Genomic DNA, 57,201 nt, shown 5'->3' with positions numbered 1-57,201 from the left:
GCTCAACGCCCTGGTGGGAAACATCGGCCGATTCGTCTCCACGCTGCCGGGGCGAACGTTGGAGACCTTCGCCTACCAGGAGGGCGGTTCCGAGTGGATGGCCGGATGGACCCTGTTCTTCTGGGCGTTCTGGCTGGCGTGGGGTCCGTTCGTGGGACTCTTCCTCGCCCGCATCTCCCGCGGTAGGACGCTGCGCGAGTTCGTCATCGCCGCCATCACCGCCCCGGTGCTCTGCGACTTCCTGATCGTGAGCATCTTCGGCAACAGCGCCATGCACCAGGTCCTCAACGGCAACGAGGAGTTCGCGCAGCTGGCCATGGACAGTCCTGAGAAGGGCTGGTTCGCGCTGCTCGAAATGTTCCCCGGCGCGAGCTTCCTGATCGGCCTGGGCACCCTGTCCGGATTGCTGTTCTACCTCACCAGCGCCAACTCCGGAGCCATGGTGATGTCCAACTTCTCCTCCTCGATCCCCACACCGTCGCAGGACGGGGCCAAGTGGCTGCGCATCTTCTGGGCGGTGCTCACCGCGGTGCTGACCATCGCGATGCTGGTGGCCGGCGGCGTCACGACCATGGAGCACGCGACCCTCATCTTCGCCCTGCCCGTGACGATCATCGCTTGGCTGGTCATGGCCTCCTTCTCCAAGGTCCTGCGCATGGAGCGGGCGGAGCGCGAAGGCCGGGCCCTGCACCGGAGGCCGACCGCGGTGCACGGCGGTTTCGCACCCGAGCGCACCTGGCGTCAGCGGCTGGAGCGGATGCGCTCGTACCCCTCGAAGAAGCAGGTGGCTCAGTTCCTGGAGGGCACCGTGCAGTCGGCTCTGGCCGACGTCGCCCGGGAGTTCGGGAAGCAGGGCTACCGGGCCACGCTGGAACTGCTCCCGAACGAGCAGGTCGGCATCGCCAGCCATGCCTTGGTGGTCAAGATTCCCGAGCACCGCGACTTCCACTACCAGGTGCGGGCCGTGGAGGTCCCGGTGCCGATGTTCGGTGGACGCATGTCCCGCCAGACCGACGTCTACTACCGGGTCGAGGTGTTCAGCCAGACCGGATCCGAGGGCTACGACCTCATGGGTCTGTCCCATCAGCAGGTGATCGACGACGTGCTTGATCGCTACGAGGCGCACCTGGGATTCCTCGCCTACACCACCGAGCACGACTACGCCTCGGTCCTCACGCCGCCGATCGTGGCCGACCCGGACGCCGTCTCGGTTGTGGTGGCGCCCGCAGAGCCGCAGGAGTCCGCCGAAAAGGACACGGCGGGCAGCGGTTCGAAGGTGTAGCAGCGTTCGACCGGACACCGGTGCCCGCAGCCCGGCGAACCTGCGGGCACCGGCCCGTCCGGACGACCTGAGCGGCGCGGTGAAATCTTCGCCGTCCGGTCTGATGCGACGGCCTTCATTCGGCCACTTCGGAACGGTGTTGTGGAAGGCCTACGTGGCCGAAGTGCGCGGGAGGTCGTGCACGCGCATTGCACACAACTATCGGCTGAGAGTGGCAAGGCGCGGACCGGCAGCGGCCGAAACGCAAAACCGCCCCTGACCTAGTTCTTGCTGGCCAGGGGCGGTTTTGCTTGTCCTTCTGATGCGCCCTCGACAGGATTCGAACCTGTGACACCTGCCTCCGGAGGGCAGTGCTCTATCCACTGAGCTACGAGGGCTCGTCGCTGCGGACGATCGATAGCTTATCGCACGCCGCACGCGTGTTTGGGACGGGGTCGGGTTCCTGCGGCGCGGCGGTGTTCATCTGGGAGTTGCCGGTGGATGGGTGCTTGGGAACCTTCCTGTCACGCACCCGGGCCGGGCGAGAGGTGATCTGGGTTGCAGGGCGCTTCCGTCTCACTCTCCAAATCATGCATACTTTGCTATGTATCTGGCCTGGATGTGAGGAGGCGAAGAGATGGGGCACGGTCATGGGCACGGATCCGCGGCGGATGCGGTCCACGCGTCCGGCCGCTACGTGACCAGGCTGTCCATCGCCTTCGGCGTGCTGCTCGCCTTCTTCGTGCTCGAGGCCGTCGTCGGGTGGCTGACGTCGTCGCTCGCCCTGCTGTCCGACGCGGGGCACATGCTCACCGACGTCCTGGGCGTGGGGATGGCGCTGGCCGCCATCACCGCCGCCCGACGTCCCGCGGGCAACAAGCGCACCTTCGGCCTCTACCGCGTCGAAGTGCTGGCCGCGCTGGCCAACGCCGTGCTGCTGTTCGGCGTCGCCGGCTACATCCTGTTCGAGTCCGTGGAGCGGTTCCGGCAGCCGCAGGAGGTCGCCGGCCTGCCGATGATGGTCACCGCGGCCGCCGGTCTGCTGGCCAACCTCGTCGTGTTCGCGCTGCTGCGCAAGGGTGCGGGCGAAAGCCTCAACGTGCGCGGCGCCTACCTGGAAGTCCTCGCCGACACCATCGGCTCGGCCGGCGTGCTCGTCGGCGGCTTCGTGACCTGGGCTTACGGCTGGTACCTCGCCGACCCGATCATCGCCGTCGGCGTCGGGCTCTTCGTCCTGCCCCGGACCTTCACGCTCGCGCGCCAAGCACTGCGAATCCTGGTGCAGCAGGCTCCCGAAGGCCTCGACGTGCAGGCGATGCGCAGCGATCTGGCCGCGCTGCCGTCGGTCACGGAGGTTCACGACCTGCACGTGTGGACGCTGACCTCGGGCATGGAGGTCGCCTCCGCCCACCTGACAGCAGGACCGGACGCCGACCACGGTGGTGTCCTCACCGCCGCGCAGCGGTTGCTGTCGGAGCGCTACCGGATCGAGCACGCGACCCTGCAGGTCGAGCCCGCCGAATGCGCTCGTCGCTGTCAGGAGCTGACCTGGTGAACAGCTTCGGGCCGCAGGTTCAGGGTGAGCGGAAGGTTCCCATGCTCACGCCAGCGGCTTCGCGCCGCGCTGGCTGAGCATGGTCTTCATCAGCTCCATCTCGCTGCCCTGGGAGCCGAGCATGTTCTTCGCCAGGGCGCGGACCGCGGGGACCGCGGCGTGCGTCGCGCCGTACTCGGCCATCGGAGCTCCACCCTCGTGGTGGCGCAGCATGAGCTGCAAGAAGTAGACGTCGAACTCCGGGCCCCGAAGTGTGCCGAGCCGGGAGAGCTCCTCGCTGGTGGCCATGCCCGGCATCAAGGCGCCACCGGACATCGGCATCGGCATCGGGCCGGCGCCGTGCTGGTGGCCACCCGTCTCGGACATCCACTGCATGACCGGTCCCGTCGCCTGGGCCGGCTGGTGCCAGATGCCCAACCAGCCCTGCATGCGGCCGATCTGGTCCCGCTGGTTGGTCTCGATGTCGAAGGCGAGCTGCCGGACGGCGACGTCGTCGGCGCGTTCCCGCGCCAGCGTCGCCATGGTCACCGCCTGCTGGTGGTGGACGCTCATGTCCTGCGAGAACCCGACGTCGACCGCCGTGGCCTCGGGTTCTGCGCTGTCGAAGGACGGCACCCGGATCAGCAGTCCGAGCGCCGCCCCCAACAGCAGCAGGGAGAACGCCGCCACGATGGCGACGATGACCTGCGAAACGCGTCGTGCCTGGGGCAACGGGCTCACTGGCCCATTTGGCCGGAGCCGGCGTTCGCGCCCTTGCCGTCCATGGTGACCGCATCCGGACCGGGCGGGCTCGCGTCGAACTTCGGCGGGTTGTTGGTGTCGAACGCACCCGGGTAGGCCTGGCAGGAACCGCCGACCTCGGGGTACACGCCGTTGTTATTCAGGCGCAGCGCGGTGATGAACTGGTCGATCCGCGGGTCGTCGGCGCTGTCGACCTTGAGCTGGTGACCCCAGGACTGCAGCGAGATCGGCTTGTCCAGGCCCGGGTACGGCGACAGCATCGTGTACGGCTTGCCCTGGGCGCGGACCTTGAGGCGGTCCAGACCGGCCTCGTCGACCTTGTCCGGGTTGTAGGCGATCCAGACCGCGCCGTGCTCCAGCGAGTGGACCATGTTCTCGGTGCGCACCGCCTGCGGGTAGACCACACCGGTGCAGTCGGCCCAGACGCCGTCGTGCGGGCCGCCGAACGGCGGGTTCTTGTCGTAGGTCACGCGCTGGCTCGGGGTGACGTGCTGCTGACCCTTGTAGTCAGCGGTGATGACCCCGGGGATGTTCTTCGACGGGTCCGGGTTCTGCGGCGACGGCTTGAACGCCTCGGTGGCCTTCTCCGCGGCTGCCTGCGCATCGCGCGTCGCAGCCTGATCGGACCACCGGGTGTAGGCGTATCCGAAGATCACCGCCGCGAACACCGCGACCACCGTCACCCCGGAGACCAGCATCCACGGGATGGACCGTTGGTTCACCACGGCGGCGCCGCGCACCGCTTTGTTCTTAGCCATGCTGCTCGCAAACCTCGTCTCGCCAGAACCGGGGGACAGCGCCCGCCAGTGTAGAGATTGCCCGTGTGGCGGTGTGCCGATAGGCAAATGCTCGCCACCACACGTTCTCACACACAGACAACGCTTCGATCACGCCCCGTGGTCGCCTCGCGCGCGGCGCGCAATCCCGCTGGGTCGAACGGCCCTCATCGAGTCCACGGAGTGGGCGGCACCCGGCGTCTGAACTGGGTGGAAGGATCCCTAAACTCCACAGGGTGACTCCTGCCGCGCTCGCTGAACTGGTCCGCAACACCGCCGTCGACGTGCTCTCCGCCCGTGGGCTGGACACCTCGGTGCTGCCTGAGACGGTCACCGTCGAGCGCCCGCGAAACCCGGAGCACGGTGACTACGCGACCAACATCGCGATGCAGGTCGCCAAGAAGGCGGGGGTTGCCCCGCGCGACCTCGCCACCTGGCTCGCCGAGGCGCTGACCAGCCAGGACGCCATCGATGTGGCCGACGTCGCCGGCCCCGGCTTCCTGAACCTGCGGCTCGCGCCCGACGCCCAGGCCCAGATCGTGCGCGAGGCGCTGGGCAGCGGCGCCGAGTACGGCAAGGGCGACCTCTACGACGGCCTGAAGGTGAACCTGGAGTTCGTCTCGGCCAACCCGACCGGCCCCATCCACCTCGGCGGCACCCGCTGGGCGGCCGCGGGCGACGCGCTGGGACGGGTGCTCTCCGCTCAGGGCGCCGAGGTGACCCGCGAGTACTACTTCAACGACGCCGGTGCGCAGATCGACCGCTTCGTCCGGTCCCTCATCGCCGGTGCCAAGGGCGAGCCCGCGCCGGAGGACGGCTACGGCGGCGGCTACATCGGCGAGATCGCCGACCAGGTCCTCAAGGCCGAGCCGGGCGTGCTGGAACAGCCCGAGGACGAGCGGAACGAGACCTTCCGCCGCGTCGGCGTCGGGTTGATGTTCGAGGAGATCAAGCAGAGCCTGAACGACTTCGGCACGGTCTTCGACGTCTACTTCCACGAGGACTCGCTGCACATCTCCGGTCAGGTCGAGACCTGCGTCGAGCAGCTCAAGGCCTCCGATCACCTCTACTACACCGACGGCGCCTGGTGGCTGCGCTCCACCGAGTACGGCGACGACAAGGACCGGGTCGTCATCAAGAGCGACGGCGCTCCGGCCTACATCGCCGGCGACATCGCCTACCTGCGCGACAAGCGGTCCCGCGGCTTCGACCTGTGCATCTACATGCTGGGTGCCGACCACCACGGCTACATCGCCCGGCTCAAGGCGGCCGCCGCGGCGCTCGGCGACGATCCCTCCGTGGTCGAGGTGCTGATCGGCCAGATGGTGAACCTGATGCGCGACGGCAAACCGGTCCGCATGAGCAAGCGCAACGGCACCGTGGTCACCCTCGAGGACCTCGTCGAGGCCGTGGGCGTGGATGCGGCGCGCTACTCGCTGATCCGCTCGTCGGTGGACTCCGCCGTGGACATCGATCTGGACCTGATCAGCAAGCGCACCAACGAGAACCCGGTCTTCTACGTGCAGTACGCGCACGCCCGGTTGTCGTCGTTGCAGCGCAACGCCACCTCCCTGGGCATCGAGCGGGGATCCGTGGAGAATGCCGACCTGTCGCTGCTCACCCACGAACGTGAGGGCGACCTGATCCGCACCCTGGGCGAGTTCCCCCGCGTGGTGCGCTCGGCCGCCCAGCTGCGCGAACCGCACCGGGTGGCTCGTTACCTGGAGGACGTGGCCAGCGCGTACCACAAGTTCTACGACGCGTGCCGCGTGCTGCAGCCCGGTGACGACCAGGCCAACCCGCTGACCATCGCCCGGCTGCAGCTGTGCGAGGCCACCCGCCAGGTGCTGGCCAACGGTCTGGGCCTGCTCGGCGTGAGCGCGCCGGAACAGATGTAATCGCAGGCGGACGGCTTGCCCTCGACGAGGAGGGTGCCGTGCTGCCTGATCTCACCGCCTGTCCAGCGGCAGGCTGCGCGAAGGAGCTTTGTCAACATGCGCGCCCATCCCGCCGGGCCACGGCACGCCGATGTCGTGCCACCCGGCAACACCGCAGGACCGTCTCCGGCGAGTTCCGGGGAGATCGATCAGCTGCACCCCCTGGTGTGGCCGCGCAACAGCGAGCGCGGCGCTGACGGCGTCGTCCGCGTCGCCGGCCTGGACGTGCGGGAGCTCGCCGAGCAGTACGGCACGCCGCTGTTCGTGCTCGACGAGGACGACTTCCGGTCCCGAGCCCGCGACTACGCCCAGGCCTTCGGCGACCCGGCGGCCGTGCACTACGCCTCCAAGGCGTTCCTGTGCACCGAGGTGGCCCGCTGGGTCGCCGAGGAGGGGCTGAGCCTGGACGTGTGCAGCGGCGGCGAGCTCGCCGTGGCGCTGCGCGCGGGCTTCCCGGCTGAGCGCATCACGTTCCACGGCAACAACAAGTCCGTCGCCGAACTGACCGCCGCCGTGGAGGCCGGGGTCGGTTCGGTGGTGCTTGACTCGTTCCACGAGATCGCCCGGCTCGACCACATCGCCACCCAGCGCGGCGCTCGGCAGCGGGTGCTGGTGCGGGTCACCGTCGGCGTCGAGGCGCACACCCACGAGTTCATCGCCACCGCGCACGAGGACCAGAAGTTCGGTTTCTCGCTGGCCGCGGGGCAGGCCGCCGAAGCGGTGGCCCGGGTGCTCAAGGCCGATTCGCTGGAGCTGGCCGGTCTGCACAGCCACATCGGTTCGCAGATCTTCGAGGTGGACGGTTTCGAGCTGGCCGCGCACCGGGTGGTGCGGCTGCTGGCCGAGCTGCGCGAGGAGCACGGCGAGGACGCGCTGGCCTCGGTCGACACCGTGGACCTCGGTGGCGGGCTGGGCATCGCCTACACCCCGGACGACGACCCGATGCCTCCGTCGCAGCTGGCCACCCGGCTGTTCGAGATCGTGGGCAAGGAAGCCGACAACGCCGGTCTTCCGGTTCCCAAGATCGCGGTGGAGCCGGGGCGCGCCATCGTCGGTCCGAGCATGATCACCGTCTACGAGGTGGGCACGATCAAGGACGTCGCGCTGGGAGCCGACGTCGAGCGCCGTTACGTCAGCGTTGACGGCGGGATGAGCGACAACATCCGCACCTCGCTCTACGACGCGGTCTACGACAGCCGATTGGTGTCGCGTTCGGCCGAAGCCGAGCCGGTTCTGTCCCGCATCGTGGGCAAGCACTGTGAATCCGGTGACGTAGTGGTGCGCGATTGCTGGCTTCCAGAGGACATTGCTCCGGGAGACCTGCTCGCGGTGGCCGCCACCGGGGCGTACTGCTACGTGATGGCCAGCAACTACAACCGCCTGCCCAAGCCGCCGGTGGTTGCGGTTCGCGCTGGTCAAGCGCGATTGTTGCTGCGCAGGGAGACCGAGGACGACCTGCTCCGGCTGGAGGTGTGAGTGATCCGGGACCGTGAACCGATCAGGGTCGCGCTGTTGGGCTGCGGCACCGTGGGCACCGAGGTGCTGCGGCTGCTGCAGGATCAACCGGAGGAATTCGCGGCGCGCACGGGGGCCCCGATGCTGGTCACCGGCGTCGCGGTGCGGCGCCCGCACAAGCATCCCGAGGTGCCCGAGAACCTGCTGACCACCGATGCCCAGGCGTTGGTGGAGGGTGACGTCGATGTCGTCGTCGAGCTCATCGGCGGCATCGAGCCGGCCCGATCGCTGCTGCTCACCGCGCTGCGTTCGGGCAAGTCGGTGGTCACGGCGAACAAGGCGCTGCTGGCCGAGCACGGCTCGGAGCTGTACGCGGCTGCCGACGAGGCGGGCACCGACATCTACTTCGAGGCCGCCGTGGCGGGAGCCATTCCGCTGCTGCGCCCGCTGCGCGAGTCGTTGGCCGGTGACCGGATCAACCGGGTCATGGGCATCGTCAACGGCACGACGAACTACATCCTGTCGGCGATGGATTCCACCGGCGCCGGCTACTCGGAGACCCTCGACGAGGCCGGGCGCCTGGGTTACGCCGAGGCGGACCCGACGGCGGACGTCGACGGCTTCGACGCCGCGGCGAAGGCCGCCATCCTCGCGTCGCTGGCCTTCCACACCCGCGTGACGGCCAGTGATGTGCACCGAGAGGGGATCTCGGCGGTCACTCCGGGCGACATCGCGGCGGCGGCGACCCTCGATCGCACGGTGAAGCTGCTGGCGATCTGCGAGCGGGTGATCGACGAGGACGGCACCGAGTCGGTGTCGGCGCGCGTGCACCCGGCGATGATCCCGCGCAGCCACCCGCTGGCCGGTGTGGGCGGGGCGTTCAACGCGGTGTTCGTGGAGGCCGAGGCCGCCGGTCAGCTCATGTTCTACGGGCAGGGCGCCGGGGGTGCTCCTACGGCGAGCGCGGTGCTGGGAGACCTCGTGGCGGTCGCCCGCAACCTGGTCGTCAAGGGCAAGGGCCCGCGGGAGTCCGCGCACGCCCAGCTGCCGGTCCAGCCGATGGGCAAGACCCCGACCCGCTACCACATCAGTCTCGACGTGGCCGACAAACCTGGTGTGCTCTCGCAGGTCGCGGCGACGTTCAACGAGCACGATGTGAGCATTTCGGTGGTGCGTCAGCAGGGCAGAGGTGCCGAGGCCAGCCTCGTGGTGGTCACGCACACCGCCCCCGACGCGGCACTTTCGTCCACAGTGGACAAGATCGCGCAGCTCCCGATTGTGCGCGAAGTGGTCAGCGTGATGCGCGTGGAAGGTGAACCGACGTGACGAACATCCAGAGTGCTCCGCCGCGGTCCGGGGCAGGGTGGCCGGGCCTGATCGAGGCCTACCGGGACCGGGTGGAGGTTCCCGAGGGGGCGCACGTCGTGACCCTGCAGGAGGGCAACACCCCGCTGGTTCCGGCGCCGTACCTGTCCGAGCAGACGGGCTGCACCGTCTACCTGAAGGTCGAGGGCGCCAACCCGACCGGTTCGTTCAAGGACCGCGGCATGACGGTGGCCATGACCCACGCGCTCGCCGAGGGCAGCAAGGCCGTCATCTGCGCCTCCACCGGCAACACCTCGGCCTCGGCCGCGGCCTACGCCGCCCGCGCGGGACTGACCTCCGCGGTGCTGGTGCCCCGGGGCAAGATCGCGCTGGGCAAGCTCGCCCAGGCCGTGGTGCACGGCGCCAAGATCCTGCAGGTGCAGGGCAACTTCGACGACTGCCTGGAGCTGGCCCGCAAGACCGCCGCGGAGCACCCGGTCACGCTGGTCAACTCGGTCAACCCGGTCCGCTTGGAGGGCCAGAAGACCGCGTCGTTCGAGATCTGCGACGTGCTGGGCCGCGCCCCTGACATCCACTGCCTGCCGGTCGGCAACGCCGGCAACATCACGGCCTACTGGAAGGGCTACACCGAGTACCACCGCGACGGGATCACCGATTCGCTGCCGCGGATGTTCGGTTTCCAGGCCGCGGGCGCCGCGCCGCTGGTGCACGGGCAGCCGGTCGCCGAGCCCGAGACGATCGCGACCGCGATCCGCGTCGGCAGCCCGGCTTCCTGGCAGGGCGCGGTCAAGGCCAAGGACGCCTCGAACGGCCTGTTCTCGGCGGTGACGGACGAGGAGATCCTCAACGCCTACCGGGTGCTCGCGGGCCGGGAGGGCGTGTTCGTCGAGCCCGCATCGGCTTCGAGCGTGGCGGGCCTGCTGGCCAGTTCCGCCGACGGAAGCCTGCCGAAGGGCTCCGTCGTCGTCTGCACCGTCACCGGTCACGGGCTGAAGGACCCCGACACCGCCCTGGCGGGCATGGTCGAGGTCGAGCCGCTGCCGGTCGACCCGAGCGCGGTCGCCGACGCCCTGGAGCTGCGTTGAGCGCGCTCCCGGCGCGGACGATCCGGGTCGAGGTTCCCGCGTCGACGGCGAACCTCGGCTCCGGATTCGACGCGCTGGGCATGGCGTTGTCGTTGCACGACACGGTCTTCGCGCGCGTGGTCGACGGCCCGCCCGGCACCGCGACGGTGTCGGTGGCCGGGCAGGGCGCCGGGTTGCTGCCCGGGGATGAGCGGCACCTCGTCGTCCGGGTCGTGCACGACACCTTGGCGGAGCTGGGGATCGCGGACCTGCCCGCGCTCGATCTGCACTGCGAGAACAACATTCCGCATTCCCGGGGCTTGGGTTCCTCCGCGGCCGCGATCGTCGCCGGTATCGCCGTCGCGCACGGCCTGGCGGGAATCGACCTGCGGGCAGCGGAGAACGTCGAACGCGCGCTGCACCTGGCGGCGGTGCGCGAGGGGCACGCCGACAACGTGGCGGCGAGCATGCTCGGAGATTTCGTCCTCGCCTGGCGGGAATCCGATCGCTTCCGCGCGGTGAGCGTGCCGGCGCATCCGGACGTGTCGCCGGTCGCCTTTGTGCCACAAGGGGAATCGGCGACGCACGTGACGCGCGGGCTGCTGCCGGAGCGGGTTCCGCACGCCGACGCCGCGTTCGCGGCAGGTCGTGCGGCGCTCGCCGTGCACGCGCTCACCAGGGACCCGTCGCTGCTGCTGGCCGCGACCGATGACCGGCTGCACCAGGACTACCGCGAACCGGCGTGGCCGGAGACCGTCGCGCTGGTGCGCGCGCTGCGAGCGGAGGGGATCGCGGCGGCCGTGTCCGGCGCGGGCCCGACCGTGCTGGCGTTCCCGAGCAAGGACGCGAACGCGCACGAGGCGGCTCTGAGCGGGTTCAAGGCGCTGGACCTTCCGGTCGATCGCGAAGGCGTCCGAACGCACGTCGAAGGCTGATTCCGCGCGTTGGTCATCTCGTGTTGAACCGCCGTCCCCGGACTGTGCGCTGAGCGGAAATGCGCAGTTCACCGCCCCCGGGCGCGGCGGTTTCGCGTGAAGTGGTAGAAAGGAAGTGTCGCCGACGAGCCGGCTGTGCGAGGCGCCGGAGGGAACTAGGCGGACCTGATCTTCGAGCTCGGGGATCGCGCCCGCTTCCGGGGGCCTTCGTTTCGCTGAATGTCGACGGCACGATCTGCAAGGGCGCCACACGCCCAGGGGGTTGTTGCACCCGAACTACGGGGCGTCTACCCTCAAGGTCAATCAGTCACCGCGCCTAGGGCCGGTGCCGTGCCCGGAACATCGTTTTCCGGGGCGCATCTCCCGCTGTGAATTGGACTCCGCCGGACACGGGCGAAGATCAACTTAGGCGGGTCTGGCGACCGCGGTGACCGAGGCAGGAGTTGTCAACTCAAAGTGAGTTCGCTTCGGGATCATCGGCGCCAATCCGTTGCCGATGTCGGGGTGGGGGCCTTAAGTTCCACGGTGTGGCCTCCCAAGGCGACCATGACGCCGACCCGGGTCCTGAAGTTTCCCGGTCCACCACCGGGGCAATCCGAGAGTCGGGGATTCCTGGAATGAGGCGGCAGGACGTGCATCGGCACGTGTGGATCGGAGTGGATGCGTCGCACATGGACCACGCGAGCCGGGTGCCTCCCACTGCCCGGTGCTGCTGGTTCCCCGAGCCAACGTCGAAGTCGGTAATGCTGCGTCCGAGGGGCGAATCCGACCGGCGAAAGGGCTGGTAGCACATACCGGCCGTCCGCACTCAAACGAGCGGGCGGGCAATCCGCTGGGTCGCGTAGGAGGCGCGGTCCGGTCAGGAAGGACATTCGTGAGCAACACCGAACTGTTGAGCAGCGAGGCCGCCAACGGCACCTCATCTGCTGGCCAGCAGGACGCCGAGGCCAACGGCACTCCGCGGCGACGCGGCGGACTCTCCGGCATGGTTCTTGCCGAGCTGCGCCAACTCGCGGGGGAACTGGGGATCGAGACCGGGGGCCTCCGCAAGGGCGACCTGATCGCCGCCATCAAGGAGAAGCAGGGCGGCGGCAGCACTGCGCCGCGAACCCGCTCGACCGCGAAGAAGGCGCAGGTGCGCAGCGAAGAATCCCCTGCCAAGGGAAGTCAGCCGACCCTCGACAGCACCAGCAACGAGGGTGACAACGCCTCGCGCGACACCGCGGCCGAGCCGAACAACAACGGCTCCGCCCCCACGCGCACCCGCACCCGGCGGCAGTCCGGCGACAGCGGCGGTGACGACGACAATCGTCGCGGCAACAACCGCCGTCGCCGTTCCAACGGGCGCAACAACGCGGGCACCGAGTCGGGCGGTGCCGACGACCAGCGCGGCGGCGGCAACGCCGAGCGCAAGTCCGAGAACAACCGGCAGGACCGGGACAACAACCGCCAGGACCGGCAGGACCGGGACGGCAACCGTCAGGACCGCCAGGACCGGGACAACCGGCAGGACGATGACGACGAGGGCGCTCGCCGGGGCCGAGGTGGCCGTCGCTTCCGCGACCGCCGCCGCAACCGCGGTCGCGGCGAAGGCGGTGAGCCGGAGGTCCGCGAGGACGACGTCCTGCTGCCCGTCGCCGGCATCCTCGACGTGCTGGAGAACTACGCCTTCGTGCGCACCTCCGGCTACCTGGCCGGCCCGAACGACGTCTACGTCTCGCTGTCGCTGGTGCGCAAGTACGGCCTGCGCCGCGGCGACGCGATCAAGGGCGTCATCAAGCAGCCTCGCGAGGGCGAGCAGCAGCGGCAGAAGTTCAACCCGCTGGTGCGGGTGGACTCCATCAACGGCCTGGAGCCGGACGCGGCCAAGAGCCGCTCCGAGTTCCACAAGCTGACGCCGCTGTACCCGAACGAGCGGCTGCGCCTGGAGACCGAGCCCCAGAACCTGACCGGCCGGATCATCGACCTGGTCATGCCCGTCGGCAAGGGACAGCGCGCGCTGATCGTCTCGCCGCCCAAGGCCGGTAAGACGATGGTGCTGCAGGCGATCGCCAACGCGATCACCACGAACAACCCCGAGTGCCACCTGATGGTCGTCCTGGCGGACGAGCGTCCGGAAGAGGTCACCGACATGCAGCGCTCGGTCAAGGGTGAGGTCATCGCCTCCACCTTCGACCGCCCGCCGTCGGACCACACCACGGTCGCCGAGCTGTCCATCGAGCGCGCCAAGCGCCTGGTGGAGATGGGCCACGACGTCGTCGTGCTGCTGGACTCGATCACCCGTCTGGGCCGCGCCTACAACCTGGCGGCCCCGGCGTCCGGGCGAATCCTGTCCGGAGGTGTCGACTCCACCGCCCTGTACCCGCCGAAGCGGTTCCTGGGCGCGGCTCGAAACATCGAGAACGGCGGCTCGCTGACCATCTTCGCCACGGCGCTGGTGGAGACCGGTTCGACCATGGACACGGTCATCTTCGAGGAGTTCAAGGGCACCGGTAACGCGGAGCTCAAGCTGGACCGCAAGCTCTCCGACAAGCGGCTGTTCCCGGCGGTCGACGTGGACTCCTCCAGCACCCGCAAGGACGAGATCCTGCTGTCCTCGGACGAGCTGGCCGTCACGCACAAGCTGCGCCGGGTGCTCTCCGCCCTCGACGCGCAGCAGGCTCTGGAACTCCTGCAGGACCGGCTGCGCAAGTCGCGCACCAACATCGAGTTCCTGATGCAGGTCGCCAAGACCACCCCGGGCAAGGACGACGACTGATCGTCCCCACCCGGAAAGCAGGGCCAGCACCCGAGTGGTGCGGGCCCTGCTTTTTTGTGCGTGGGAAGTGACAGGAAGGTTCCCTTGCGCAGGTCTGCTCAGTGGAGCGGTGGCAGGAAGGTTCCCTTGTGCGGGTTCGGCTCAGCGGGACGGTGACAGAAAGGTTCCCTTGCTCGCCGGTGCGCGAGGCGCTCACGAGGTGAGGTAGTCGGCCTCGTCGCGCGCATCGGCGTTGCGCATCAGCATCATCGCGAGGAGGACCGCTGCGATCGGACCGATGATCAAGGCGGCGCCGATCGGCAGCGTGAGGGCGTCCAGGGCGATCGCGCACGCGACCATCGCCAGGGGGTAGGCGATGCGCAGGCTCAGCCGCTGCCAGCGGAAGCGCCACTGCACCTGGTCGGCGCTGAACAGCGCCAGCCCGGCGGCGAAGCCGAACAGCAGCGGTGCCGACAGCGACAGCTCGCTCTGCAGGGTCGGCTCGCGCTGCAAGGCCAGCAGGTCGATCAGCGCGGCGACGCCGGTGGCGCTGCCCAAGAAGAGCAGAGGAAGGGACACCCACGACCGGATCGTGAGTTTCCCCAGCACAGCGCAGAACAACACCCGCAAATGATGAACGGTGTTCACGGGGTTGTGCATCTCGGGTGCGCGGGGTCTCGGCGGGCGGTTGCTCTGCTGCGCCGGGCGGTCGCACCGGTGCGACGAACGGCTCCGGGAATACTCCTCCGAACACCTGCGTTGCAGGTCGCGTGCCGTGGTCTGGCACAATTGAAGGCTGGTTCCGGTCCCGGTTCACCACGCTGCGATGGGCGCGTGGACCCGGCGGCCAAGTTGAGAGGAAAAGCCGTTGAAGAGTGGCATTCACCCCGAGTACGTGGTGACGCAGGTCAACTGCGGTTGTGGCAACAGCTTCACCACCCACAGCACCCGCAAGAGCGGTCAGATCACCGTTGAGGTCTGCTCGAACTGCCACCCGTTCTACACGGGCAAGCAGAAGATCCTGGACACCGGTGGCCGCGTGGCCCGCTTCGAGGCCCGTTACGGCAAGCGCAAGAAGTAGCTGCGCCGACGGCGCCCGCTCTCCGCATCACGCGTGAGGGCGGGCGCCGTCTTTGCGTGAGGGCCGTCTCGACCGGGACGGCTTCGTCCCACTTCAAGCCGTCAGGAAAAGGGTCGCCCCGTGGAGACATCGAAGCTCGAAGGTTTGCTGGCCGAGTACGACGATCTGGAGAAGCGGCTGGCCGACCCGAGCGTGCACGTCGACCAGGCGAACGCCCGCAAGCTCGGCCGCCGCTACGCCGAGCTGACCCCCATCGTGCGCACCTCGCGCGAGCTGGACGAGATCCGCTCCGATCTGGAGACCGCGCAGGAGCTCGCCACCGAGGACGAGGGATTCGCCGAGGAGGCCGAGCGGCTCGCCGAGCGCGTCCCCGAGCTGGAGGACAAGCTCACCGAGCTGCTGCTGCCGCGCGACCCGCACGACGGCTCCGACGTGGTGCTGGAGGTCAAGTCCGGTGAGGGCGGCGAGGAGTCCGCGCTGTTCGCCGGTGACCTGCTGCGCATGTACCTGCGCTTCGCCGAGCGCCGCGGCTGGCGCGCCGAGGTCCTCGACGCCACCGAATCCGATCTCGGCGGCTACAAGGACGCCACTGTCGCGCTCAAGGCCAAGGCCGGCGACAACAGCCCCGACGGCGTGTGGTCGAAGATGAAGTTCGAAGGTGGCGTGCACCGCGTGCAGCGCGTGCCGGTCACCGAGTCCCAGGGCCGCGTGCACACCTCCGCGGCCGGTGTCCTGGTTTACCCCGAACCTGAAGAGGTCGAGGTCGAGGTCGACGAGAAGGACCTGCGCATCGACGTGTACCGGTCCTCCGGGCCGGGTGGGCAGAGCGTGAACACCACGGACTCGGCGGTGCGCATCACCCACCTGCCGACGGGCATCGTGGTGTCCTGCCAGAACGAGAAGTCGCAGCTGCAGAACAAGCTGCGCGCCATCCAGGTGCTCAAGGCCCGGCTGCAGGCGGCGGCCGAGGAGGAGGCGGAGCGCGAGGCGTCGGAGACCCGTCGCAGCCAGGTCCGCACGGTGGACCGCTCGGAGCGCATCCGCACCTACAACTTCCCGGAGAACCGGATTTCGGACCACCGGGTCAACTACAAGGCCTACAACCTCGACCACGTTCTCGACGGCGACCTGGACGCGGTGCTCGACGCGCTGCTCGCTGCCGATCGCAACGAGCGCCTTGCGCTCTAAGCTGACCGACGTGACCCGACAGCCACTGCGCTTGGCAATCCTGGAGGCCGAGCGCACTCTTGCGGCGGCGGGCGTGGGTAGTCCGCGCGCCGACGCCGAGCTGCTCGCCGCGCATCTGCTCGGCGTCGAGCGCACGAAGCTCATGATGGTTCCGCTCGTCGACCCACCGGTCGTGGAGGCCCTGCAGGAGCTGGTGGGCCAGCGCGCCGCGCGCGTCCCGCTGCAGCACCTGACCGGCCGCGCCCACTTGGGCGGCGTGGATCTGGAGGTCGGGCCCGGCGTGTTCGTGCCCCGCCCGGAGACCGAGCTGCTGGTCGAGTGGGGCGTTCGTGTCGTGGACGGCGTCGAGCGGCCCACGATCGTCGACCTGTGCTCGGGTTCGGGAGCGCTCGCCCTCGCGTTCGCGCACGCCCGCCCGGACGCCTGCGTGCACGCGGTCGAGAAGGACCCGTCTGCCCTGTCGTGGGCCCGCCGCAACGCGGGTCTGCGGTCGGAGGCGGGGGACACCCCGATCGGCCTCTACTCCGGCGATGTCACCGACCCCATGTTGTTCATGGAGTTGGAGGGCCTGGTCGACCTGGTCGTCTGCAACCCGCCGTACGTCCCGGACGGAACCCCGGTCCCGCCGGAGGTCCGCAACCACGACCCGCACGAGGCCGTCTTCGGCGGCCGGGACGGACTCGACGTCGTCCGCCACGTGGTGGCCTGCGCGGCCCGGCTGCTCAAACCGGGCGGCGGTGTGGCGATCGAGCACGACGACACCCACGGCGGCTCGGTGCCCGCGCTGCTGCGCGCCCGCAGGGTCCTGACCGAGGTCCAGGAACACCCGGACCTCGCCGGCCGCCCCCGGTTCGCCACCGCCCGCCGCACCCACCCGGAGTGACAGGAAGGTTCCCTTCCTCGCGATGAGAAGGGCTCCTGCCCGTCGGGAACGGATTCCCGGTGACGGACAGGGGCCTGTGGTGAGCGGAAGGTTCCCTTGCTCAGGTCGTCGGCTTGTCGCCGGAGTCCTGGGAATCGTCCTTCTTCGGCTTCTCGTCGTCCTCGGTGGTGGTGTCCGAGGACTTCTCGGTGGACTCGTCGGTTTCGGTTTCCGGCTCTTCGTCCGCGGCCGGGGTCGCCGGTTCCGAGCCGACCTTCAGGAAGCGCGTCGGTGCGTCGGTGGTGGCCTTCTTCTCAGCGTCAGCCTCAGCGCCGGTGGTCTCGACGCTGTCGTCGGCAGGCTTCTTCTCCGCGGAGTCGGCGTCGTCGGTCTTCTCCGCCGCCGATTCGCCCTCCGCCGATTCGGTCTTCTCGGCCGGTTCTGGCTCCGCCGACTTGGTCTCCTCGGCCGGCTTCGCCTCCGCTGACTCGGTTTTCTCCGAGTCCGCGGACTCGGCCGTTCCGGCGGTGTCCTCGGTGGACTCGTCGGGTTCCGGGGCGGCGCTGACCGCTCCGACCTTCAGCAGCTTGGTCGGGGAGTCGACGCTCTCGTCCTTCGCGGCGGGGGAATCCTCGGTGCCGGGGGAATCCGCGGACTCGCCAGGCTTGGGGACCTTCAGCCGGTGCGTCGGGGCCTCCGCGCTCTCATCGCGCTGCGCCGGGTCGCTGGTTCCCTTCTGCGGGACGATCGCCTGGGTGTTGACGGCGTTGACGAACTCGCGGAGCAGCGCGTTGAACTCGGTGGGGCGTTCGCGGTTGGGCCAGTGGCCCGCCTGCGGCATGACCCGCAGCTGCGCGCCCGGGATGGCGCCCGCCACTTCCTGGGCGGAGGCGACCGGGACCAGGGCGTCCTCCTCCCCGTGGATCACCGTGACCGGGCAGGTGATCCGGTTGAGCTGGGGGAGGTGGTTGATGGTCATCGAGCGGCGGTTGATCGCGTCGGCGTGCCAGTCGGCGAAGACCGAGCGGCGGACGGCGGCTTCGGCGCTGACCTCGTCGACGATGGACTCCAGGTCCCGCACCGAGGAGGCGTCGGCGAAGAACACCTTGTTCAACGCGAAGCGCGCCAGGGAGCGGTTGCTGCGCAGCAGCGTGGCGGCCATCCGGCCGCTGAACCCGGTGCGCATCAGCAGGTAGGTGGCCAGGTGGTGCGGCATGCGCTGCTGCATCCCGGTGCTGTCGACCAGGGCGAGCGCGCGCACCCGCTGGGGGTGCCGCAGCGTGAAACCGGTCGCGATGCTGCCGCCCATCGACAGGCCGACCAGGGTGGCCTGCGGGATCCGCCAGGCGTCGAGCAGCCAGCGCAGGACCTCCTCGAAGGTGCGCTGGTTGCCTCGTCCGCGCCACTCGGTGCTGCCGCCCTGGCCGGGCAGGTCGGGGGCGTAGACGCGGTGGTCGGCGGCCAGAACGCCGATGGTGTTCCGCCAGCTCAGCAGGGCGTTGTCGGGTCCGCCGCCGTGCAGCAGGACGATCGGTGGTCCCTCGGTTCCCGCCTTGTAGTAGCGGACCTTGCCGGCCGGGAATTCGATCTGGTCGACCTCGACACCCTGGGGTGGGGCGGTCATCAGTGTTCTCCTCATTTCCGTGCTTCGTCGGTGCCCGTGTCCGGCAGACGCGTGGGAGGTCGGGCTCGTTTCGTGTCCACGGCCACACCCGAATGGATCTCGGGCCGATGCCCCGGTGTTACTCGCCAGGATGCTCCTAGATGGTGATCTGCTGCACCACCTGAAGGGGTCTCGGCGTGGCGTGCCAGGATGCGAGGAGTGAGCACCGTTTTTGACTGCAGCAGTCCGGACAAGCGCACGGCGGGATTGGCCGCCGCGGCGAACGCGGTCCGCGCCGGCGGGCTCGTCGTGCTGCCGACCGACACCGTCTACGGCATCGGCGCCGACGCCTTCGACGCCGAGGCCGTGCGTTCGCTCCTGGCGGCGAAGGGGCGGGGCCCGGACATGCCCGTTCCGGTCCTCGTGGGGTCCTGGTCCACTGTGGATGGGCTGGTGATGTCGGTTCCGGAGCAGGCCCGCGCGCTCATCGAGGCGTTCTGGCCGGGTGGGCTGTCCCTGGTGCTGCCGCAGGCACCGTCACTGAACTGGAACCTGGGCGAGACCCGGGGCACCGTGAACCTGCGGATGCCGCTGCACCCGGTCGCGCTGGACCTGCTGCGCGAGGTCGGCCCGATGGCCGTCTCCAGCGCCAACCACACTGGTCAGCCGCCCGCCACCAACGCCGAGGAAGCCGAGGCGCAGCTGGGCGACCGCGTGCAGGTGTACCTCGACGGCGGTCCTTCGGGGGAGGCGGTGGCCTCGACCATCGTCGATCTCACCCAGGGGACTCCTCGGGTGCTGCGCGACGGCGCTGTGAGCAGGGCGGAGTTGTCCGACGTGCTCGGTGTGGAGATCGAAGCGGACCGGTGAGAGGTCCCGGCACCGGGATCGATAGCGTTACAGCGGAAACAACGCGGACCAGTCGTCCCTGCCGGGGCGGGCGGCGGTCTCGCCGCTCGGGCGCGGTGCGCCGCGGCGACGCCGCCCGCCGGGTCCGCGATTCTCAAGCGATGAGGAGCGCCGGGTTTGATTACTCCGTCCTGGGGGCTGGACTTCGACTTCGCGCCTCTGCGCGGGTGAGCCACCGGTATGGACTACGCACCCTTCGCCCCGGTCGGACTGCCCGCTCGTGAGTACCTGCTGGTCATGCTCACGGCGGCGGTCACCACGTTCCTGCTGACCGGCCTGGTCCGGTTGCTGGCCATCCGGGTGGGCGCGGTCGCCTACCCGCGGGTCCGCGACGTGCACGTCAAGCCGATGCCGCGGATGGGCGGCGTGGCGATGTACGGCGGTGTGCTGGCCGCGACGTTCCTGGCCGCGAACCTGCCGGCGCTGTCGCGCGGCTTCGCCTACTCCAAGGATTCGCTGGCGGTGCTCATCGCCGGCGGGCTGATCGTGCTGGTGGGCGCGCTCGACGACCGGTTCGAGCTGGATTCGCTGACGAAGCTGGCCGGGCAGGTCACCGCGGCCGGGATCCTGGTGCTCTCCGGTGTGCAGTGGTTCGTGTTCTGGGTGCCGTGGGGCGGCACGGACGGGCACGTCGGGCAGTTGCTGGTGCTGGGCAGCAACCAGGGTCAGCTGCTGACGGTGCTGCTGGTCGTGGCCATGATCAACGCGATGAACTTCGTCGACGGTCTGGACGGGCTGGCCTCGGGCATCGGGTTGATCTCCGCGGCCGCGACGTTCGTGTTCTGCCTGAGCGTGCTGGACCGGCAGAACGGCGACGTCAACGCCTACCCGCCCGCGCTGATCGCGGCCGCCATCGCCGGCGCCTGCCTGGGCTTCCTGCCGCACAACTTCCAGCCCGCGAAGATCTTCATGGGCGATTCCGGGTCGATGCTGATCGGCCTGATGCTGGCGACGGCGAGCACCTCGGCCTCGGGCCGGATCATCTACACCGGGTCCGGGCCGGGCGACACGATCGCGCTGCTCTCGCCGCTGCTGGTGGTCGCGGCGGTGCTGTTCGTCCCGCTGCTGGACCTGATCATGGCGGTGGTGCGGCGGACGAAGGCCGGCAAGAGCCCGTTCCACGCCGACAAGATGCACCTGCACCACCGGTTGCTGGAGATCGGGCACTCGCAGCGCCGCGCGGTGCTGCTGATGTACCTGTGGGCGGGGGTGATCGCCTTCGGCGCGGTGTCGTTGACGCTGTTCAACACGTGGGTGGTCGGCTGGGTCGTGGCACTGACGGTGCTGCTGGCCGCTATCATCTCGTTGATTCCGCGCATGCGAACCCGAGCCGATCGAGAGTCCTGATGAGCGAAGCGTCCGAGCCCGCCACCGGCGAGCAGGCCGAGCCGGAGAACCCGCACGCCGAGGTCGTGCGCAGGTTGGCCACGGCGATGCTGCGCACCGCCGTGTGGCCGGGTGTGGCCACTGTGGTCCTCGGGGCGATCGTGGCGACGGTCCTGGTCGGGGTTCCCGGGTTGGTGGGAGCGCTCATCGGTGGCGTCGTGGCCTTCGGGTCCTCGCTGCTGACCATCTGGCTGATGCGGTTCTCCGGAGGGATGAACCCGCAATTTGTGATGGTCATCGCACTCGGTGGTTATGTCGGCAAGATGTTGGTGCTGTTGGTGGTGATGACGTTGCTGGGAGGCATCGACGTCATTCACCGGGAGGCGCTGGCTTTCACGATGCTGGCCACGGTCATGGTGTGGGCGGGGGCTGAAGTGGTGGCCTTCAAACGCACCAGGATCCCCACCATCATTCCGAGCAACTGAACCGTTCTCACGGCGCAATCCGAACCTGCGGACGGGTGCAATCGCAGGAGTAGTCGACCAGCATGTCGGTAGGCTACTTACCCGCTGGTAAGGTCTCGACCGAAAGCCTTCCCTGCACAGCGGGTTGAAGGGCACCAGAAGGTCGGCCTTCAGACACCACTAGGTGGGGAGGGCCCCTCCGCGTGCCGGATCGCGTATCAGGTACGTTAAGTGCAAAACGTGACGATTCCCCCGGAAGAGTGAAGTTCGGCCGGGAGAACCGGAAGGAGCCCAGTTGGGCGCGCTGATGCTGGCCGAAGGCGGAACATTCCAGCCGCCGGGCGCCGATAGCTTTTTCCTCCCGCCGATCGCCGGCGGAGTCACCAAGCCGATGGTTCTCGTCGTGGCTTCGGCGATCATCGTGGGCGCCTACTTCCTGATCGCCACCCGAAACCTGAAGCTGGTTCCGGGCAAGGGTCAGTTCGTGGCCGAGTTCGCCTACGAGTTCAGCCGGAACAAGATCGCCCGGGAGCAGATCGGCGCCAAGGACTTCCGTCCTTTCGTGCCGCTGATCTTCGCGCTGTTCACGTTCGTACTGGTGAACAACCTCTTCGGCATCATCCCGCTGATCCAGTTCCCCACGATGTCCAAGATCGGTTTCCCGATCGCGCTGGCCGCCGTGGTCTACGTGGTGTTCCACGGGGTGGGCTTCGCCCGGCACGGCTTCCTGGGCTACTTCAAGCACATCATGTTCCCGCCCGGGGTCCCGAAGCCGATCTACCTCCTGCTGGCGCCGATCGAGTTCCTGCAGAAGTTCGTCGCGCAGCCGGCCGCTCTGGCGGTCCGAGTGTTCGCCGCGATGTTCGCCGGCCACCTCATCCTGCTGGTGTTCACGCTCGGCGGTGAGTACCTGCTCCTCGAGGCGAGCGTGGCGTTCAAGCCCATCTCCGTGGTGGCATTCGCCTTCGCTATCGCCCTGACCTTTGTCGAAGCCCTGATTCAGGTGCTTCAGGCCTACATCTTCGCCCTGCTGGCCGCCAACTTCATCGGCGCAGCGCTGGCCGAAGGCCACTGAGGGCCTGACACAAATAAAAAACCGGGCGACGACAAAGACTTTCCGATCCGAAAAAGGACCTGTCGATCCGCCCAGATAAAGCGGACCGAGTGAAAGGTAGTGAAAGTGAGCAACATCGTTCTCGCGCAGGCCGCTGAGGCTGCGGGCAGCATCAACCCCGGTCTCGCCGCGATCGGCTACGGCCTCGGCGCCGTCGGCCCGGGCATCGGCGTTGGTCTGATCTGGGCCGCCGTCATCAACGGCACCGCCCGCCAGCCGGAGGCCCAGGGCCAGCTGCAGGGCATCGCCTGGATCTCCTTCGTTCTGGTCGAGGTGCTGGCGCTGATCGGTCTGGTCGTCTACTTCATCGCGTCGGCTGCCTGATCATCTGACGGCTCAACGCGTTGGGAGACGTTGTGGTGAAGACCCAGATGCTGCTCGCCGCTGAAGGCGAGCACAACCCGATCGTCCCGGAGCCCGCGGAGATCGTGGTCGGTCTCGTCGCGTTCGGGCTGCTGCTGTTCGTGCTCTGGAAGTTCGCGGTCCCGCGCTTCGAGAAGATCTACGCGGAGCGCAGCGAGCGGATCGAGGGCGGGATCGCGAAGGCCGAGGCCGCGCAGGCCGAGGCACAGCGGACCCTGGAGCAGTACAAGTCGCAGCTGGCCGAAGCTCGCGCCGAGGCCGCACGCATTCGCGACGACGCCCGTGCCGAGGGACAGCAGATCCTGGAGGAGATGCGGACTCAGGCTCAGACCGAGTCGGACCGCATCGTCAGCCAGGGTCAGTCCCAGCTGGCGCACCAGCGGGCTCAGATCGTCGCCGAACTGCGTTCCGACCTGGGACGTCAGGCGGTCGACCTGGCCAGCCGGGTGGTCGGCGAGTCCCTGGAGGACGAGGCGCGTCGTCGCGGCACCGTTGACCGGTTCCTCGACGAGCTGGACGCGACCTCGGCCCCGGCCGAGTCGGCCAAGCCCTGAACCTAGTGAAAGGCGCTGAGAGTTGAGCACCCTCGTGAACGCCGCGAGCCGTGAGGCAATGGCAGCGAGTCAGCTGCAGTTGCTGCAGGCCACTGACGGGGCTCAGGCTGCGGAGATCACCGGGCTCGCCGACGAGCTGTTCGGCGTGGCCGCTCTGCTGGGCCGCGAGTCCACGCTCCGGCGGGCGCTCGCCGACGCCTCCACCGACGCGCAGTCCAGGGAGAACCTGGCCCGCGGGTTGCTGGAGTCCAAGGTCGGCGCCCGGGCGCTGCCGGTGATCGTCGAAGCCGTCCGCGCACGCTGGTCCAGCCCGAGCGATCTGGTCGGCGGGCTCGAGCAGCTCGCCCGCACCGCGCTGCTGGTGCAGGCCGAGCGGGCAGGTCGCCTCGACGCGGTCGAGGACGAGCTGTTCCGGCTGGGCCGCATCATCGGCTCCGAAGTGGACCTGGAGCGCTTGCTGTCCGATCCCTCCGGGGACCCGGCCAGCAAGACCGCCGTGCTGGATCGGCTCATCGAGGGCAAGGTCGAACCGGTGACCCTCGAACTGGTCCGGCAGCTCGTGGCCCGGCCGCGTGGCCGGCGGGTCAGCGAGGGGCTGGAAGAGCTGGCCGAGCTGTCGGCGAAGCGCCGGGAACGCTCGGTGGCGCACATCCGTTCCGCGTTCCCGCTCAGTGCGGAACAGCAGGACCGGTTGTCGCGCACCCTGCAGCGGATCTACGCCCGTCCCATCGCTCTGCACCTGGAGATCGATCCCGGTGTCGAGGGCGGGCTGCTGATCAAGGTCGGTGACGAGGTCATCGACGGCAGCGTGACGGGACGCCTGCAGACGCTGCGGCGCGACCTGGCCGACTGATGCCGACACCGCGCCCCGGCTTGAAACCGAGCCGGGCGCGCGGTGCGCAACACCAACTCCCTTCCAAGAACTAACCGAGGGCAGGAACGAGACATGGCGGAGCTGACGATCTCGTCGGACGAGATCCGCAGTGCGATCGAGAATTACGTCTCCAGCTACTCCCCGGAGGTCAGCCGCGAGGAGGTCGGGGTCGTCACCGATACCGGTGACGGCATCGCCCATGTCGAGGGCCTGCCTTCGGTGATGACCGAGGAACTGCTGGAGTTCCCCGGCGGCATCTACGGTGTCGCGATGAACCTTGAGGCTCAGGAGATCGGCGCGGTCATCCTGGGTGAGTCCGAGAAGATCGAGGAAGGCCAGGAGGTCAAGCGGACCGGCAAGGTCCTGTCGACCCCCGTCGGCGACAACTTCCTCGGTCGCGTGGTGAACCCGCTGGGTGAGCCCATCGACGGACTCGGCGAGATCGTCGCCGAGGAGCAGCGCCCGCTGGAACTGCAGGCCGCCACGGTCGTGCAGCGCCAGGGCGTCGGCGAGCCGATGCAGACCGGCATCAAGGCCATCGACTCGATGACCCCGGTCGGCCGCGGACAGCGTCAGCTGATCATCGGTGACCGCAAGACCGGCAAGACCACGGTCGCGGTCGACACGATCATCAACCAGAAGCAGAACTGGGAGTCGGGCGACCCGACCAAGCAGGTCCGCTGCATCTACGTCGCGATCGGCCAGAAGGGCTCCACGATCGCCGGTGTGAAGCGGTCCCTCGAGGACGCCGGCGCGATGGACTACACGACCATCGTCGCGGCCCCGGCCTCCGACTCCCCGGGTCTGAAGTGGCTGGCCCCCTACACCGGTTCGGCCATCGGCCAGCACTGGATGTACCAGGGCAAGCACGTCCTGATCATCTTCGACGACCTCACCAAGCAGGCCGAGGCCTACCGCGCGCTCTCGCTGCTGCTGCGTCGTCCGCCGGGCCGCGAGGCCTACCCGGGTGACGTCTTCTACCTGCACTCGCGTCTGCTGGAGCGCTGCGCGAAGCTGTCGGACGAGCTGGGCGCCGGCTCGATGACGGGTCTGCCGATCATCGAGACCAAGGCCAACGACGTGTCGGCCTACATTCCGACCAACGTCATCTCGATCACCGACGGTCAGTGCTTCCTGCAGTCGGACATGTTCAACGCCGGTCAGCGCCCGGCCATCGACGTCGGCATCTCGGTGTCCCGTGTCGGTGGTTCCGCGCAGATCAAGGCGATGAAGAGCGTCACCGGTTCGCTGCGTCTGGACCTGGCCCAGTACCGCGAGCTGGAGGCCTTCTCGGCCTTCGCCTCCGACCTGGACGCCGCTTCCAAGGCCCAGCTGGACCGCGGTGCCCGCCTGATGGAGATCCTCAAGCAGGGTCAGGGCGAGCCGCTTCCGGTCGAGGAAGAGGTCGTGTCGCTCTACATCTCCACCAAGGGTCACCTCGACTCGGTGGCGATCGCCGACGTGCGCCGCTTCGAGAGCGAGTTCCTCGCTCACATGCGCCGCTCGCACGAGACCACGCTCAAGGACATCGTCGAGACCGGCAAGCTGTCGGCCGACGGCGAGAAGGTCATCGTGGACGCGATCGAGGAGTTCAAGAAGAGCTTCACCGGTTCGGCCGGTTCCGCCGCGCCGAGCGGCCCGGACGCCGAGGCTCTGGCCGCCGACGAGGTCGGGCAGGAGACCGTGAAGGTCGCCAAGCCCGCTCCGAAGGAGTGACCAGCTAAGCCATGGCCAACCTTCGGGAACTCCGGGATCGCATCCGGTCGGTGAAATCGACCCGGAAGATCACCAAGGCGCAGGAGCTGATCGCTACCTCGCGCATCACCAAGGCGCAGGCCAGGGTCGAGGCCTCGCGGCCGTACGCCGACGAGATCACCAACGTCCTGTCCGCGCTGGCTGACGTGAGCACGTTGGACCACCCTCTGCTGACCGAGCGCACCAACCCCAAGCGGGCCGGTGTGCTGGTCGTGACCAGTGACCGGGGTTTCTGCGGCGGGTACAACGCCAACGTCATCAAGGCCGCCGAGGAGCTGCAGTCGCTGCTCCGCGAGCAGGGCAAGCAGCCGGTGCTCTACGTCATCGGCCGCAAGGGCGAGTCGTACTACCGGTTCCGGCAGCGCGAGATCGAGGCGAGCTGGTCCGGGTTCAGCGACCGGCCCGACTACGCCGACGCCTCCGAGGTCGGCGAGACCCTGGTCAAGGCGTTCCTGGCGGGTGCCGACGACTACCTCGACGACGGTGGTCCGGACGGTAAGCTGGGTGTGGACGAGCTCCACCTGGTCAGCACCGACTTCGTGTCGATGCTCACCCAGAAGCCGACGGTCCGGCGGATCGCTCCGCTGGAGGTCGAGTACACCGACGAGCGCAAGCTCAAGCCCGTCTACGAGTTCGAGCCGGACGCCGAGACTCTGTTCTCCGCCCTGCTGCCCAAGTACATCAAGACCCGCCTGTTCGCGGGTCTGCTGGACTCGGCGGCGTCGGAGCACGCGGCTCGCCGGACGGCCATGAAGTCGGCGACGGACAATGCGGACGAGTTGATCCGCAACCTCAGCCGCGAGGCCAACCAGGCCCGCCAGGCCCAGATCACCCAGGAAATCAGCGAGATCGTCGGCGGTGTCGAGGCGCTCTCGTCCGCAGGAAGTGAGTGACATGACTGCTGCTACTGCCACCAGCACTGGCACGGGCCGCGTCGTCCGGGTGCTCGGCCCGGTCGTGGACGTCGAGTTCCCGCGTGACCAGGTGCCGGACCTGAACAACGCTCTGACCGCCGAGATCACGGCCGAGAGCATGGCCAAGACGCTGACGCTCGAGGTCGCCCAGCACCTGGGTGACAGCGTCGTGCGCACGGTCTCCATGCAGCCCACCCAGGGCCTCGTCCGCGGCGTGAACGTCGTGGACAGCGGCTCGGCGATCTCCGTCCCGGTCGGCGACAAGGTCAAGGGCCACGTGTGGAACGCGCTGGGCCACTGCCTGGACGAGCCGGGCTACGGCTCGGACGCCGAGCGCTGGGAGATCCACCGCAAGGCCCCGGCCTTCGACCAGCTCGAGGGCAAGACCGAGGTGCTGGAGACCGGCATCAAGGTGATCGACCTGCTCACCCCGTACGTGCAGGGTGGCAAGATCGGTCTGTTCGGTGGTGCCGGCGTCGGCAAGACCGTTCTGATCCAGGAGATGATCCGCCGAGTCGCCAAGAACTTCGGTGGTACCTCCGTGTTCGCCGGTGTCGGCGAGCGCACCCGTGAGGGCAACGACCTCTGGGTGGAGATGGACGAGTCCGGCGTTCTGGCCGACACCGCGCTGGTGTTCGGTCAGATGGACGAGCCGCCGGGCACCCGTATGCGCGTGGCGCTGTCCGCTCTGACGATGGCGGAGTACTTCCGCGACGTCCAGAACCAGGACGTGCTGCTGTTCATCGACAACATCTTCCGGTTCACCCAGGCCGGCCAGGAGGTGTCGACCCTGCTGGGCCGCATGCCTTCGGCCGTGGGTTACCAGCCGACGCTGGCCGACGAGATGGGTGAGCTGCAGGAGCGCATCACCTCCACGCGTGGTCGTTCGATCACCTCGATGCAGGCGATCTACGTGCCTGCGGACGACTACACCGACCCGGCCCCGGCGACGACCTTCGCCCACCTGGACGCGACGACGGAGCTTTCCCGTCCGATCTCCCAGATGGGCATCTACCCGGCGGTCGACCCGCTGACCTCCAGCTCCACCATTCTCGACCCGTCGGTCGTGGGTGAGGAGCACTACCGCGTGGCCCAGGAGGTCAAGCGGATCCTGCAGAAGTACAAGGAGCTGCAGGACATCATCGCCATCCTCGGTATGGACGAGCTGTCCGAAGAGGACAAGGTGACGGTGCAGCGGGCGCGTCGCATCCAGCGCTACCTGTCGCAGAACTTCTTCGTCGCGAAGCAGTTCACCGGCCAGGAGGGCTCCTTCGTCTCGGTGAAGGAGACCATCGAGGCCTTCGACAAGCTGTGCAAGGGCGACTTCGACCACTACCCGGAGCAGGCGTTCCTGTCCATCGGTGGTCTCGACGACCTCGAGCAGGCGTACAAGAAGCTCACCGAGCAGTGATCTGCCACCCCGCTTGCAAGCCTGGCGGGGCGTGGTGAAAACCGGCGAGCGGGGTCGGGGCCCGACGGGTCCCGACCCCCTTTGCCACTAGGCATTTTCAGCCCGGCCAGTCAAGATCGCCCTGGTGGCGTTGGCTAGACTGCGGGCACACACCCGACAAAGGAGACGCGCGTGGCCAACATGTCCGTCCAACTGGTCGCCGTCGAGCGCCTGCTGTGGTCCGGGGAGGCGACCGCGGTCGTCGCGCAGACCACCGAGGGAGAGATCGGCATCCTGCCGGGCCACGAACCGCTGCTCGGTCAGCTGGTCGAGGGTGGCGTCGTGCGCATCACCACCACCGACAAGGAGACCGTGACCGCTGCGGTCCACGGTGGCTTCCTGTCGGTGACCGGTGCCGGCGTGAGCGTGCTCGCGGAGTCCGCGGAGCTGGCGCAGGAGATCGACGTGGCGCAGGCTCGCAAGGACGTCAAGAGCGACGACGAGCTGGCCAGAACGCAGGCGACAGCCCGATTGCGAGCAGCGGGCCACACGGACTGATCGGGCCAGCATGGGTTCGCCGGTCGTGTTGCTCGTCGTAGCGTTCGCGCTGCTGCTGCTCGCCGCTCTTGCGGTGGGGCTGCTGGCCTGGCGACGAGTGCGCGAACTGCGGGTCGGAGGCATCGACGTGGCGTTGCGCGCCACCGATGGCAAAGGACGCGGCTGGCAGCTGGGTGTGGCGCACTACCGTGGCGAGGAATTCGCCTGGTACCGCATCCTGAGCCTTCGCTCCGGCCCGAACTGGGTGATCAACCGGCGAACCGTGGACATCGCCCAGCGACGTGAACCCTCGGTCGCGGAGGCGTACGCGATGCCGAGCGGCTCCACGGTCCTGGACCTCACCGGCCCGGACCTGGAGCTGGCGATGAACAGCGACGCGCTGACCGGCTTCCTGTCCTGGCTCGAATCGGCACCACCGGGACATTCGGTGCCGTGGGCGTCGTAGAACGCCCGACGAACAACAGCGGGGTCCGACCACGGGCCCCGCTTTTTCGTGCCCTGGGGGCGGAGCGTGGGAACCTTCCGGTCACTCCCAGCGCACGTGGTGGCAGGAAGGTTCCCACGCTCACGCCGACCCGAGTGGCTTCGGAGGGCTCGGGTTGCCGAGACTGGTCCTCGTGACCGAGGAGCTCACGATCGGGCCGGAACCCTTCACCAGCCCTGACGCCCAGTCTGCGTTGGCTCAGTACGTCGCTGAACTGGCGGAGCGTTTTCCGGACGGATTCGATTCGGGTAGGGGCGTGCCGCCTGCTGAGGACGATTTCACGCCGCCGAAGGGCGTGTTCCTGCTCGTGCGGTTCGCTGGTGAGGCGATGGGGTGCGGTGGGCTGCGGACGGGGCCCGACGGCACCGCTGAGATCAAGCGGATGTGGATCTCGCCCGCGTTGCGCGGCACGGGAGCCGGTCGCGCATTGCTGACCGGCTTGGAAGACCACGCGCGCCGCATGGGGTGCGCGCGGGTGCGGCTGGACACCGCGGCCGAGCTGGGCGAGGCCCGGGCCCTGTACGCCAAGGCCGGCTACGTCGAGATCCCCGCCTACAACGACAACCCCTACGCCACGCACTGGTTCGAGAAAATCCTTCGATGACCAGGGCCGCAGCCGTTTACGCTGCGGACGTGCGCATCGTGACCGTCGGCTACGCCCACCCCGATTCCCAGCGGCTCATCGAGGCCGTGCAGCAGGAGTACGTCGAGCGCTACGGGGAGGAGGACGTGACGCCGGTCGACCCGGCGGAGTTCTCCCGGCCCCGAGGCCTGTTCCTGCTGGGTTACCTGGGCGACGAGGCGGTGGCTTCCGGTGGGTGGCGGGCGCACGACACCGGTGAAGAGGGTTTCCGGGACGGCGACGCGGAGCTCAAGCGCATGTACGTCGTGCCCGCTCAGCGCGGCATTGGATGGTCCCGGCGGATGCTCGCCGAGCTGGAGTCCACCGCCGCGCTGGCCGGCTGCAAGCGGTTGGTGCTGGAGACCGGCACCAAGCAGCCCGAAGCCATCGGGCTCTACCTCTCATGCGGGTACGAACCGATCGAGAACTTCGGTGTTTACCGGTGCGACCCGGACAGCCGCTGCTACGGCAAGGAGCTCTAGGCGTTCCCGCCCGGCTTCCACAGCACGTCTCCGTCCGGGTTGGCGACCCTGGCCAGGATGAACAGCAGGTCTGAGAGCCGGTTGAGGTACTTGGCGGGCAATGCGGACGTGCGCTCGGGGTCGGCGTCCTGCAGCGCCCAAGCGGAGCGCTCGGCGCGGCGGGCCACGCAGCGGGCCTGGTGCAGCAGCGCGGCACCCGGAGTGCCGCCGGGCAGGATGAACGAGTTGAGCTTGCTCAGCCGGGCGTTGAAGTCGTCGCACCATCCTTCGAGCCGGTCGACGTAGGCCTGGGTGACCCGCAGCGGCGGGTACTCGGGGTTCTCCACGACGGGTGTGGACAGGTCGGCGCCGACGTCGAACAGATCGTTCTGCACGGCGCGCAGCACGGTCACGACGTCGTCGTCGAGTTCAGAGGTGGCCAGCGCCACGCCCAGCACGGAGTTCGTCTCGTCCACGTCGGCGTAGGCGACCAGGCGCGGATCGGTCTTGTGAACCTTCGAGTTGTCCGACAACCGCGTGGTGCCCGCGTCCCCGGCCCGCGTGTAGATCTTCGTCAGGTGGACTGCCATGCCCACAGCCTAGGCGTGCGCGCCGTCGGTGGAAGTTGGCAGGAAGGTTCCCTCGCACCACATGCACCGCCGCGGCACCGCAGGTGACAGGAAGGCTTCCCCCACGGCCACCCGGTGGGAGGAAGGTTCCCTCACGAGCTCGTGACCCGCCCCGATGCGCGATGAGCGGGGGCCGTAACCTCGATGCTCGTGAGTGAGCACTTCCGGGTACGCGGCGGAGCGCGCCTCGTCGGCGCGGTGGATGTGGTGGGGGCGAAGAACAGCGTCCTCAAGCTGATGGCCGCTGCGCTGCTTGCCGAAGGCACGACGACGATCGTGAACTGTCCCGAGATCTTGGACGTTCCGCTGATGGCCGACGTGCTGCGCAGCCTGGGCTGCGAGGTGACGATCGACGGCGGCACGGCGCGCATCACCACGCCCTCCTCGATCAGCCACGAGGCGATCTCGCCGTCGATGGGGAAGCTGCGCGCCTCGGTGTGCGTGCTGGGTCCGCTGGTGGCGCGCTGCCGCCGTGCGGTGGTGACCCTTCCCGGTGGTGACGCGATCGGTTCCCGCCCGCTGGACATGCACCAGAACGGGCTGCGCAAGCTGGGCGCGACCAGCCACATCGAGCACGGCGCGGTGGTCGCCGAGGCCGAGAACCTGCAGGGCGCGCAGATCTGGCTGGACTTCCCGAGCGTGGGGGCCACCGAGAACATCCTGATGGCCGCGGTGCTGGCCGAGGGAACCACGGTCATCGACAACGCCGCGCGCGAACCGGAGATCGTCGACCTCTGCGTGATGCTCCAGCAGATGGGCGCCAAGATCGAGGGCGCGGGCACCTCCACCTTGACCGTGCACGGCGTCACCTCGCTGAAAGCGGTGGAGCACCGCGTGATCGGCGACCGGATCGTCGGCGCGACCTGGGCGTTCGCCGCCGCCGCCACTCGTGGCGACATCACGGTCAACGGGGTCGACCCGCAGCACACCAACCTGATGCTGGAGAAGCTGCGCAGCGCGGGCGCGGAGGTGACCACCGGTGAGGAGAGCTTCCGGGTGGTCATGCCGGAGCGCCCGAAGGCCGTCGACTACGTGACCTTGCCCTTCCCGGGCTTCCCGACGGACCTCCAGCCGATGGCGCTGGCCTTGTCGGCCGTCGCCGACGGCACCTCGATGATCACCGAGAACCTGTTCGAGTCGCGGTTCCGGTTCATCGAGGAACTGGTGCGGATGGGCGCGGACGCGCGCACCGACGGCCATCACGCGGTGGTGCGCGGCATGGAGCGGTTGTCCAGCGCGCCGGTGTGGGCGACCGACATCCGCGCCGGCGTGGGCCTGGTGCTGGCGGGGTTGTGCGCGGACGGCGACACCGAGGTGTGGGACGTCTTCCACATCGACCGCGGATACCCGAACTTCGTGGAGAACCTCCGCGGGCTGGGCGCCGACATCGAGCGCGTCGCGGACTGACCTTCGTCAGCTGTGGCCGGTTCTCCCGCTTCGTCCGGGGGCATCGGCCACAGGTGTTCGCAGGCCCCAGGAGTGTCGGCGATCATGATCATCGGTACCGGTCCGGGTGGCTAGAGTCCTCCGCGGACCAGGTGAGAATCCGGAAAGGGAACCGATGAGCACCACCACGCGGGTCGGCCGCATCATGACCTTCACCGCGAAACCCGGTCGGGGCGACGAACTCGCCACGATCATGATGCAGGTGGCCGAGGGCTTGCGCGGATCGCTGGGTTGCCAGCTCTACCTGGTCAGCCGTGACGTGGAAGCTCCCGACACGGTGCGCGTCGTCGAGGCGTGGACGGATTTCGCCAGCGCGGACGCGGCGCTGGCCACCACCGTGGCCACGCGACCCGACATCGACCTCAACGACGTGCTGGGCATGCTCGCCGAACCGCCGGAGCAGATCGACCTGAACGCGCTCGGCGGCGTCGGCCTGTGAGTCAGCCGCCGCGGCGTTCGCGCAGCAGGAGCAGGGCGTAGGCGGCGATGGACTGGGCGTCGGTGACCTCGCCGGCGGCGATCATCTTCTCGAACTCGGTTCGGCTGAACCACGCGGTGCGCATGTCCTGCTCCTCGTGCTCGCGTTCGTGCGCGCCTTCGGTGAGCCCGGTCGCGAGGAACACCCGGCCGCGCTGGCTGGACATGCCGGGCGCGACGTCGAGCAGCCCCAGGTCCAGCATGTTCGCCGCGCGCAGGCCTGTCTCCTCGCGCAGCTCGCGGGCCGCGAGCTCACCGGCCTCGACATCCGCCCGGTCGGGTGCGGTGCCCTGCGGGAACTCCCAGCGGCGCATGCCCAGCGGGTAGCGGAACTGCTCGACGAGGTGCAGCCGATCACCGTCGAGGGGGATGACCAGGGCGTAGTTCGGTTTGTCGATGACCCCGTAGATCCCGGCGGTTCCGTCGTTGCGCCGGACCCCGTCCTCGCGCACCGCCATCCACGGATTCGCGTACACCTCGCGGCTGCTGGTCTGCTCCATGCGCTCCATCCTGCCGCCCTCGGGCGCGGGAGTGTGGGCATGGGAACCTTCCTGCCACGCCATCCCTGCGCAGCGCCTGGTGAGGGCTTCGGTGGGTGAAAGGTTCCCCTACTCCGCCGCGCGGTTGAGCTGCGACTTCCGGCGGCCGTAGCCGAAGTACACGATGAGCCCGATGGCCGTCCAAATTGCGAAGGTCAGCCAGGTGACCGCGTCCAGGCCGGTGATCAGGTAAGCGCACAGCGCGAGGCCGAGCAGCGGGACGAACGGCATCAGCGGGGTGCGGAAGCTGCGCGGGAGTTCGGGGCGGGTTCGCCGCAGCACCACGACGCCGATGTTGACCAGGCCGAACGCGACCAGGGTGCCGATGCTGGTGGCTTCGGCGAGCTGGTTGAGCGGTACGACGGCCGCCAGCAGTGCCACGAGGATTCCCACCAGCGCGGTGTTGCGGGCCGGAACCGAGCGGCGGTTGACCCGCGAGAGCATCCGCGGGACGAGACCGTCGCGCGACATGGCCACCAGGATCCGGGTCTGCCCGTAGAGCACGGTGAGCACGACCGAGGCGATGGCGATGACCGCTCCCAGCGCGAGCACGACCGCGGGCCAGCCCTGGCCGGTGACGGTGCGCAGCGCGGTGGCCAGCGATGCGTCGGATTCACCCAGCGCCCCGGCTCCGACCGCTGCGACGGCGGCGAAGGCCACCAGCACGTAGATCGCGGTGACGATGATCAGCGACAGGATGATGGCCCTCGGCAGGTCGCGCTTGGGGTTGCGCGCTTCCTCACCTGCGGTGGAGGCGGCGTCGAAGCCGATGAAGGAGAAAAACACCGCGGAGGCGCCGACGGAGATGCCGGCGATCCCGGCGGGGGCGAAGGGGGTCAGGTTCCCGGAGTCGAACGCGGTGAAGGCCACCGCCACGAAGAACACGAGCACGGCGATCTTGAGCACCGTGGTGACGGTCGTGGCCCACGCGCTCTCGCGCACGCCCAGCAGCAGCACGCCGGTGGCCAGCAGCACGACGACGGCCGCGGGCACGTTGACGACGCCGCCCTCACCCGGCGGTGCGGCGAGTGCCTCGGGGATGGTCACGCCGATGGTGCCCTGCAGGAACTCGTTGAGGTAGCCGCCCCAGCCGACCGCGACGGCGGCGACCGACACCCCGTACTCCAGCAGCAGGCACCAGCCGCAGATCCAGGCGATGATCTCGCCGAGGGTCGCGTAGGTGTAGGAGTAGGCGGATCCGGACACGGGGACGCTGCCCGCCAGTTCGGCGTAGGACAGCGCCGAGCACAGCGCGGCCAGCCCTGCCAGCACGAACGAGACCACGACAGCCGGACCGGCGGCCGGCGCGGCCTCGGCGAGGACCACGAAGATGCCGGTTCCCAGCGTCGCGCCTACGGACAGGGCCACCAGCTGCACCAGGCCCAGGGTGCGGTTCAGCTCGCTGTGCGAGCCCTCGGTGGTGAGTCGTTCGGCGGGTTTGACGCGGAGCAGGCTGCGGGCGAAAGACACGAGCGGTAACGGTAACTCCGGTGGTGGGAAGGGGTGTGGCGCGGGTCCTGACCGGGCGCGGGTCGTTGATCACCCGTGGGGGTGCTCGACATCGATGGCCACGCCCGTACTCTGTGCCGGGTGCGACTTGTGATTGCCCGCTGCCAGGTGGACTACGTCGGTCGTCTCACCGCGCACCTGCCTATGGCGCAGCGACTGCTGCTGGTGAAGGCCGACGGTTCGGTGTCGGTGCACTCCGACGACCGCGCGTACAAGCCGTTGAACTGGATGAGCCCGCCGTGCTGGCTCATCGAGGACCCCGACGTGTGGACGGTGCAGAACAAGGCCGGCGAGAAGCTGGTGATCACGGTCGACGAGGTGCTGCACGACTCCAAGCACGAGCTGGGTGTCGAGCCCGGGTTGGTCAAGGACGGCGTCGAGGCGCACCTGCAGGAGTTGCTCGCTGAGCACGTGACGACTCTGGGCGAGGGCTGGTCGCTGGTTCGCCGCGAGTTCCCGACGGCGATCGGGCCGGTTGACCTGATGTGCCGGGACGACGGCGGGAAGAGCGTCGCGGTCGAGATCAAGCGTCGCGGTGAGATCGATGGCGTTGAGCAGCTGACCCGCTACCTGGAGCTGCTCAACCGCGATCCGCTGCTCGCCCCGGTCACGGGCGTGTTCGCGGCCCAGCAGATCAAGCCGCAGGCGCGGACGCTGGCCGAGGACCGGGGGATCCGCTGCGTGGTCCTGGACTACGACAAGCTGCGCGGCATCGAGCCCGACGAGTACCGCCTGTTCTGAGGCAGGTCGCCGGGGTGGCAGGAAGGTTCCCCGGCTCCGAGGGCCCGCGTGCGGTGTTGCCCGTCTTCACGCTTGCGGACCGCTGAATCCGCAGTGGATGAATCCGGCTGCTCGTGAACCGCGAGTGATGGCCGAAGAATGTTCGGCATTGCGTGACCCATTCGGAGCATCACCGGCTGGCGCCGACCAATCCGTCGATCTTGATCGGAATGGGATCGGGGTCGGGCGATGGCAGGAATGTTCCCATCATTGCCATTCCCCCCATCGCGAACTGTCGGCGGTGAGTTCCGCGTCCGGTGGCGGGGCGCTTTCGGCTGCGGGAGTGGCAGAAAGGTTCCCCTGCTCGCGCGCGATGGGTCAGCGGTGTGCGTGACCGTTGCAGTCGCAGGGCTGCAGGCGGGGAGTGGACAGCGGCGCGAGCATCGCTGCCAGCTGGTGGAGCAGTCCTTCGGGTCGGCGGTCCGCTGACGCCGCGTCGACGTCGGGGCGGGATTCGGCGATCGGGTCTTCCGCGAGTCCGGCGCTGATCGCCAGGTCGATCCGGGCGTTCACGGTTCCTCCCCGCAGCGTCGTGAATGCATTGTGTGACCATACCGTCACGGTGCGTCGAAATAGGCGGGAAAACGCGTATATCACTCGCTTGGACCCGCTCGATCACGGGGTGCGCACGCGTACGACCGGAAAGTCCCCTGCGTGGCGCCAGTCGGCGCAAGTTCCGTGATCGATTTAGTGTCTTCTCCAACGAATTGATATCGGCTTACGGCTGCCGCCTCATCTGTGCGGTACTGTCCGACCGCTATCGCGAATGTGGTGGTTCTCGTTTGACTTTGTTGGGTCTGTGGGAGGTGGGGCGGCAGTGCTGCTAGCCCAAGGTCAGCTACTCGACGCGAACGGCGTCGACTACGCGTTGTTGGGGCTGTATTTCGCGTTCGTACTGGGGATCGGCTGGCTGGCGAGGCGGGCCGTTTCAACCAGTCTGGACTTCTTCCTCTCCGGGCGCGCTCTGCCCGCATGGGTGACGGGTCTGGCGTTCATCTCGGCGAACCTCGGCGCGATCGAAATCATCGGGATGTCGGCCAACGGTGCCGAATACGGCATGCCGACGATGCACTACTTCTGGATCGGTGCGGTCCCGGCCATGCTGTTCCTCGGCGTGGTCATGATGCCGTTCTACTACGGCTCCAAGGTCCGAAGCGTTCCCGAATTCATGCTCCGCCGATTCGGCAAGGCCGCGCACCTGGTCAACGGCATCTCCTTCGCCCTCGCCCAGGTGCTCATCGCCGGTGTGAACCTGTACCTGCTGGCCAGCATCGTCAACGCGCTGCTGGGCTGGCCGCTGTGGGTCTCGGTGCTCGTCGCCGCGCTGATCGTGCTCTCCTACACCGCGCTGGGCGGCCTGTCCGCCGCCATCTACAACGAGGTGCTGCAGTTCTTCGTGATCGTCGCGGCACTCCTGCCGCTGACCATCGTCGGTCTGGTCAAGGTCGGCGGTGTGCAGGGCCTGGTCGACAAGGTCACCGCGAGCAAGGGCGGCGCCGAGCAGCTGACCGCCTGGCCGGGCGCTGAGCTGACCGGCTTCAGCAACCCCATCCTCAGCGTCATCGGCATGGTCTTCGGCCTCGGCTTCGTGCTGTCCTTCGGTTACTGGACCACCAACTTCGTCGAGGTCCAGCGCGCGATGGCGTCCAAGTCGATGTCGGCCGCGCAGCGGACGCCGATCATCGGTGCCTTCCCGAAGATGTTCATCCCGTTCATCGTGATCATCCCCGGCATGATCGCCGCGGTGATCATCCCGGAGATGACCAACTACAAGCTCACCGAGACGGGTCCGTACGACTACAACGACGCGATCCTGCTGATGATGCGAGACCTGCTGCCCAACGGCATCCTCGGCATCGCGCTGGCTGGTCTGCTCGCGTCCTTCATGGCCGGTATGGCCGCCAACCTGTCGTCGTTCAACACGGTGTTCACCTACGACATCTGGCAGGCGTACGTCGTCAAGGACAAGCCGGACAACTACTACCTGCAGATGGGCCGCTGGGTCACCGTCGGCGCCACCCTCGCGGCCGTGGGCACGGCGTTCATCGCCTCCGGTTACGAGAACCTGATGGACTACCTCCAGCAGCTGTTCTCGTTCTTCAACGCACCGCTGTTCGCGACGTTCATCCTGGGCATGTTCTGGAAGCGGATGACCGCGCACGCCGGCTGGTCCGGTCTGGTGCTGGGCACGGCCTCGGCCATCACGGTCTACGCTCTGTCCGAGACCGGGGTGCTGGACCTGCCTGGTCAGGGCGCGAGCTTCGTCGGTGCCGGTGTTGCGTTCGTCGTCGACGTGGTCGTCAGCGTCGTCGTCTCGCTGGCCACCAAGCCCAAGACCGATGAGCAGCTGGTCGGTCTGGTCTGGGGCCTGACGCCGAAGGAGGACCTGAAGGCGTCCACCACCGGTGAGGACGCCGGCTGGTACCGGCGTCCGGGCCTGCTGGCCGGTATCGCGCTGATCCTGATCATCGCCCTCAACATCATCTTCGGCTGAGCCAGGACTGGGAGGAAATCTCATGGCTAGTGGAGGTTCGGGGCACAGCGCTGGTGCCTTCGACATTCGCACGGTGATCGCGTTGCTGTTCGGCATCTACGGAGTCGTGCTCGTCGTGCTCGGCTTCATCCAGCCGCAGGCCGAGATCGACAAGGCCGCAGGGCTCAACATCAACTTGTGGGCCGGCCTCGGCATGGTGGTGTTCGCGGCGGTGTTCGTCCTGTGGGCTCGCCTGCGTCCGATCACGGTTCCCGACGACGTCGAAGGCGGCACCGCCGCCGAATGACGTGAGCTGAATTCGACCGGGACGGCGTCCGCACTTCACGGTGCGGGCGCCGTTTCGCATTTCGATACCGATTCTGCCGTTCCGGTCCCGATTCCAAGATCGTCTGACTACCGTGTCGGCAACGCGCGGCTGTCAAGTGGACCAGCGCGCAACGGTGCGTGTCCAGCACATGAGTCGGGCGGTACAGGACGGTTCTTTCCCGACTCGGTATTTCGTAGGCTGCACGTTGACAATGAACGTCGTAATGGTGGGAGGCCGGCAATGACCCAGACCGCCCGTGGGAACGTCGAAGAGATCGCCAGCGCGCGGTTCGAGACGTTCCAGTCGATCGACCCGCGCACCGGTGAGGTGGTGGGCGAGCATCCGATCCACGATGCGGAGGCGGTCGAGAACGAGGTCGCGGCGGCACGCGAGGCGCAGTCGGCGTGGGACGAGCTCGGCTTCTCCGGTCGTGGGCAGCATCTCGATCGCTGGCGGAAACTGCTGGTCAAACGCCTGGACGAGCTCGCGGGCGTGGTATGCGCGGAGACCGGCAAGCCGCTCGAGGACGCCAAGCTCGAACTCGTCCTGGTCATCGACCACCTCGCCTGGGCCACCTCCAACGCCGAGAAGGTCCTCAAGCGGCGCAAGGTCTCGCCCGGCGTGCTGATGTCCAACCAGACCGCCACGGTCGAATACATCCCCTACGGCGTCGTCGGTGTCATCGGCCCCTGGAACTACCCGGCCTTCACGCCGATGGGCTCGATCGCCTACGCGCTCGCCGCGGGCAACGCCGTGGTGTTCAAACCCAGCGAACTCACCCCCGGAGTGGGGGAGTGGCTGGTCAAGACCTTCGCCGAGGCCGTGCCGGAACACCCGGTGTTCCGCCTCGTGACCGGCTTCGGGCAGACCGGCGCCGCGCTGTGCCAAGCCGGTGTGAACAAGGTGGCCTTCACCGGATCCACCGCCACCGGCAAGCGCGTGATGGCCTCCTGCGCCGAGAACCTGATCCCGGTGCTGGTCGAGTGCGGAGGCAAGGACGCCTTGATCGTCGACTCCGACGCGGACCTGGCCGCAGCCGCCGACGCCGCCGTGTGGGGCGCGATGTCCAACGCCGGCCAGACCTGCATCGGCGTCGAGCGCGTCTACGTCCACGACGCCGTGGCCGACAGGTTCCTGAAGATGGTCAGCGACCGCGCCGCCAAGCTGCGCCCGGGCGGCGAGCCGGGTGCCGACTTCGGCCCCATCACGATGGCCTCGCAGGTCAACATCATCCGCGACCACATCGACGACGCGATCAAGCGCGGCGGTCGCGCGGTGGTCGGTGGACGCGACTCGGTGCGCCCACCGTTCGTCGAGCCCGTGGTGATCGCCGACGTCCCCGAGGACTCGGCCGCCATCACCGAGGAGACCTTCGGCCCGACCCTGGTCGTGCAGCGCGTGCGCGACGTGGACGAGGCCGTCGCCCACGCCAACGCCACCAAGTACGGCCTCGGCGCCACCGTGTTCTCCCGCGCCCGAGGCGTGGAACTGGCCCGTCGGCTGCGCAGCGGCATGGTCGCGGTCAACTCGGTGATCGCCTTCGCCGGCGTGCCCGCCCTGCCCTTCGGCGGTGTCGGCGACTCGGGCTTCGGCCGGATCCACGGCGCCGACGGCCTGCGCGAGTTCGCCCGCCCGCAGTCGGTGACCCGCACCAAGTTCAAGATCCCGCTCAACCCGATGAGCTTCGCCCGCCCCAAGGGCACCGTGGGCACGGTCGTCAAGCTCATCAAGGTGATGCGCGGCCGCTGATCTGATCCAGTCCACCACGGTCGGTGTTTTGGCTTGCGCCCGTGGTGGCAGGAAGGTTCCCTTGCTCGCATCCCCCGGTGTTCGCCAGGGGGATGCGCGCGGGCGCACGTCCCGGGCAGAGTTGACCGCGCACGGTTGATCGCGTCGAGCCTCGGTGGCTTCGGCGGCGGGAGCGCAAGCGAGGAGGCCAACGGGTGAAGAAGATCATCAACGAGCCGGCGGACGTGGTCGCCGAAGCGTTGCGGGGTGTGGCCGCGGCCCACCCGGAATTGCTTCGGGTGCAGACCGATCCGGCGGTGATCGTCCGCGCTGACGCACCGGTGACCGGCAAGGTCGCGGTCGTCTCCGGTGGTGGGTCCGGCCACGAGCCGCTGCACGGCGGTTTCGTCGGCTCGGGAATGCTCGCCGCGGCCGTTCCGGGCGCGGTGTTCACCTCGCCCACTCCGGACGCGGTGCAGGCGGCCATCACGGCCACCCACGGTGGAGCCGGGGCGCTGCTGGTGGTCAAGAACTACACCGGCGACGTGCTCAACTTCGAGACCGCGGCCGAGCTCGCGGCCGTGGAGGACGTCGACGTGCGCAGCGTGATCGTCGACGACGACGTCGCGGTCAAGGACTCCACGCACACAGCAGGCCGTCGCGGGGTCGGCGGAACCCTGATGGTGGAGAAGATCGTCGGTGCCGCCGCCGAGCGCGGAGCGAGCCTCGACGAGTGCGAGACGCTCGCCCGCAAGGTCGTCTCCCAGGTGCGTTCGATGGGCATGGCGCTGACCGCACCCACCGTTCCGCACGCCGGGCAGCCCAGCTTCGAACTGGCGCCCGACGAGATGGAGATCGGCATCGGCATCCACGGCGAGCCCGGCCGCGCCCGCGTGCCGATGGGCACCGCCGACGAGATCGTGGCGCAGCTGCTCGACCCGATCCTGGAAGACCTGCCCTTCGCCGAAGGCGACGACGTCCTGCTGTTCACCAACTCGATGGGCGGCACCCCGCAGCTGGAGCTCTACCTGGCGCACGGCGTCGCCGAGCGGCTGCTGGCCGAACGCGGCATCACCGTCCGCCGACGCCTCGTGGGGCCGTACGTGACGAGCTTGGAGATGCAGGGCATGAGCTTGACGCTGCTGAAACTGGACGACGAGCTCACCGAGCTCTGGGACGCGCCGGTGCACACCGCCGCGCTGCACTGGTGAGGAGGAGTCCCGGAATGGGTTGCACTGCACAGGACATCATCGCCGCGCTCAGGGCGGGCGCCGCCGTGGTCGCCGAGCACCGCGACGAGCTGATCCAGCTGGACAGGGAGATCGGCGACGCCGACCACGGCGAGAACATGGACCGGGGATTCCGCGCCGTCATCGCGAAGATCGACACCTCGGAGCCCGAAACCCCGGCAGCCGCGCTGAAACTCGCCGCGACGGTGCTCATCTCCACGGTCGGTGGAGCATCCGGTCCCCTCTACGGCACGGCGTTCCTGCGCGCGGCGTCCGCGGTCGGCGACGAGGCGGAACTCGACGCGAGCGCCGTCGCGAAGGCCCTGCAGGCGGGAATGGAAGGTGTCGTCGCGCGCGGGCGCGCCGAGGTCGGCGACAAGACGATGATCGACGCCCTCTCGCCCGCGGTCGACGCGGCCAAGAGCACCGCCGAATCCGGCGCCGACAGCGCCAAGGTGCTGGCCGCGGCCGCCGAAGCCGCGCACCAGGGCGCGCAGGCGACCGAACCGCTCGTGGCCCGCAAGGGCCGCGCGTCGTACCTGGGTGAGCGCAGCGCCGGACACATCGACCCGGGGGCGCGTTCCACCGCGCTGCTGTTGACCGCATTCGCCGAAGCCGCAGGAGCCCGAGCATGAGCGTCGGACTGGTCATCGTTTCGCACAGCTCCGGCCTGGCCGAGGGCGTCGTCGAGCTCGCCGGGCAGATGGCGCCCGAGGTGCGCATCGTCGCGGCAGGTGGCCTGCCCGACGGTGCGATCGGCACCGACTTCGAGAAGGTCTCGGCCGCGCTGTCGGACGCCGACTCCGGTGCGGGTGCGGTGGTGCTGTTCGACCTGGGCAGCGCGCAGATGGTCGCCGATCTCGCGGTGGAAACCCTCGGAGATCCCGACAGCGCTCTGGTCGTCGACGCCCCGCTCGTCGAGGGAGCCGTGGCCGCAGCCGTTTCGGCGCAAGGCGGCAACGACATGAAAACCGTGGCGCGAGCGGCTGAAAGCGCCCGCGGCAGCGCCGAAGCTCCAGCGGCTGAACCCGCCGGTGCTGCACCGGACTCCACCGACCAGGTCACCAGGGAGCTGGAACTGACCAACGACGTCGGTCTGCACGCCCGCCCCGCCGCACTGCTGTCGCGCAGCCTCACCGGCCTGCAGGCAACGGTCAAGGTCGCCTTGGGCGACAAGCAGGCCGACGCGTTCAGCGTCCTCGGCCTCATGGGCCTGGGTGCGCGCAAGGGCGACCGGATCACCCTGCTGGCCAACGGCCCCGACGCCGTCCAGGCCGTCGAGCGCATCATCGACCTCGCCAACCGCGACTTCGACGAATAGCCACCGACCTGCGGAGGGCAACCTTCCTGCCACGCTGGTGACAGGAAGGTTCCCCTCCACGCAGGATCGGACGGTGTCGATGACTGCGTTCCAAGGTCATCGGGGGCTAGGCTGAGTCGATGTCGCCGCGTCGCCACCGAGGCATGCTGCTGCTCTTCGCGTGCTGGGTGCTGCTCGCCGGGTGCACAGCGCAGAACCCCGCTCCGACCGGCGGATCCCAGCCGGCCGACACGAGCGCGCGCACGGTCCTCGGCGACCTCCGCACACTCGACCCGTGCACGCTGACCGATCCCGCCGCCTTGCAGCGGTACGGCGCGGTGTCGGACGCCGGAACGGTGTCGCTGGACTACTGCCTGCTGCACCTCAAGCCCGACGACCACACGCTCATCCAGCTCGCTGTCGGCGAACTGGTCGGCCCCGACGCCCTCGAGCCGGGGGACCCGGTCGTGCAGCACGGGTCGCTGCGCATCTCCCAGAGCGCGCCCGCCCCCGGGCACTGCACCCGTCGCGTTCAGTTCGGTGACGGCGTCTCACTGCAGGTCAGCGCCGACCTGCTCAACGGTGATCCCGCCGCCGGGCTGTGCGGCATCGCCGACACCGGAGCGAAGGCCGCCGCCGACGCGGTTCAGCAGGGGCGCGCAGGGCACCGCGACTACCAGCCGAACTCCTTGGCGCTGCTCGACCCGTGCACCGTGCTGGACACCGCGGCGGTGAACGAGGTCCCCGGTCTGGAGGAGGCACGGCCCCGCCCCGGCATCGCCGGGCACCAGTGCTCTTGGGGAGAGCCCTCGGCGGATGCCCCGCGCGTGCAGTTGCAGCACACCGCGGGTGAACCACCCCGGCTCCTGCACGGTGCCGCAGTGGAGGAGCCGGTGGACGGGCGTCGCACCGTGCTCAGCGTCGTCGGTGGTGATCCGCAGGTTCCCCTGTGCTCGGCGGAGACCGCGCACATCCCCTTCGGAGCCGTGGCCGGTCAGGTCGAGGTCGCCCAACTCGTCGTCGCGCTGCCCGGCATGACGGGTACCGACGCGTGCGACTACGCCCGAGGACTGGCCCGGTTGGCGTGGCCGAGCCTGCCGCCTGCGAATCCGTGAGCACCGAACCCGTTACCGTTGTTCCGTGCCTCGACGCAACCGACAGCAGCGCCAGAAGGGGCTCCGCGCGGACACCAGTCACCGCGGAGCCGGCACCGCCTACGGGGCATCCCGCGTCGAGCCGGGCCCGGACGGCGACTGGATGGTCCGCACCGTTCCCGCTGCTCAGGCCACCAAGGTCTACCGCTGCCCGGGGTGCGACCACGAGATCCAGACCGGCATCGCGCACGTAGTCGCCTGGCCCGAAGCGGAGCTCGGCGGTGTCGACGAGCGCAGGCACTGGCACACCGGCTGCTGGAAGGCACGCGGCCGTCGCGGCCCCACCCGCCGCTGGTCGTAGCGCGCGCCACTGCTGCGCACGTCACCACGAGCAGGCCACCCCTTCGTGGCAGGATCGGGTTCGATGAGCACCGAGATCCGCGCCAACACGATGCTGCCCGCCCGCCGGGAGCAGATCACCCTGCACACCGCTGACGGGCTGGAACTGATCGGGGAGCTGGCGCTGCCCGAGTCGGGTCAGCCGCGGGCGACGTTGATCTGCCTGCACCCGCTGCCCACGCACGGCGGCATGATGGATTCGCACATCTACCGCAAGGCCGCGTTCCGGTTGCCGGCCCTGGCCGACATCGCGGTGCTGCGCTTCAACACCCGGGGCACCGCCAGCGAGGCGGGACGCAGCCAGGGCAGCTTCGACAACGGCGACTCCGAGCGCTTCGACGTCGCCGCGGCGCTCGAATACGCCGAGTTCAACGACCTGCCCGACGTGTGGCTGGTCGGCTGGTCCTTCGGCACCGACCTGACGTTGGTGCACGGACTCGACCCGTTGGTGGAGGGAGCGGTGCTGATCTCCCCGCCGCTGCGCTGGAGCACCGAGGACGACCTGCGCGCGTGGGGTGATTCGGGCAAACCCGTGCACGCCCTGATCCCCGAGTTCGACGACTACCTGCGCCCGCAGGAGGCCCGCGAGCGCTTCGCGCTCATCCCGCAGGCGAAGGTGACCGGCTTCGACGACACCAAGCACCTGTGGGTAGGCACGGCCGAGGCGGCGCTGGACGCCATCGTGGGGACCATCGCCCCCGACGTCGCGACGCCGCTTCCCCGCACCTGGGACGGCCCGTCGGAAACCCGGCAGGTCACCATCGTCAACTCGTGACCCCGGCCGGTGGGTGACAGGAAGGTTCCCACGCTCACATCAGGGGAGCCCTCGAGCGGTACAGCACCTCCGGAACGCCTTCGTGGACGCGTTCCAGCACCCGCTCGAAGCCGAGCTTCTCGGCGACCCGGACCGCCGGAGCGTTGTGCCCCGCGGTGGCGATGACGACGGGATGTTCGGGGCGGTTGCGGTGCGCCCACCGCATAGCGGCGTGCCCCATCTCCGAGGCGTAGCCGTGGCCCCACGCTGCCGGGAGGAAGCGGAAGTACAGGTTGAGGACGTTCTCGCCCTCGTCGACGGTGTGCCGGAGGCCGCCGAACCCCAGCACCGCGCCGGTGCCGGGGGCCAGAACCGTCCAGTAGCCGACGCCGCGGGTGTCCCAGTCGAGTTGGAAGCGCTCCAGCAGCCGCAGCGATTCGTCGCGGTCACGTCGGCCGAATCCGGAGAGCGCGTGCGTCTCCGCGCTGGTGTGCACCTCGACGAAGGCTTCGGTGTCGGCGGGTAGCGGGCGACGCAGCAGCAGTCGCCGGGTTCGGATCTCCGAAGGGTCGGACACCCCACGCACACTATCGGGGGCCGCAGGCGTCCGGCAGCCGAATTTCCAGGTTGGCGTGCGCCGGTGGTGGCAGGAGGGTTCCCATGCTCGCGCCCGGCCTGTTGCGTGCTGCGGGCGGGGCGGGTCCGGCAGGATGGTTCCCGTGCACTACATCGAATCCGGAGCAGGAACGCCTCTCGTGCTGCTGCACGCCTTCCCGGTGGATGCGCGCATGTGGAATCCGCTGCGCAGCCGGTTGGAGGAGCAGGCCCGGGTCATCACGCCCGACCAGCGCGGGTTGGGGGAGAGCTCCCTCGACGGGACCACGGCGCGGGGGATGATCGAACCGGCGGCGGCGCCGCTGACGGTCGATCGCCCCAGCGTCGATGTCGCCGCCGCCGACGTGCTGGAGCTGCTCGACCAGCTGGAGCTGCCGCGCGTGGTGCTGGGGGGTTGTTCGATGGGCGGCTACGTGGCCATGGCGCTGCTGCGGGCGGCACCGCAACGGGTGGCCGGAGTTCTGCTGGTGGACACCAAGGCTCCCGCCGACACCGATGAGCAGCGCACCAACCGGCTCAACGTCGCCTCTCGGGCCGAGCAGGAAGGCACTGGCAGCTGGCTCGCCGAGAACATGGTCCCGAACCTGCTGGGCTCGGCCACGCGCGAGAAGCGCCCGGAGGTTGTGGGGGACCTCCGGGCGCTGATCGAAGCGCAACCCGCCGATGGGGTGGCGTGGGCGCAGCGGGCGATGGCGGCCAGGCCCGACAGCCTCGAGACGCTGCGCGCCTTCGACGGGCCCGCGATGGTCGCCGTCGGTGCCGAGGACACCATCACCCCGCCCGCAGCGGCCCGTGAGATGGCCGATGCGTTGCCACGCGGGGAGCTCGTCGAGCTGGCCGGTTCAGGGCATCTGCCGTCGTTGGAGGCGCCGGACGCCTTGGCCGACGCGGTGAGGCCCTGGTTGGCCGGCATCGACGTGTGAGCCGCTACCCGTCCTCGCCGGTGTTCTCGTCGGTGGTGCGTTTCGCGGTCTCCGGCTCGTGCTCGTCTCGCCGGAAACGCTCCGCGGTTTCGCTGGGCAGCAGGAAGTACCTGCCCGAGTCGCGTTGACCGCGTGCGCGGGCGTTCTCCCTGCCTGGGTCGCTGTCCGCCATTGGATCGGTCCTCTCCTGGTGCGCCGGCTCGTGGCCGACCTCGTCAGAAGAGACACCTCTGCCCGTGAACGATGACGCGGGCGCTGCTGACCAGCGCCGATGCGATCAGCGTTGCTGGTTGGCGTCCACCCGGGCGGCGTTCTGCGGGCGCTGCTCGGACTGCTGCTCGCCGGGCACCGGGAGCTGGATCCGGCGGGTCGGTTCGTCCGCCGAGGCCTGCTTGCGGTGGATCTTGTCCGTCGGCTCGTCGACGGACTGCGAGCTGCCGCGCTCCTGGCCCGGCGTGCGCTTGGGCAACCCCGAGCTGGTGACGGCCGGTTCGGCGGGCCGCGAGTTGTTCGTGTATATCTCGCCGGTTTCGCGACCGTCGCGGGCGATGGCCTCCTCGGCGTCCTTGCGCGCCTGCTCGCGGGCCTCCACCGCGGCCTTGCGCAGCTTCTCCTCCTCGGCGTCCTCGAGGTCGAGGCGCTCCAGCAGTGGCGTGGTCTGGCCGAGCAGCTCCGCGGCGTCCCGCAGCTTCTTGGCGACGGTGTCGCGCAGCTCGGTGAGCGAGTGCACGTGCTCGTCGGCCTGGGCGAGCCGACGCTGCACCTCCTCGGTGGTCGCGCCGAGCCTGCGCTGAGCGTCCGCGCGGGTGGCGGTGACCAGGCGCTTGGCCTCGCGGGTCGCGACGTCGATGCGCCGGGTGGCTTCTTCGGTGCACTCGCGGATCATCCGCTCGGACTTCTCGCTGGCCTCCTGGACCAGCCGTTCCGATTCCTGCTTGGCTTCCTGCAGTCGCCGCTGCGCGGCTTCCTTGCTGGACGCCTCGCGCGCGTTGGCGGTCTCGGTGGATTCGCGTTCGAGCTTCTCGGCGGCCGCGGTGGACTCGCGCTCGAGCTTCTCGGCCTTGGCCGTGGCGTCGCTGACCAGGGTGTTGGCCTGTTCGGTGGCTTCCTGGACGCGGCGATGGGCTTCGTTGGTGCCCTCGCGCAGCCTGCGGTTGGCCTCTTCGGTGGCTTCCCGGACGCGGCGTTCGGCCTCGGACTTGCTGGTGGCCTCCTGCTCGGCGAGGGTCCGCATGGCCTCGGTGCGGCGGGCCGACATCGCGATCTCGAAGTCCTCTTCCACCTGGGTGCGGTGGGCTTCGGACTCCTCGTCGGCGCGCTTGCGGTTCTCCTCGGCTTCGCGGGTGATCCGCTCGGCCTCGGACTTGGCGCCGTCCATGAGCGAGCGGTGCTCGGTTTCCATCTCGGTGCGCCGGTGGTCGACCTCGCTGATCAGCCGCTCGTAGCGGGTGCGCAGGTTGACGGCTTCGGCTTCGGAACGCGAGCGGATCTGCGCGGCGTCGGCCTCCGCGCGGGAGCGGATGTCGGCGGCCTCGTCCTGGGCCAGGCGGAGCATGCGCTGCAGGCGCTCGCTGAGGCCTTCGAGGGTTGTCGGCGGCTTGGCCAGCCGGTCGACCTGGCCGCGCAGGCTCTCGATCTCAGAGCGGGCCGACTCGAGCTGCTTGGACAGATCGGCGGCCTGCGACACCGCGGCATCGCGATCCGAGGTGAGGATGCGGATGTCGGCGTCGAGGCGCTCCAGGTGCTCGTCGACCTGGGCACGGTCGTAGCCGTTCTTACGAGCAAGATCGAATCCCGATCCCAGTGGCAGCAAATCGCGGTCGTCGGCAAGGCCCATGGCAACCAAGCTACCTGGAAGCGGACGTTGTTGCGGGAGGTGCGCCTGGGTCTCGGGAGGATTTTGCTCACCTCGGTGAAGTCCCCCGCGCGGCATCGCGAAAGCCGGTCTTGACCGGCTGGCCAACCAAGGATGAGACTGGAGTGGTCAAGTCGGACATAACGGAGGTGATCGACGTGGCCGAACGGTCGAGCGCTTCGACTTCGAAGCCGTGGATTCGCTGGCAGGACTGGGCCGGCGTGGCCCTGGGTGCCTACCTCATCCTCGGCACGATGTGGACGTCGACGAACGGCGGTGCGATGTCGGCGATGATCGTGCTGGGCGCGCTGCTGCTGATCGCGAGCGTGTGGTCGCTGGCGATGCCGGGTTCGATGACCAGCGAGTACAGCCACATGCTGCTGGGCGTCCTGCTCTTCATCTCCCCGTGGGTCCTCGGCTACGCCGAGATGGTGGGCGCGGCGTGGACCTCGTGGATCGTCGGCGTGCTGGCGGTGGTCGTCGGTGCGGCGGCCTTGCCCGAAGCCAACGCCGCGCACCGCGGTGTGGCGGGGCAGCACTGATCCGGTCGAGCCGCTCGAGAGCCCGCGCGCCGCGAGCCTCCCGGGTGGGATGAGGAGGTCGCGCTCCTCCCGCGATGTGTCCGATTTGCGCGGGCTCGACAGCGGTGATGACCAGGCAGTGCTCGGTTGAGACAATCGCGCGGCCCGGCGGTAACGTCCGGGCCGCGCTCTCAGTGTTGATCCCGCTAGGAGGAGGTCGGGCAGATGTCGAACGAGCTGGGCGAGAAGGCCCGTCGACGCCCGTCCGCTTCGGATTCGGATGACGATCACAGCGCCGGCACCAGTGCCAGGGAGCGCATCCTGACCGCCGCCGGCGATCTGTTCGCCGAGCACGGTTTCACCGCCACCCCGACGTCCCGGATCGCCGAACGCGCCGAGGTGCCCAAAGGGCTCATCCACTACTACTTCCGCCGCAAGCAGGACCTGCTGGCCGCGCTCGTGGAGCGGCTTCCCGAAGAGGAAGTGGAATCCGAAGGCCTGGTCGTGCGCGGCGATGTCGCGGGCAGTCTGCGGCGCCTGGTGGGCGAACTCGACGCCCGCCTCGAATCATCGATGCTGCTCAGCCACCTGCTGTGGCGCGAGGCCGACACCCACGACGCGGTGCGGCAGGCCATGCAGCAGCGGTTCGGAGTGGTCGTCGAGCAGATCCGCCGGGTCATCGAACTGGCCCTGCCGCCCGGCCTGGCGGGCTGTGACGTGGAAGCGGCCGCCGTGCTGCTGGCCCGCGTGATCAACCACCGCCACTCCGTGGCCCGCCACCGCACCGAGGACGACGAGCTCGACCGCGAGATCGGCTTCATCGCCAGAGCGCTCGAACTGGGCGCCGGCTCGCGGGCCGCCGTGAAACCCGCCTGAACGAACCCGGCCTTGTGGCTGCGGTGTTCGCCGCGCTAGAAACTCCCGCAGGCGATCACCGCGGAGGTTGGGGTGGGCATTGGGCGCGTTCGGTTATCCCGTCGACGAGGGCTCCTCGCCACCGGCTTCGGCATCGCGGGAGCAGGTGCCATGACATCGGTCGTCGACGCCTCACCGGACCCGGCGACCTATCCGGTCACCGGGCTCAACGGCGAGGTCGAGCTGATCGAGGACCGCTACGGGGTCCCGCACCTCTACGCCGACAGCGAGGACGACGTCTTCCTCGCGCAGGGCTTCAACGCGGCGAGGGAACGCCTCTTCCAGATCGACCTGTGGCGCCGCCGCGGGCTCGGCCTGCTCTCCGAGGTCCTCGGCCCCGACTACGTCGAGCAGGATCGCGCCACCCGGCTGTTCCTCTACCGAGGCGACATGGACGCCGAGTGGACGCGCTACGCAGACGACGCGCAGCACATCGCCACCCGGTTCGCCCACGGCATCAACGCCTACCTCGATTGGCTCGACGCGCACCCCGAACGCATGCCCGAGGAGTTCGGCATCCTCGGCTACCGGCCGGCCCGCTGGGACCCGGCCGATGTCGTGCGCATCCGCAGCCACGGCCTGACCCGCAACCTGGAGAGCGAGGTCGAGCGAGCGCGGGTCGTGTGCGCCGCGGGCGTGGAGGCCGACCTGATCCGCCAAGGGCTGCAACCCGATCACCGCACCGTCGTCCCGGACGGGTTCGACCCGTGCGCGCTCCCCGCCGACGTGCTCGAGGTCTTCGACCTGGCCACGCAGGACGTCGAGTTCAAGGAGAACTCCATCCGGCGCGTGCCGCGCGACGCGACCACCGAGGGCAGCAACAACTGGGTGGTCAGCGGGGAACGCACCGCCACCGGACGTCCGCTGCTGGCCAACGACCCGCACCGCGCCTACTCGGCTCCCTCGCTGCGCTACATCGCGCACCTGTCCGCGCCCGGCCTGGACGTGATCGGAGCCGGTGAGCCCGCCCTGCCGGGGATTTCCATCGGGCACAACGGCACGGTCGCGTTCGGACTGACGATCTTCCCGATGGATCAGGAAGATCTCTACGTCTACCAACTCGACCCGGCCGACCCCAGGCGGTACCGCTACGGCACCGGCTGGGAGGAGATGACGGTGCTGCGCGAAGAGGTCGCGGTGCGCGGCGAGGCCGGGCGCGAGGTGGAGCTGAGCTTCACCCGGCACGGCCCGGTCATCCACGTCGACCGGAAGCGCAACCTCGCCTACGCGGTGCGCACCGCCTGGTTGGAACCCGGGATGTCGCCCTACTTCGGCAGCATCGCCTACATGCGCGCCGAGAACTTCACCGAGTTCACCAAGGCCATGCGCAACTGGGGCGCCCCGACCGAGAACCAGGTCTACGCCGATGTGGAGGGCAACATCGGGTGGGTTCCCGGTGGTCTGGCGCCCAAGCGGGTCGGCTACGACGGGTTGCTCCCCGTGCCCGGTGACGGCCGGTACGAGTGGGACGGTTTCCACTCGGGGGACGATCTGCCGCGGGTGCTGAACCCTGACGAGGGGTTCATCGCCACGGCGAACCAGTTCAACCTCCCGCCCGAGCACCAGCAGATGGGGCTCGGCTACGAGTGGACCAACCCGTTCCGGTACCAGCGGATCGTGGAAGTCCTCTCCCGGCAGCGCAGGCACACCATCCGGGACTCGGAGCTGCTGCAGACCGACCAGCTGTCGATCCCCGCTCGGCGGATCCAGCCGCTGCTGTCCCGATTGGACAGCGGTGATGCCGATCTGCGGCGCGCGTTGCGGATGTTGCGGGACTGGGACGCCGTGCTGGGAGCGGATTCCAACGCCGCCGCGCTGTTCGAGGTGTGGCTGTCCAAGCACCTCGGGCCCGGATTCGCGCGTGCCGCGGTGCCGGAGGCGGCCGAGCACATCGACACCGTCGACAACCTGGTCATGCTCACCGAGCTGGAGAACCCGGGCCGCTGGCTGCCGGACGCAGCGGCCCGCGATCGGCTGCTGCTGGACACCCTGCGCACGGCCTACGCCCAGGTGCAACAGCTGCTGGGCCGAGGGGAATCGAAGTGGCGCTGGGGGCGGTTGCACCACAGCCTCTTCAAGCATCCGGCCTCCGACGCGCTCGACCCCGTCCAGCGCGCGCGTTTCGACGTCGGTCCGTTCCCGCGCGGTGGTTCGTCGGCGACGGTGAACCAGTCGTCCTACCGCGTCAGCGACTTCCGCCAGACCAACGGCCCGTCGTTCCGGATGGTGCTCGACGTCGGCAACTGGGACTACTCGGTCGCGGTGAACACGCCGGGCCAGTCCGGGAACCCGTCGGACCCGCACTACCGAGACCTCGCCGAGAGCTGGCGGGACGGGACCTACTTCCCCTTGGCCTACAGCCGCGAGGCCGTCGAGGAGATCGCCGAACGCCGAATCCTGCTGGTGCCGGCCTGAACCTCCCCGTGGCCGGGAGTGGGCGAAAGGTTCCCTGGTGCTCAACGGTCGTCGAGGTGACCAGCGGGTCCACATCGGACCCGCCGCATCGTCTCGTCAGTGGCCGTGAGGTGCCGGCTCGACGAGCTCGACCAGGACGCCGCCGGCGTCCTTGGGGTGCACGAAGTTGATGCGGCTGTCCGCGGTGCCGCGGCGGGGCTGGTCGTAGAGCAGGCGCAGTCCCTTGGCGCGCAGCGCCTCCATCGCGGCCTCGACATCGGTGACCCGGTAGGCGAGTTGCTGCAGGCCCGGGCCGTTCTTGTCGAGGAACTTGGCGATGGTGGAGTCCTCGCGCAGCGGTGCGAGCAGCTGGATCTGGGTGGCCCCGGTGGTGTCGCCGGGCGCGCGCAGCATCGCTTCGCGGACGCCCTGCTCCGCGTTCTCCTCGGAGTGGGCGACTTCCAGGCCGAAGGTGTCGCGCTGGAAGGCGATGGCCTCGTCGAGGTCGGGGACCGCGATGCCCACGTGATCGATTGCCGTGACCAGGTCGTTCAGTTCCGCTCGCATGGTCGCAGCGTAGTCGTCGCGGAAACCATGGGAAAAGCGGCGAAATCGGCGGCCCGAATTGCCCCAACAGGCGGAGTCGGGTGATCTGTCCCAGAGGCGAGCATGTGGCGAATTCACATGGAAGGGGCAGATATGGTCAAGACGCAACGAATTCGCAGACTCGCCGTCGTCCTGGTCGTGTTCGGGGTCGCCGCCGGCACGGCCGCACCCGTCGCGCTCGCCGCAGGCGGCGACGGGACCATCAGCGGCGGTGGCGGTCCCAACCCCAACGCCGAGCGGATGAGCAAGGATCGCGGTTGGGTGGTTCCCTTCGCCCCGCTGCACTTCGGTGCCGCACCCTACGAGGCCGTCGAGACCGCGGCCACCACCGCGGCCGGAGAAGCCGACTGCAGCATCAGCGCCACCGAGGCCACCTACCTGACGTTGTCCACGACCTGGCCCGAGGTGTCCCCGTCCGGAGCATCGCCGTCGCCGATGACGCTGTCCCGCTACGACGACCAGACCTCGCTCGCCGACCCCGAGCAGCGCGCCGAAGGCCTGTTCTTCAACCCCGGCGTCGGCATCTGGCAGCTCGACTCGGCGGGCCTCGGTGCGAAGGAGACGGCCGCCACCGCCATCGACAGCTCCACCGCCGCCGCGACGATGGCTCCCCACATGGTCGACGCGTACTGCTCGGCCATCAACGGCGGTTCCAGCAAAGCCCAGGCCCGCGCGACCGCGTGGACCCCTTGGCACGCGTGCGACTCCGGTGCCTGCGAGGACGTCTACCAGCGGCTCGAGGCCGACGGAGTCACCAAGGACGCCGACGTCGACCGCTACGGCGGCGCGGAGAAGCGCACGTGCACCTTCGAAGGCGCCGAGTACGACTGCCTGTACGTCGACCCGAGCGCGGCGCAGGGCGAGGACGCCTGGACCGCCCCCGACTACGGTCCCGCGCCGGTTCCCGCCCCCTTCTACGCCTTCACCTACGAAGAAGGCGGCGTCGACTACGAGGTCCGGTACTGGATGAAGGGCGACTCCGGTGCCTCCACCGACGTCTCCGCGTCCCGGGAACTGGGCGTGGACGCGCGCAGCAAGTTGTCGTGGGCCGAGGAATCGACCCTCTGCGACACCACGACCGGCACCGGCAACTGCTGAAGCCGATCGACGCCGGGCCGGTGTGAGCAAGGGAACCTCCCTGCCGCCCCGGCCCGGTCGAAACCGCAGGACGGGAACCTTTCGCTCACCGATCCGCGCTGGTTATGGCAGTCGTCACAGCCGGTGCTCCCGGTCTTCGCGGGTATGGTCCCGATGGCCTTCGCGGGTGATGATGGGTTGCGAGGCCGATGACGTGGTGTCGACGATGACCGGGAGGCAGTCGTGGGTAGTTCTGTGATCGTTGCGGGCGCGCGAACCCCGATGGGGCGGTTGCTCGGTTCGCTCAAGGACTTCTCCGGTGCGCAGCTCGGGGGAGTCGCCATCAAGGCCGCGCTGGAGCGCGCCGGTGTCGCACCCGACCAGGTGCAGTACACGATCATGGGTCAGGTGCTGACCGCCGGAGCCGGGCAGATCCCGGCTCGTCAGGCCGCTGTCGCCGCCGGCATTCCGATGGACGTTCCGGCGCTGACCATCAACAAGGTCTGCCTGTCCGGGCTCGACGCGATCGCGCTGGCCGATCAGCTCGTCAGGGCCGGTGAGTTCGACATCGTCGTGGCCGGTGGCCAGGAGTCGATGACCCAGGCGCCGCACCTGCTCACGGGGTCGCGCGAGGGCTTCAAGTACGGCGACGTCAACATGCTCGACCACATGGCCCACGACGGGCTGTTCTGCGCGTTCGACCAGGTCGCGATGGGTGTCTCGACGGAGAAGTTCAACTCCCGCTACGGCATCACCCGCGAGGAGCAGGACGCGTTCGCCGCTCGTTCCCACCAGCGCGCCGCCGCGGCGATCTCGTCCGGCGCGTTCGCCGAGGAGATCGCGCCGGTGGAGATCCCGCAGCGCAAGGGCGACCCGGTGGTGTTCGACACCGACGAGGGCGTGCGGGGCAACACCACCACCGAGACGCTGGGCAAGCTGCGCCCGGCCTTCTCCGCCGACGGGACCATCACCGCGGGCTCGGCCTCGCAGATCTCCGACGGCGCCGCAGCGGTCGTGGTGATGAGCAAGGCCAAGGCCGAGGAGCTGGGCCTGGACTACCTGGCCGAGATCGGCGCGCACGGCGTGGTCGCCGGGCCGGACGCGAGCTTGCACGAGCAGCCCTCGAACGCGATCACCAAGGCGTGCGAGAAGGCCGGCGTCGACGCAGCCGGGCTCGACCTGGTGGAGATCAACGAGGCCTTCGCGGCGGTCGGCATCGTCTCCACCCGCCAGATGGGCATCGACGAGGAGAAGGTCAACGTCAACGGCGGTGCCATCGCGCTCGGCCACCCGATCGGCATGTCCGGTGCCCGTCTCGCGCTGCACCTCGCGCTCGAGCTCGAGCGCCGCGGTGGCGGCACGGGTGCGGCGGCGCTGTGCGGCGGTGGCGGGCAGGGCGACGCCCTGCTGCTCACGGTCCCCTCGGCCTGATCAGGGCATCCCTGGGAAATCCCCGAGGGGCACCCGGGGATTTGCCCACCTACATGATCATCTGTCTGGTTCGTGGCTACCCTGGGACGCATGAAGTGGCTTCCAGGGGGATGGCAACGAGCTGACTGGAGCGAGCCGACGCGCACGATCCCGCGCGGCACCGCTCGATACACCTCGGGTCGGCAGGCGGCGGAGCCCCATCCGCCGCCTGCCGCCGCGCCCGCGCCCACGATGCTGGGCGCCGACGCCCACGACATCGACGTCAGCTCCGCGAGCTTCCGCTCGCTGCTGATCGGTGGCGGGATCAGCGGCCTGGGCACCGTGCTGATCGCGGCGACGCTGGTCAACAACGGCAGCACCGCGGGCATGTGGTTCTGGCAGCTGGTCTTCGGCGTGGCATTCCTGTGGTTCGTGATGGGTTCACGCGGGATGCTGCGCGGCCGCGGATTCCTGATCGACCGCAGCGGCTTCTACGCGCGCACCATGGGCGAGGTCGTCGGAGTCGATTGGCGCGAGATCAAGGCGGTCGGCATCGGCGCCCTGCCGTGGATCGAGAACAAGCGGCCGGTGAACCCGGAACGCCGCCGGGCGCTGGAGATCTACCCGGCCGACGCGGGCTTCATGGACCGGCACCCCGAGCTGGACCGCTGGCTGGTGGAAGAACCGCCGACCGTCCAGGGCCTGCCGCCGGACCGCTACCGGTTCCACCTGCCGCCGTTCAGCCGCCTGCCGAAGGACCTGGAGGCTGCGGTCAAGGACATCGCGCCGCAGAAGTGGGTGGGCCAGTACCGGCGTCACCTGCCGCGCCCGCCGCAGGGCTGATCGGCTTCGAGCCCCAGGCTGTCGATCGGGTCACCGGCTGCCAGCTGCGGATCGTCGACCGCGAACGTCCGGGCCACGCCCCGGCCGGTCGCGGCCGTTTCGAAGCGAACGGTGACCCGGCCGTGCCCGGCGCCCTGAACCCAACCGTGCCCGTGCTCGCCGTGCAGGACGTCGTCGCCCGCCCGCCACTGCCGTGACGACGGCTGCGCGGCTTCGGCCGGTTCGGGTGCTTCCGGCTCGGTTTCCGGGTTCTCCTCCGGATCGGAGGGATGGTCGAACAGCGACTCCTGCTCGGAGCTGGCCAGTCCCGAGTAGGACACGCCGACCAGGCGCACCGGGGTTCCCGGCGGCACGGCGATCGGCAGGAGTCGGCGGGCCGCGGCCGCCAGGGTGTTCAGCTCGCTGGTGGCCGAGGAGAACGTCTCGGCTCGGCTGATCGTGGTGAAGTCCGAGTCGCGGACCTTGAGCGTCACGGTCCGCGCGGCGCGGCCCGAGGACACCAGCCGCCGGTGGGCGTTCTCGGCCTGGCCCACCACCTCGGTCAGCAGTGTCGCGCGGTCGGTGATGTCGTGGTCGAAGGTCGTCTCGGCGCTCACCTGCTTGGCCTCCGCGCGCTCGGCGACGGGGTGGTCGTCGATGCCCTGCGCGAGCCGGTGCAGCTCGGCGCCGATCGCCTGGCCGAGCAGGGACGTCACGTCCTGCGGGTGCAGGGCGGCGAGCTCGCCGATCGTGTTGACCCCGATGCGGTGCAGCTTGGACTCGGTGACCGGCCCGATCCCCCACATCTTGCGCACCGGGAGCGCCCACAGCAGTTCCAGCTGCTCCTCGGGCGGCACGACCAGCATCCCGTCCGGTTTCGCCAGCCCCGACGCGATCTTCGCGAGCTGCTTGCCCGGTCCTGCGCCGATGGAGGCCACCACCCCGACTTCCCGCAGCACCCGGGATCGCAGCGCGCCGGCGAACTCCTCGACGCGGTGCGCGGAAGCACCGGCGAGTTCGGTGGGTTCCATGAACGCCTCGTCGACCGACACCTGCTGCACGACGTCGG

57 protein-coding genes and 1 tRNA gene (2 of these 58 cut by a window edge) are annotated in these 57,201 nt (G+C 69.1%); 44 read left to right on the top strand and 14 right to left on the bottom strand.

What is annotated here, in order from left to right:
• Positions 1–1,282, top strand: partial view of a choline BCCT transporter BetT gene (betT, locus tag E1202_RS00555; protein WP_132680277.1) — the 3' portion only. The gene continues 998 nt to the left of window position 1, outside the view; 1,282 of the gene's 2,280 nt are visible here — the last part of the coding sequence; its start codon lies off the left edge, out of view; it ends in the stop codon at positions 1,280–1,282.
• 304 nt (positions 1,283–1,586) lie between these two features.
• Here the strand turns inward: betT and E1202_RS00550 are convergent.
• Positions 1,587–1,659 (bottom strand) — tRNA-Arg (locus E1202_RS00550).
• 239 nt (positions 1,660–1,898) lie between these two features.
• Between E1202_RS00550 and E1202_RS00545 the strand changes: the two genes are divergently transcribed.
• Positions 1,899–2,816, top strand: a complete 918-nt coding sequence (locus E1202_RS00545; protein WP_132680276.1) for a cation diffusion facilitator family transporter — start codon at positions 1,899–1,901, stop codon at positions 2,814–2,816.
• 45 nt (positions 2,817–2,861) lie between these two features.
• Here the strand turns inward: E1202_RS00545 and E1202_RS00540 are convergent, their stop codons facing one another.
• Positions 2,862–3,536 carry a DUF305 domain-containing protein gene (locus E1202_RS00540; RefSeq protein ID WP_132680275.1) on the bottom strand — a complete coding sequence of 225 codons (675 nt, stop codon included), beginning with the start codon at positions 3,534–3,536 and terminating at the stop codon, positions 2,862–2,864.
• Entirely contained in the window at positions 3,533–4,315 is a 783-nt protein-coding gene (locus E1202_RS00535) for a DUF3105 domain-containing protein (protein WP_132680274.1), read from the bottom strand. Before E1202_RS00535 ends, E1202_RS00540 begins: the two co-directional genes overlap by 4 nt.
• A 254-nt stretch (positions 4,316–4,569) precedes the next feature.
• Here E1202_RS00535 and argS point away from each other — a divergent pair, with 254 nt between their 5' ends.
• From argS to rho, 6 genes are all read left to right on the top strand, one after another.
• Positions 4,570–6,231 carry an arginine--tRNA ligase gene (gene argS / locus E1202_RS00530; protein ID WP_132680273.1) on the top strand — a complete coding sequence of 554 codons (1,662 nt, stop codon included), beginning with the start codon at positions 4,570–4,572 and terminating at the stop codon, positions 6,229–6,231.
• Between the two features lie 96 nt (positions 6,232–6,327).
• Positions 6,328–7,746 (top strand): diaminopimelate decarboxylase, encoded by a 1,419-nt coding sequence (lysA, locus tag E1202_RS00525; RefSeq protein WP_132680272.1) that lies wholly within the window; start codon positions 6,328–6,330, stop codon positions 7,744–7,746.
• A complete protein-coding gene (locus E1202_RS00520; RefSeq protein ID WP_132672370.1) occupies positions 7,747–9,051 on the top strand; it encodes a homoserine dehydrogenase in 1,305 nt (434 codons plus the stop codon).
• Positions 9,048–10,136, top strand: coding sequence for a threonine synthase (thrC, locus tag E1202_RS00515; protein WP_207918408.1), 1,089 nt, complete (start codon positions 9,048–9,050; stop codon positions 10,134–10,136). The genes E1202_RS00520 and thrC overlap by 4 nt, the downstream gene beginning before the upstream one ends.
• A complete protein-coding gene (thrB, locus tag E1202_RS00510) occupies positions 10,133–11,050 on the top strand; it encodes a homoserine kinase (RefSeq protein WP_132680271.1) in 918 nt (305 codons plus the stop codon). Before thrC ends, thrB begins: the two co-directional genes overlap by 4 nt.
• 874 nt (positions 11,051–11,924) lie before the next feature.
• Positions 11,925–13,808 (top strand): transcription termination factor Rho, encoded by a 1,884-nt coding sequence (gene rho, locus E1202_RS00505; protein ID WP_132680270.1) that lies wholly within the window; start codon positions 11,925–11,927, stop codon positions 13,806–13,808.
• Between the two features lie 192 nt (positions 13,809–14,000).
• Here rho and E1202_RS00500 read toward each other — a convergent pair whose 3' ends face one another.
• Positions 14,001–14,366 carry a hypothetical protein gene (locus E1202_RS00500; protein WP_235877482.1) on the bottom strand — a complete coding sequence of 122 codons (366 nt, stop codon included), beginning with the start codon at positions 14,364–14,366 and terminating at the stop codon, positions 14,001–14,003.
• A 289-nt stretch (positions 14,367–14,655) separates the two neighbouring features.
• Between E1202_RS00500 and rpmE the strand changes: the two genes are divergently transcribed.
• The 3 genes from rpmE to prmC all read left to right on the top strand — a co-directional run bounded on the left by rpmE (position 14,656) and on the right by prmC (position 16,939).
• On the top strand, positions 14,656–14,868 hold the full coding sequence (gene rpmE / locus E1202_RS00495) for a 50S ribosomal protein L31 (RefSeq protein WP_093413636.1): 213 nt from the start codon (positions 14,656–14,658) through the stop codon (positions 14,866–14,868).
• A 120-nt stretch (positions 14,869–14,988) separates the two neighbouring features.
• Entirely contained in the window at positions 14,989–16,056 is a 1,068-nt protein-coding gene (gene prfA, locus E1202_RS00490) for a peptide chain release factor 1 (protein ID WP_132680268.1), read from the top strand.
• 10 nt (positions 16,057–16,066) lie between these two features.
• Positions 16,067–16,939 (top strand): peptide chain release factor N(5)-glutamine methyltransferase, encoded by an 873-nt coding sequence (gene prmC, locus E1202_RS00485; protein ID WP_132680267.1) that lies wholly within the window; start codon positions 16,067–16,069, stop codon positions 16,937–16,939.
• A gap of 100 nt (positions 16,940–17,039) precedes the next feature.
• On the opposite strand, the gene E1202_RS31665 is transcribed toward prmC, so the two are convergent.
• Positions 17,040–18,542 (bottom strand): alpha/beta fold hydrolase, encoded by a 1,503-nt coding sequence (locus E1202_RS31665; protein ID WP_132680266.1) that lies wholly within the window; start codon positions 18,540–18,542, stop codon positions 17,040–17,042.
• A 198-nt stretch (positions 18,543–18,740) separates the two neighbouring features.
• Between E1202_RS31665 and E1202_RS00475 the strand changes: the two genes are divergently transcribed.
• The 14 genes from E1202_RS00475 (at position 18,741) to E1202_RS00410 (ending at position 30,330) form a co-directional block, all read left to right on the top strand.
• Positions 18,741–19,391, top strand: coding sequence for an L-threonylcarbamoyladenylate synthase (locus E1202_RS00475; protein WP_132680265.1), 651 nt, complete (start codon positions 18,741–18,743; stop codon positions 19,389–19,391).
• A gap of 219 nt (positions 19,392–19,610) precedes the next feature.
• Positions 19,611–20,777, top strand: a complete 1,167-nt coding sequence (locus E1202_RS00470) for a glycosyltransferase family 4 protein (RefSeq protein ID WP_132680264.1) — start codon at positions 19,611–19,613, stop codon at positions 20,775–20,777.
• Positions 20,777–21,241 carry a hypothetical protein gene (locus tag E1202_RS00465; RefSeq protein WP_132680263.1) on the top strand — a complete coding sequence of 155 codons (465 nt, stop codon included), beginning with the start codon at positions 20,777–20,779 and terminating at the stop codon, positions 21,239–21,241. The genes E1202_RS00470 and E1202_RS00465 overlap by 1 nt, the downstream gene beginning before the upstream one ends.
• A 274-nt stretch (positions 21,242–21,515) precedes the next feature.
• Positions 21,516–22,295: a F0F1 ATP synthase subunit A gene (atpB, locus tag E1202_RS00460; protein WP_132680262.1), complete on the top strand. Its 780-nt coding sequence runs from the start codon at positions 21,516–21,518 to the stop codon at positions 22,293–22,295.
• Between the two features lie 105 nt (positions 22,296–22,400).
• Positions 22,401–22,658, top strand: coding sequence for an ATP synthase subunit c family protein (locus tag E1202_RS00455; RefSeq protein ID WP_029534827.1), 258 nt, complete (start codon positions 22,401–22,403; stop codon positions 22,656–22,658).
• Positions 22,659–22,693: 35 nt separating this feature from the next.
• Positions 22,694–23,251, top strand: coding sequence for a F0F1 ATP synthase subunit B (locus E1202_RS00450; protein WP_132672502.1), 558 nt, complete (start codon positions 22,694–22,696; stop codon positions 23,249–23,251).
• Positions 23,252–23,273: 22 nt separating this feature from the next.
• The gene (locus E1202_RS00445) at positions 23,274–24,104 is read left to right on the top strand and encodes a F0F1 ATP synthase subunit delta (RefSeq protein WP_132680261.1); all 831 of its coding nucleotides are present in this window, start codon (positions 23,274–23,276) and stop codon (positions 24,102–24,104) included.
• A 93-nt stretch (positions 24,105–24,197) separates the two neighbouring features.
• Positions 24,198–25,841: a F0F1 ATP synthase subunit alpha gene (gene atpA / locus E1202_RS00440; RefSeq protein ID WP_132680260.1), complete on the top strand. Its 1,644-nt coding sequence runs from the start codon at positions 24,198–24,200 to the stop codon at positions 25,839–25,841.
• 11 nt (positions 25,842–25,852) lie between these two features.
• Entirely contained in the window at positions 25,853–26,773 is a 921-nt protein-coding gene (locus tag E1202_RS00435; RefSeq protein WP_132680259.1) for a F0F1 ATP synthase subunit gamma, read from the top strand.
• Between the two features lies 1 nt (position 26,774).
• On the top strand, positions 26,775–28,205 hold the full coding sequence (gene atpD / locus E1202_RS00430) for a F0F1 ATP synthase subunit beta (protein WP_132672357.1): 1,431 nt from the start codon (positions 26,775–26,777) through the stop codon (positions 28,203–28,205).
• Between the two features lie 171 nt (positions 28,206–28,376).
• Positions 28,377–28,742: a F0F1 ATP synthase subunit epsilon gene (locus E1202_RS00425; protein ID WP_132672356.1), complete on the top strand. Its 366-nt coding sequence runs from the start codon at positions 28,377–28,379 to the stop codon at positions 28,740–28,742.
• A 10-nt stretch (positions 28,743–28,752) separates the two neighbouring features.
• Positions 28,753–29,187: a DUF2550 domain-containing protein gene (locus tag E1202_RS00420; RefSeq protein WP_132672355.1), complete on the top strand. Its 435-nt coding sequence runs from the start codon at positions 28,753–28,755 to the stop codon at positions 29,185–29,187.
• A 172-nt stretch (positions 29,188–29,359) separates the two neighbouring features.
• The gene (locus tag E1202_RS00415) at positions 29,360–29,830 is read left to right on the top strand and encodes a GNAT family N-acetyltransferase (protein ID WP_235877480.1); all 471 of its coding nucleotides are present in this window, start codon (positions 29,360–29,362) and stop codon (positions 29,828–29,830) included.
• Positions 29,831–29,859: 29 nt separating this feature from the next.
• Complete coding sequence (locus tag E1202_RS00410) at positions 29,860–30,330, top strand: GNAT family N-acetyltransferase (protein ID WP_132680257.1); 471 nt, start codon at positions 29,860–29,862, stop codon at positions 30,328–30,330.
• Here the strand turns inward: E1202_RS00410 and E1202_RS00405 are convergent.
• A complete protein-coding gene (locus E1202_RS00405; RefSeq protein WP_132680256.1) occupies positions 30,327–30,899 on the bottom strand; it encodes a cob(I)yrinic acid a,c-diamide adenosyltransferase in 573 nt (190 codons plus the stop codon). The genes E1202_RS00410 and E1202_RS00405 overlap by 4 nt on opposite strands.
• A gap of 189 nt (positions 30,900–31,088) precedes the next feature.
• On the opposite strand from E1202_RS00405, the gene murA reads away from it, so the two are divergent.
• Both murA and E1202_RS00395 read left to right on the top strand, forming a co-directional pair.
• Positions 31,089–32,345 (top strand): UDP-N-acetylglucosamine 1-carboxyvinyltransferase, encoded by a 1,257-nt coding sequence (gene murA / locus E1202_RS00400; RefSeq protein ID WP_132680255.1) that lies wholly within the window; start codon positions 31,089–31,091, stop codon positions 32,343–32,345.
• 154 nt (positions 32,346–32,499) lie between these two features.
• Positions 32,500–32,823 carry a putative quinol monooxygenase gene (locus E1202_RS00395; RefSeq protein ID WP_132680254.1) on the top strand — a complete coding sequence of 108 codons (324 nt, stop codon included), beginning with the start codon at positions 32,500–32,502 and terminating at the stop codon, positions 32,821–32,823.
• Position 32,824: 1 nt separating this feature from the next.
• Here E1202_RS00395 and E1202_RS00390 read toward each other — a convergent pair whose 3' ends face one another.
• Together E1202_RS00390 and E1202_RS00385 are read right to left on the bottom strand one after the other, a co-directional pair.
• Positions 32,825–33,361: an NUDIX domain-containing protein gene (locus E1202_RS00390; RefSeq protein ID WP_132680253.1), complete on the bottom strand. Its 537-nt coding sequence runs from the start codon at positions 33,359–33,361 to the stop codon at positions 32,825–32,827.
• A 108-nt stretch (positions 33,362–33,469) separates the two neighbouring features.
• A complete protein-coding gene (locus E1202_RS00385; protein ID WP_132680252.1) occupies positions 33,470–34,870 on the bottom strand; it encodes an amino acid permease in 1,401 nt (466 codons plus the stop codon).
• Between the two features lie 120 nt (positions 34,871–34,990).
• Between E1202_RS00385 and nucS the strand changes: the two genes are divergently transcribed.
• A complete protein-coding gene (nucS, locus tag E1202_RS00380) occupies positions 34,991–35,650 on the top strand; it encodes an endonuclease NucS (protein ID WP_132680251.1) in 660 nt (219 codons plus the stop codon).
• Between the two features lie 357 nt (positions 35,651–36,007).
• Here nucS and E1202_RS00375 read toward each other — a convergent pair whose 3' ends face one another.
• The gene (locus tag E1202_RS00375; RefSeq protein ID WP_132680250.1) at positions 36,008–36,202 is read right to left on the bottom strand and encodes a hypothetical protein; all 195 of its coding nucleotides are present in this window, start codon (positions 36,200–36,202) and stop codon (positions 36,008–36,010) included.
• Between the two features lie 253 nt (positions 36,203–36,455).
• On the opposite strand from E1202_RS00375, the gene E1202_RS00370 reads away from it, so the two are divergent.
• From E1202_RS00370 to E1202_RS00330, 9 genes are all read left to right on the top strand, one after another.
• Positions 36,456–38,183, top strand: coding sequence for a sodium:solute symporter family protein (locus E1202_RS00370; protein WP_132680249.1), 1,728 nt, complete (start codon positions 36,456–36,458; stop codon positions 38,181–38,183).
• A 22-nt stretch (positions 38,184–38,205) separates the two neighbouring features.
• Positions 38,206–38,469 carry a hypothetical protein gene (locus E1202_RS00365; protein WP_132680248.1) on the top strand — a complete coding sequence of 88 codons (264 nt, stop codon included), beginning with the start codon at positions 38,206–38,208 and terminating at the stop codon, positions 38,467–38,469.
• 261 nt (positions 38,470–38,730) lie between these two features.
• Entirely contained in the window at positions 38,731–40,239 is a 1,509-nt protein-coding gene (locus E1202_RS00360) for an aldehyde dehydrogenase family protein (protein ID WP_132680247.1), read from the top strand.
• A 194-nt stretch (positions 40,240–40,433) separates the two neighbouring features.
• Entirely contained in the window at positions 40,434–41,429 is a 996-nt protein-coding gene (dhaK, locus tag E1202_RS00355) for a dihydroxyacetone kinase subunit DhaK (RefSeq protein WP_132680246.1), read from the top strand.
• A gap of 14 nt (positions 41,430–41,443) precedes the next feature.
• The gene (gene dhaL / locus E1202_RS00350) at positions 41,444–42,082 is read left to right on the top strand and encodes a dihydroxyacetone kinase subunit DhaL (protein WP_132680245.1); all 639 of its coding nucleotides are present in this window, start codon (positions 41,444–41,446) and stop codon (positions 42,080–42,082) included.
• Positions 42,079–42,768 carry a dihydroxyacetone kinase phosphoryl donor subunit DhaM gene (gene dhaM, locus E1202_RS00345; protein ID WP_132680244.1) on the top strand — a complete coding sequence of 230 codons (690 nt, stop codon included), beginning with the start codon at positions 42,079–42,081 and terminating at the stop codon, positions 42,766–42,768. The genes dhaL and dhaM overlap by 4 nt, the downstream gene beginning before the upstream one ends.
• A gap of 119 nt (positions 42,769–42,887) precedes the next feature.
• Positions 42,888–43,862 (top strand): DUF3558 family protein, encoded by a 975-nt coding sequence (locus E1202_RS00340; protein WP_132680243.1) that lies wholly within the window; start codon positions 42,888–42,890, stop codon positions 43,860–43,862.
• A 25-nt stretch (positions 43,863–43,887) separates the two neighbouring features.
• Positions 43,888–44,202, top strand: coding sequence for a hypothetical protein (locus E1202_RS31660; protein WP_207918407.1), 315 nt, complete (start codon positions 43,888–43,890; stop codon positions 44,200–44,202).
• A 63-nt stretch (positions 44,203–44,265) separates the two neighbouring features.
• Complete coding sequence (locus E1202_RS00330; RefSeq protein ID WP_132680242.1) at positions 44,266–45,015, top strand: alpha/beta hydrolase; 750 nt, start codon at positions 44,266–44,268, stop codon at positions 45,013–45,015.
• Positions 45,016–45,049: 34 nt separating this feature from the next.
• Here E1202_RS00330 and E1202_RS00325 read toward each other — a convergent pair whose 3' ends face one another.
• Entirely contained in the window at positions 45,050–45,571 is a 522-nt protein-coding gene (locus tag E1202_RS00325; RefSeq protein ID WP_132680241.1) for a GNAT family N-acetyltransferase, read from the bottom strand.
• A 142-nt stretch (positions 45,572–45,713) separates the two neighbouring features.
• Between E1202_RS00325 and E1202_RS00320 the strand changes: the two genes are divergently transcribed.
• A complete protein-coding gene (locus E1202_RS00320) occupies positions 45,714–46,532 on the top strand; it encodes an alpha/beta fold hydrolase (RefSeq protein ID WP_132680240.1) in 819 nt (272 codons plus the stop codon).
• A 4-nt stretch (positions 46,533–46,536) separates the two neighbouring features.
• Here E1202_RS00320 and E1202_RS31180 read toward each other — a convergent pair whose 3' ends face one another.
• Both E1202_RS31180 and E1202_RS00315 read right to left on the bottom strand, forming a co-directional pair.
• Positions 46,537–46,704, bottom strand: a complete 168-nt coding sequence (locus E1202_RS31180; RefSeq protein ID WP_165943691.1) for a hypothetical protein — start codon at positions 46,702–46,704, stop codon at positions 46,537–46,539.
• 105 nt (positions 46,705–46,809) lie between these two features.
• Positions 46,810–48,369, bottom strand: coding sequence for a coiled-coil domain-containing protein (locus E1202_RS00315; protein ID WP_132680239.1), 1,560 nt, complete (start codon positions 48,367–48,369; stop codon positions 46,810–46,812).
• 176 nt (positions 48,370–48,545) lie between these two features.
• Here E1202_RS00315 and E1202_RS00310 point away from each other — a divergent pair, with 176 nt between their 5' ends.
• The 3 genes from E1202_RS00310 to E1202_RS00300 all read left to right on the top strand — a co-directional run bounded on the left by E1202_RS00310 (position 48,546) and on the right by E1202_RS00300 (position 52,238).
• A complete protein-coding gene (locus tag E1202_RS00310; protein WP_408006062.1) occupies positions 48,546–48,929 on the top strand; it encodes an SPW repeat domain-containing protein in 384 nt (127 codons plus the stop codon).
• Between the two features lie 204 nt (positions 48,930–49,133).
• Positions 49,134–49,784 (top strand): TetR/AcrR family transcriptional regulator, encoded by a 651-nt coding sequence (locus E1202_RS00305; protein ID WP_132680238.1) that lies wholly within the window; start codon positions 49,134–49,136, stop codon positions 49,782–49,784.
• A 150-nt stretch (positions 49,785–49,934) separates the two neighbouring features.
• Positions 49,935–52,238: a penicillin acylase family protein gene (locus E1202_RS00300; protein WP_132680237.1), complete on the top strand. Its 2,304-nt coding sequence runs from the start codon at positions 49,935–49,937 to the stop codon at positions 52,236–52,238.
• 96 nt (positions 52,239–52,334) lie between these two features.
• Here E1202_RS00300 and mce read toward each other — a convergent pair whose 3' ends face one another.
• Positions 52,335–52,784: a methylmalonyl-CoA epimerase gene (gene mce, locus E1202_RS00295; protein WP_132680236.1), complete on the bottom strand. Its 450-nt coding sequence runs from the start codon at positions 52,782–52,784 to the stop codon at positions 52,335–52,337.
• A 117-nt stretch (positions 52,785–52,901) separates the two neighbouring features.
• On the opposite strand from mce, the gene E1202_RS00290 reads away from it, so the two are divergent.
• From E1202_RS00290 to E1202_RS00280, 3 genes are all read left to right on the top strand, one after another.
• Positions 52,902–53,921 (top strand): hypothetical protein, encoded by a 1,020-nt coding sequence (locus tag E1202_RS00290; protein ID WP_235877478.1) that lies wholly within the window; start codon positions 52,902–52,904, stop codon positions 53,919–53,921.
• 222 nt (positions 53,922–54,143) lie between these two features.
• The gene (locus E1202_RS00285; protein WP_132680234.1) at positions 54,144–55,331 is read left to right on the top strand and encodes an acetyl-CoA C-acetyltransferase; all 1,188 of its coding nucleotides are present in this window, start codon (positions 54,144–54,146) and stop codon (positions 55,329–55,331) included.
• Positions 55,332–55,421: 90 nt separating this feature from the next.
• On the top strand, positions 55,422–56,153 hold the full coding sequence (locus tag E1202_RS00280; protein ID WP_132680233.1) for a hypothetical protein: 732 nt from the start codon (positions 55,422–55,424) through the stop codon (positions 56,151–56,153).
• Here the strand turns inward: E1202_RS00280 and E1202_RS00275 are convergent.
• Positions 56,126–57,201, bottom strand: the 3' portion of a protein-coding gene (locus tag E1202_RS00275; protein WP_132680232.1) for a DNA polymerase IV. 277 nt of this gene lie beyond the right edge of the window; 1,076 of the gene's 1,353 nt are visible here — the last part of the coding sequence; the start codon falls outside the window, past its right edge; it ends in the stop codon at positions 56,126–56,128. The two genes, E1202_RS00280 and E1202_RS00275, sit on opposite strands and share 28 nt — an antisense overlap.

Source organism: Saccharopolyspora karakumensis, assembly GCF_004349225.1.
Classification (GTDB): Bacteria; Actinomycetota; Actinomycetes; order Mycobacteriales; family Pseudonocardiaceae; genus Saccharopolyspora; species Saccharopolyspora endophytica.
The sequence above is the reverse complement of the archived record's forward strand: the minus strand, read 5'-3'. Positions and strand labels throughout refer to the sequence as shown.

Excerpts from the sequence above, each read along its gene's own strand:
- E1202_RS00545 (WP_132680276.1), top strand. The coding sequence starts at position 1,899 with ATGGGGCACGGTCATGGGCACGGATCCGCGGCGGATGCGGTCCACGCG.
- E1202_RS00535 (WP_132680274.1), bottom strand. The coding sequence starts at position 4,315 with ATGGCTAAGAACAAAGCGGTGCGCGGCGCCGCCGTGGTGAACCAACGG.
- lysA (WP_132680272.1), top strand. The coding sequence starts at position 6,328 with ATGCGCGCCCATCCCGCCGGGCCACGGCACGCCGATGTCGTGCCACCC.
- E1202_RS31665 (WP_132680266.1), bottom strand. The coding sequence starts at position 18,542 with ATGACCGCCCCACCCCAGGGTGTCGAGGTCGACCAGATCGAATTCCCG.
- E1202_RS00470 (WP_132680264.1), top strand. The coding sequence starts at position 19,611 with ATGGACTACGCACCCTTCGCCCCGGTCGGACTGCCCGCTCGTGAGTAC.
- E1202_RS00465 (WP_132680263.1), top strand. The coding sequence starts at position 20,777 with ATGAGCGAAGCGTCCGAGCCCGCCACCGGCGAGCAGGCCGAGCCGGAG.
- atpA (WP_132680260.1), top strand. The coding sequence starts at position 24,198 with ATGGCGGAGCTGACGATCTCGTCGGACGAGATCCGCAGTGCGATCGAG.
- E1202_RS00435 (WP_132680259.1), top strand. The coding sequence starts at position 25,853 with ATGGCCAACCTTCGGGAACTCCGGGATCGCATCCGGTCGGTGAAATCG.
- atpD (WP_132672357.1), top strand. The coding sequence starts at position 26,775 with ATGACTGCTGCTACTGCCACCAGCACTGGCACGGGCCGCGTCGTCCGG.
- E1202_RS00420 (WP_132672355.1), top strand. The coding sequence starts at position 28,753 with ATGGGTTCGCCGGTCGTGTTGCTCGTCGTAGCGTTCGCGCTGCTGCTG.
- E1202_RS00405 (WP_132680256.1), bottom strand. The coding sequence starts at position 30,899 with ATGGCAGTCCACCTGACGAAGATCTACACGCGGGCCGGGGACGCGGGC.
- E1202_RS00395 (WP_132680254.1), top strand. The coding sequence starts at position 32,500 with ATGAGCACCACCACGCGGGTCGGCCGCATCATGACCTTCACCGCGAAA.
- E1202_RS00390 (WP_132680253.1), bottom strand. The coding sequence starts at position 33,361 with ATGGAGCAGACCAGCAGCCGCGAGGTGTACGCGAATCCGTGGATGGCG.
- E1202_RS00370 (WP_132680249.1), top strand. The coding sequence starts at position 36,456 with ATGTGGTGGTTCTCGTTTGACTTTGTTGGGTCTGTGGGAGGTGGGGCG.
- E1202_RS00365 (WP_132680248.1), top strand. The coding sequence starts at position 38,206 with ATGGCTAGTGGAGGTTCGGGGCACAGCGCTGGTGCCTTCGACATTCGC.
- E1202_RS00360 (WP_132680247.1), top strand. The coding sequence starts at position 38,731 with ATGACCCAGACCGCCCGTGGGAACGTCGAAGAGATCGCCAGCGCGCGG.
- dhaL (WP_132680245.1), top strand. The coding sequence starts at position 41,444 with ATGGGTTGCACTGCACAGGACATCATCGCCGCGCTCAGGGCGGGCGCC.
- dhaM (WP_132680244.1), top strand. The coding sequence starts at position 42,079 with ATGAGCGTCGGACTGGTCATCGTTTCGCACAGCTCCGGCCTGGCCGAG.
- E1202_RS00340 (WP_132680243.1), top strand. The coding sequence starts at position 42,888 with ATGTCGCCGCGTCGCCACCGAGGCATGCTGCTGCTCTTCGCGTGCTGG.
- E1202_RS00330 (WP_132680242.1), top strand. The coding sequence starts at position 44,266 with ATGAGCACCGAGATCCGCGCCAACACGATGCTGCCCGCCCGCCGGGAG.
- E1202_RS31180 (WP_165943691.1), bottom strand. The coding sequence starts at position 46,704 with ATGGCGGACAGCGACCCAGGCAGGGAGAACGCCCGCGCACGCGGTCAA.
- E1202_RS00315 (WP_132680239.1), bottom strand. The coding sequence starts at position 48,369 with ATGGGCCTTGCCGACGACCGCGATTTGCTGCCACTGGGATCGGGATTC.
- E1202_RS00305 (WP_132680238.1), top strand. The coding sequence starts at position 49,134 with ATGTCGAACGAGCTGGGCGAGAAGGCCCGTCGACGCCCGTCCGCTTCG.
- E1202_RS00300 (WP_132680237.1), top strand. The coding sequence starts at position 49,935 with ATGACATCGGTCGTCGACGCCTCACCGGACCCGGCGACCTATCCGGTC.
- mce (WP_132680236.1), bottom strand. The coding sequence starts at position 52,784 with ATGCGAGCGGAACTGAACGACCTGGTCACGGCAATCGATCACGTGGGC.
- E1202_RS00290 (WP_235877478.1), top strand. The coding sequence starts at position 52,902 with ATGGAAGGGGCAGATATGGTCAAGACGCAACGAATTCGCAGACTCGCC.
- E1202_RS00280 (WP_132680233.1), top strand. The coding sequence starts at position 55,422 with ATGAAGTGGCTTCCAGGGGGATGGCAACGAGCTGACTGGAGCGAGCCG.